The sequence below is a fragment of the Sphingopyxis sp. QXT-31 genome, assembly GCF_001984035.1.
Lineage (GTDB): Bacteria > Pseudomonadota > Alphaproteobacteria > Sphingomonadales > Sphingomonadaceae > Sphingopyxis.
Map to the genome: position 1 here is coordinate 1060701 of NZ_CP019449.1, position 56005 is coordinate 1116705.

The following is a 56005-nucleotide window of genomic DNA, read 5'->3' on the forward strand; positions in this document are numbered from 1 at the left end:
CCGCGTCTATGTCCCGCACACCGCGGGCGGCGAGCCCATCTATGTCCACGCCAAGACCGCGATCGTCGACGACCGCCTGATCCGCGTCGGATCGGCGAACATGAACAACCGCTCGATGGGGCTCGACAGCGAATGCGACGTCACCATCGACGCCGCGCTGTCGGCGAACACCGGAATCGAACCGACGATCCGAGCCTTACGCGAGTCGCTGATCGCCGAGCATCTCGGCGTCGAGCCCGCGACGGTCGGGCGCGGTTTCGAAGAAACGGGGTCGCTGATCGACACCATCGAAGCGCTGCGCAAAGGCGAAGGCCGTTCGCTCGAACGGCTCCACCTGATCGAGCCGGGGCCGTTCGACGAATATATCGCCGAGCACGAACTGCTCGACCCCGAAAGCCCCGACGCGATGTTCGACGCGATCCCCGAACGCGGAATGCGCAAGAACTGGCGCAAGGGCAAGGCGTGGATCCGGCGGCACCGGCCCTTCGGTCGAAAGCCTGCCTAAGTATCCGTTCGTGTCGAGCGAAGTCGAGACACCCGAAGGCGGGCGTTCCCCAAGCGTGTCTGGACTGCGCTCGACACGAACGGAGGTACAGGGATTAATCCGCCAGCGAAAGGATATGCCGCGCCTGCTTCAAATGCGGCGCGTCGACCATCTTGCCGTCGACCTGTAGCACCCCGACGTCGGGGTTGGCCGCAAAGGCGTCGACGATCGCCTGCGCCCGCGCAACCTCGTCGGCGGCAGGGGTGAAGGCGGCATTGATCGGGCCGACCTGCGAGGGGTGGATCGCCATCATCCCGGTAAAGCCGTCGCGCCGGGCGCGCGCGGCATAGGCGGCGAGGCCGGTCTCGTCCTTGATCGCCGGAAAGACCGTATCGACCGCCGCAACCCCCGCGGCGTGCGCCGCGAACAGCGTCATCGCGCGCGCGACCTCATAGGGCGGCGTATAGCCGCCGTCGGCCTCGCGGCTCGTCGTCGCGCCGATTGCCGCGGGGAGATCCTCGGCGCCCCAGGTCAGCCCGAGCAGCCGGTCCTTCACTTCGCGGTAGCTGCCGAGCGTGAAGATCGCCGCGGGCGTCTCGGTCGCGATCGGCAGTATCGCGGGCAGCGAGGCGTCTTCGGCGGATTCGCTGCGCAATATGGTGTCGAGCTGCAATATGCTCGGCGCGCCCTCGGCCTTCGGCAGCATGATCGCGTCGGGCCGTGCGCCGACGATCGCGGCGACGTCGGCCGCCGTCAGATGCCCGTCAAGCGGGTTGACGCGCACCAGCGTGATGACCTCGCGCGACCCCGCCAGATGGTCGGCGATCGCATGCCGCGCCGTGTCCTTGTTCGCGAGCGACACCGAATCCTCGAGGTCGAGGATGATCGCGTCGGCGCCCGAGGCGGCGGCCTTGGCAAAGCGCTCGGGGCGGTCGCCGGGGACAAAAAGGAGCGAGCGGAGTCTCATGATCAAATCCTCCCCGGAACGGGGAGGGGGACCATGCGAAGCATGGTGGAGGGGGCTGTCGTCATGGAGTGGAGTGTGAGACCGCCAACCCCCTCCGTCAACCCTGCCGGCCGCCACCTCCCCGCGAGCGGGGAGGATTTCAAGACCGCTTCTTGATCAGCGCCGACCGCTCGCACTGGCACACCGTCTCGCCGCGCTGGTTGATCGCTTTGTGCAGGAAGGTCACGATCCCGGCATTGGGCCGCGATTTGCTCTCCTTGAGCCCGACAACCTCGCTCGTCGCATACAGCGTGTCGCCGATGAACACCGGCTTGGGCATGACGAGCTTGTCGTACCCCAGGTTCGCGACCAGCGTGCCCAGCGTCGTATCGCCCACCGACAGCCCGACCATCAGGCTGAAGGTGAAGGTGCCGTTGACGAGGATCTGGCCGAATTCCGACGCCTTGGCCGCCTCGATGTCGAGGTGAAGCGGCTGCGGATTATGCGTCATCGTTGTGAACAGCAGATTGTCGGTCTCGGTCACCGTGCGCCGGATCTCGTGCGTCAGCGTGTCGCCGATCGCCCATTCGTCGAAATATCTGCCGGTCATCAGCCTTCTTCCTTCTCGATCCGCACCAGCAGCGCCTCGACCTGCACCTGCCCGCCGGCCACCGCGTTGAGTTCGGCCACCACCCCGTCGAAGGGCGCGGTCAGGCTATGCTCCATTTTCATCGCTTCGAGCGTGAGCAATTTCTGGCCCTTGATCACCTTATCGCCCGCGGCGACCTCGACCGCGATGACCTTGCCGGGCATCGGCGACAGGATCGCGCCGTCGCCCGCCGCCCCGCCGGTGCTTCCCGCGGCGCGCCAGGGGGTGAGCTGCCACACCGATCCGCTTTCGGCGACGAGCATCGCCGGCGCAGGCTCCTCGGCGCCGGGTCCGTGGAGCGCCACTTCGACACGCTTGCCGTCGAGCAGGAAGGGCGCCGAGCGAACGTCGGGCGCGTTGAGGCGAAAACCGGCCTGCAGCGACCGCGGCGTCATCGCCATTGCGGCATTGGTCAGCGCCTGCGCCGAGGGTTCGGGCTCGGCGGTCATGCTGTCGCCGTCGCGGCCGATGAGGCCGGTGTCGACGCTGCCCGCGACGAAATCGGGGTGGTCGAGCGCATTGATCAGAAACGCGGAATTGGTCTTCACCGGCCAGATCGCGCTGTCCTCGAGCATCTCGGACAAGAGTTCGCGCGCTTCCTCGCGGTCCTCGCCCCAAGCGATGACCTTCGCGATCATCGGGTCGTAGAAGGGCGATACCTCGGCGCCCTCATAGACGCCGGTGTCGACGCGGCCATTATGCTCGGGGAGCTGGAAAAGCTCGAGCGTGCCGATCGAGGGCAGAAAGCCCTTGGCCGGATCCTCGGCGTAAAGCCGCGCTTCCATCGCCCAGCCGTTGATCGCCAGCTCGTCCTGCGCCAGCGGGATCGGCTCGCCCGATGCGACGCGCAGCTGCCATTCGACCAGGTCGACCCCGGTAATCTCCTCGGTCACCGGATGCTCGACCTGCAACCGCGTGTTCATCTCCATGAACCAGATGCGGTCGGCGCGCAGGCCCTCGCTGGCGTCGGCGATGAACTCGATCGTGCCCGCGCCGACATAGTCGACCGCCTTCGCTGCGCGGACTGCGGCGGCGCAGAGCTCGGCGCGCGTCGCTTCGTCCATGCCGGGGGCTGGGGCCTCCTCGATGACCTTCTGGTGGCGGCGCTGCAGCGAGCAGTCGCGCTCGAACAGGTGGACGACATTGCCGTGCATATCGCCGAACACCTGCACCTCGATATGGCGTGGGGTCAGGATATATTTCTCGATCAGCACATGGTCGTTGCCGAACGACGCCGCCGCCTCGCGCTGGCACGAGGCGAGCGCGTCGGCGAAGTCCGCCGCGGCATCGACCTTGCGCATCCCCTTGCCGCCGCCGCCCGCGACCGCCTTGATCAGTACCGGATAGCCGATTTCAGCCGCACGTTCGGCGAGGAAAGCGGGGTCCTGATTCTCGCCCATATAGCCCGGCGTCACCGGCACCCCGGCCTCGGCCATCAGCTTCTTGGCGGCGTCCTTCAGACCCATCGCGGTGATCGACGAAGGCTTGGGCCCGACCCAGACGAGTCCCGCATCGGCGATCGCCTGTGCAAATTCGGCATTCTCCGAAAGGAAACCATAACCCGGATGGATCGCCTCGGCGCCGGTTGCCTTCGCTGCAGCGATGATCTTCTCGCCGATAAGATAGGATTCGCGTGCCGGCGACGGCCCGATATGCACCGCCTCATCGGCTTCGCGCACATGCAGCGCGCGTGCATCGGCGTCCGAATAGACCGCAACGGTACGAATGCCCATCTCGCGCGCGGTGCGGATGATACGGCAGGCGATTTCGCCGCGATTGGCGATGAGGAGGGATTGGATCATTTGTCGATTATCCTTGCCAAGACAGACGGTCTGGCAATTCTCCAGACTCCCAAGCCTTCTTTACCTTATGCTGCGCGGCGGCTGCCGGTCGCGCTTCGACGTCATGTTCCTCAAACGAAAAGCCGGAAAATTCTCCGGTGTTGGTATCGATGAAAAAGGTGCCAGCGCTGCCTTCGTGATGGAAAGCATAGGCAACCTTGCCGCCGTGTTCGCCGACCCGGCGAATATCTACGGTGCCGTATCCCACCACATCACATCCTGAACACGCCGAACCCGCGATCTTCGACCGGAGCATTCAGCGTCGCCGCAAAGGCCAGCCCCAGCACGTCGCGCGTTTGCGCCGGGTCGATGATCCCATCGTCCCACAGCCGCGCGGTCGCGTGATAGGGATTGCCCTCATCCTCATATTTCTGCCGGATCGGCGCCTTGAAGGCCTCCGCCTCTTCCGCCGTCCACTTCTCCGCATCGCGGTGCACCGTCGCCAGCACGCTCGCCGCCTGCTCGCCGCCCATCACGCTGATCCGTGCATTGGGCCAGGTGAACAGGAACCGCGGCGAATAGGCGCGCCCGCACATGCCATAATTGCCCGCGCCGAAGCTGCCGCCGATCAGCACCGTAATCTTCGGCACGGTCGCGGTCGCGACCGCGGTCACCAGCTTTGCGCCATGTTTCGCAATGCCTTCGGCTTCGTACTTCCCACCGACCATGAAGCCGCTGATATTCTGCAGGAAAAGCAGGGGAATGCGGCGCTGCTGCGCCAGCTCGATGAAATGCGCGCCCTTCACGGCGCTTTCGCTGAACAGCACGCCGTTGTTCGCGAGGATCGCGACTGGGATGCCCCAGATATGCGCGAAGCCGCAGACAAGCGTCGCGCCATAATTCGCCTTGAACTCGTGGAATTCGCTGGCGTCGACGATACGGGCGATCGCCTCGTGCACATCATACGGTGCGCGTACGTCCTGCGGAATGATCCCGTACAATTCCTCGCCGTCATATTTAGGCGGCCGCGACTCCTTGATCGCGACCTCGAACCCCGCGTCGCTCCCCAAATGGCTGACGATATCGCGCACGATCGTCAGCGCATGCTCGTCATTCTCTGCGAGATGATCGACGACGCCCGATTTCTTCGCGTGCAAATCGCCGCCGCCCAGATTCTCGGCGCTGATTTCCTCGCCCGTCGCCGCCTTCACCAGCGGCGGGCCGGCGAGGAAGATCGTGCCTTGGTTGCGTACGATTACCGTCTCATCGCTCATCGCGGGAACATAGGCGCCGCCCGCGGTGCAGCTTCCCATGACGCAGGCGATCTGCGGGATGCGCTTGGCGCTCATCGTCGCCTGATTGAAGAAGATGCGCCCGAAATGATCGCGGTCGGGAAACACCTGGTCCTGATGCGGCAGGTTCGCGCCGCCGCTGTCGACGAGATAGATGCAGGGCAGGCGGTTCGCTTCGGCAATCTCCTGCGCGCGGAGATGCTTCTTCACCGTCATTGGATAGTAAGTGCCGCCCTTTACCGTCGCGTCGTTGCACACGATCATGCACTGTCGCCCCGACACGCGTCCGATGCCACAGATCAGCCCTGCGCCTGGGACTTCGCCCTCATAGAGGTCGTTGGCTGCGAGTTGGCCGATTTCGAGGAAGGGCGAACCGGGATCGAGCAGCCGCTCGACGCGTTCGCGCGGCAGCAATTTGCCGCGGCTGGTGTGGCGCTCGCGCGATTTCTGGTTGCCGCCCAGCGCCGCCTCGGCGACACGCGCGCGCAGCTCGTCCTTCAGTGCGATATTATGCGCGGCATTGGCGCGATAGGCCTCGCTATCGGCGTTGATCATCGTTCCCAGGACCGGTGCACTCACGTCGATTTCTCTCCCGTTCAGAATGGCCGCGTTAGCCGGTCGTTCGTCGATTGGAAAGCGCCGCAGGCCGAAATCGGGTGGCGTTGAAACCATCGGCACACAGGCCCGTTGCTTCGGCACATTTTCCCAACACAAGGTCGTCCGCCATGAACCATCGCTTCCTCGCCATCCTGCTGTCCAGCGCCGCCATCCTCGGCTCCACCGCCGCCTGCACCAGCGGCAAGGAGGAAAGCAGCGCCGCCTACACCGTCGGCACCGACCTCGGCATCAGCAAGGCCGCGATGGATACCAGCGCCAAGCCCGGCGACGATTTCTACGCTTACGCCAACGGCAATTGGGACAAGACGACCGAAATCCCCGCCGACCGCTCGTCGATCGGTGCCTTCTACGTGGCGCAGCTCGAAACCGAAAAGCGCAACCGCGAACTGGTCGATGCGATCGTCAAGGGCGACGCCGCCGCCGATACCAACGAAGGCCGCATCGCCGCCTTCTATAAGGCCTATACCGATACCAAGGCGATCGACGCCGCGGGGATGAAGCCCGTCGCCGCCGACATCGCGCGCTTCAACGCGATCGCCGACAAGGCGGCGCTGTCGAAAGTGCTGGGCGAACAGACCCGCGCCGACGTTGACCCGCTAAACGCCACCGATTTCGGCACCGAAAATCTCTTCGGCCTTTTCGTGACGCAGGGGCTCGCCACCCCGGGCGAAGTCATCCCCTATATGCTGCAAGGCGGTCTCGGTTTGCCCGAGCGCGAATATTATCTGTCGGCCGATCCCAAGATGGCGGCGATCCGTGACCAATATCAGGCCTATATCGCCAAGCTGCTGACCGCCGCGGGGCAGCCCGACGCCGCCGCCAAGGCCAAGCGCATCTACGACCTCGAGGTGAAGATCGCCAAGGCCCACGCGACGCGCGAACAGAGCGAGGATTTCACCAAGTCCGCCGCGGTCTGGGCGAAGGGTGATTTCGCGAAGAAGGCGCCCGGCATCGACTGGGACGCGTATTTCGGCGCCGCGGGCCTCGCGGGCGCGGGCAAATTCGGTGCCTATCATGCGAATGCGATCACCGGCCTCTCGGCGCTCGTTGCATCGGAGCCGCTCGACGCGTGGAAGGATTGGCTCGTCTTCCACCAGATCAACAGCCACGCCGATGTGCTGCCGACTGCGGTCGATAGCGCGCATTTCGCCTTCTACGGCACCACGCTCGCCGGCACACCGCAGCAGCGCGCCCGCGACAAGCGCGCGCTCGATGCGCTCGACATCTATCTCGGCGATGCGGTGGGCAAGGCTTATGCCAACAAATATTTCCCCGCCGCGGCGAAGGCCGAGGTCTCCGACATGGTCGAAGGGATCAAGGCGGCCTTCGCCAAGCGTGTCGAGACGATCGAATGGATGGCGCCCGAGACCAAGAAGGAAGCGATCAAAAAGGTCGAGGGGATCGCGGTCGGCGTCGGCTATCCCGAGACCTGGCGCGACTATGGCGCCTACACGATCAGCGCGACCGACGCCTATGCAAATGTCGTCGCGGGCGAAAAGGCCGAGACCGCGCACCAGCTCGCCAAGATCGGCAAGCCGATGGATAAGGGCGAATGGTGGATGGTGCCGCAGACGGTCAATGCGGTGAACCTGCCGGTCCAGAATGCGCTGAACTTCCCCGCCGCGATCCTCCAGCCGCCCTTCTTCAACGCCAAGGCCGATCCCGCCTATAATTATGGCGCGATCGGAGCGGTGATCGGTCATGAGATCAGCCACAGCTTCGATAACAATGGTGCGGCCTTCGATTCGACCGGCGCGCTGCGCAATTGGTGGACCCCAGCCGATCTGGCCAAGTTCAACGCGGCGGGCGACGCGCTCGCTGCGCAGTATGACAGTTACAAGCCGTTCCCCGATCTCGCGCTCAACGGGCGGCTGACGCTCGGCGAGAATATCGCCGACGTCGCGGGGCTGCAGGCCTCCTACGACGCCTATCGTGCCTCGCTGGGCGGCAAGGAAGCGCCGGTGATCGACGGCTTCACCGGCGACCAGCGCTTCTTCATCGCCTTCGCGCAGACCTGGGCGACCAAGATGCGCGCCGAAGCGCTCCGCGCCCGCGTCGCGACCGACGGCCACGCCCCGGGCATGTACCGCGCGCTGACGGTGCGCAACCTCGACGCCTGGTATAAGGCTTTTGACGTGCGGGAAGGCGACAAGCTGTACCTCGCCCCCGACAAGCGCGTGCGGGTGTGGGGCTAAGGTAGCGCCGCGGGCCGGCGCGGACTTGAGATCCTCCCCGTGGCGTCGCCATGGAGAGGATATGGACGAGGGCTCAAGCCTCGACCGGAATCCCCGCCAGCTGCTTCGCGGTGCGGATCGTCAGCGAGGTCTTCACGCTCGTCACATTGGGCGCCGAGGTCAGGTGCGCGGTCAGGAACGATTGGAAGCTCTGCAGGTCGCGCGCGACGACCTTGAGCAAAAAGTCGATCTCGCCGTTCAGCATATAGCATTCGCGCACCTCGGGCAGCGCGCCGACATAATCCTCGAAGGCCTTGAGGTCGGCCTCGGCCTGGCTGCGCAGGCTGACCATCGCGAACACGGTGATGCCGTAGCCAAGCTTCGCCGCGTCTAGGTCGGCGTGATAGCTGCGGATCACCCCCGACTCCTCCAGCGCGCGCACGCGGCGCAGGCAGGGCGGGGCGGTGAGTCCCACCAGCTGGGCCAGCTCGACATTGGTCATCCGCCCGTTTTTCTGCAGCTCGTGCAGGATTTGCAGGTCGATCTGATCGAATTTCTGGCTCGCCATCATTGTAACTTCCGTTTCTCTCTAACGGCATGACCATAATTATATTTCAGGCGATTGCAATTGTCCCACAATGCGACGCGCGTGGTTAAGGCGCTTTCATGACCGCGGGATTCACGCTAGCCGGTAAATATACGCTAACCAGTTCAAGGGGTGGGGGCCCGCACCGCGTGACCGCCGATACGATGATCGCGACCATCTTGCGCCAGGCTCCGGCCGACGGGCGGTCGTGCGTCGCGGCCTGGCGGCAGCTTTCCGATATTCTGGCGCAGCGCGGCAATCAACTGGACGATGACGATATTCGTCGCTCCTTGCACGCGCTCGCGGTCCTGCGTCCGCAGATTCCCGAACCGGTGCGCCGCGACTGCGCGCGCGCGATCGCCCGCCACAGCCGTTTTGCGCCGATCGTCGCGCTCTACGCCAACGACGTGCCCGCGGTGTCGCTCGCGATGCTCCGCGATGCGCAATTGTCGGAGGCCGACTGGCTCGCGCTGCTCCCCGCGACGGGGCCGATGGCGCGCTCCTTCCTTGCCGCGCGGGGCGACCTGCCCGAAGGCGTCAAGCGTGCGCTCGCCAGCCTCGGCGCCGCGTCGGTCGCGCTGCCGCAGCCCGATCCGATGCCCGAGGCCGAGGTCGTTGCGATCGTCGAAGCGGCACCCGCGCCGACTCCGACGCCGCCGCCCGCCGAATCGGAACCCAGCCAGATCAGCGAGCTCGTCCGCCGCATCGACAAATATCAGTCGGCGCGCGGCCAGTCGGCACCCGAGCCGCGCCCGGCGCAGCCCGCACGCGACAGCTTCCTTTTCGAAACCGGCCCCGACGGCGTAATCCACTGGGTCGAGGGCATCCCGCGCGGCGCGGTGATCGGCCTGTCGATCGCCGAGGCCGCGCTCGGCGGCGAGCCGGGTACCGACGGCGTCGCTGCGGGCGCCTTCCGCCAGCGCGCCGAGATGATCAACGCGCGCATGATGCTCGAGGGGGCCGAGGCCGACGCGGGCGAATGGCGCTTCTCGGCCTTGCCCTGGTTCGACCGCGCGACCGGGCAGTTCCGCGGCTATCGTGGCAGCGCCCGCCGCCCGCAGCGCAACGAAATTCCTTATGGTTTGCCCGCCCAGGAGGACAATGCCGGCGATTCGATCCGCCAGCTGATCCACGAACTACGCAGTCCGCTCAATGCGATCTCGGGCTTCGCGCAGATCATCTCGGGCCAGATGTTCGGCCCCGTCAGCCACACCTATCGCGCCATGGCCGACACGATCGTCACCGACGCCGCGGCGGTGCAGGCGTTGATCGACGATTTGCAGGCCGCGACGCGCGCCGCCACGGAACCGGCCCCGCCCACGGGCGAGAACAGCGACATCGGCGCGATCACCGCGCAGGTCGAGCGCGACCTCGGTCCTTTGCTCGCCGAGCACAATGTCGGCATCAGCATCTCGCGCGTCGGCGGGCCCTTTCATGCCGCGGTCGAGGATCTCGCGGCGCGGCGCATGGTCGGCCGCCTGATCACCGCGCTCGTCGACGTCTCCGAATCCAACGGCGCGCTCGTCGGCCAGCTGCTTGCCGACGGCGTGCAGAAAGGCGAGCTGCAGCTACGCCTCGTCCGTCCCGTCGCGATCCGCTTCACCCCCGCGCGCGACCTGCTCGACCCTAGCTACAGCCCCGAGGGCGACGCGCCCGGCGCCGCGATCCTCAGCCTCGGTTTCTCGCTGCGGCTCGTCGACAGCCTCGCGCGTGCTGCCGGGGGGCGGCTCGATATCGGGCATAACGCCTTGACCTTGCACCTTCCCTCGGCCAGTCCAAGCGCTGCTGCGGACCAGCCGGTCCCGCGGCAGCACGACTGACCGGAGCGGGGGCGCTTCGGGAAAATAGGGGAAAATCCGGTGCCGCAGGCCGGAAGTCTTTTGGCGTCTCCGCATGCGTCCGATGTCGTGACGCTCGCCGACGACGAGCGCCCGCATTTCTGGGTCACCATCGACACCGAAGAGGATTTCGACTGGTCGGCGCCCTTCGCGCGTACCGGCTACCGCCTCGACTCGGTCCCCGCGCTCGCCGACTGCCAGCGATATTTCGAGGCGGCGGGGGTCGCGCCCATCTATCTCGTCGACTGGCCGATCGTGGCCGACGATCGCGCGGTCGCGCTTCTCGGCGCCGCGCAGGCGGCGGGGCGCTGCGACATCGGCGCGCAGCTCCACCCCTGGGTCACCCCGCCGCACGACGAGACGGTGGGCGAGCGTAACAGCTATACCGGCAACCTCCCCATCGAGCTCCAACGTGCCAAGATGACCGCATTGCGCGATGCGATCCAGGGCCGCTTCGGCACCCAGCCGCTGGTCTACCGCGCCGGGCGCTACGGGCTCGGCGACCATAGCGCCGCGATGCTCGCCGATCTCGGCTTCCGCTGCGACACCTCAGTGCGCTCGGGCTTCGACTATCGCGGGGGGTACGGCCCCGACTATCACGCGATGCCGCTCAAACCCTGGTGGGTCGAGACGCAGGGCCGGATGATCCTCGAAATGCCGGTGACCACCGTCTTCGGCGGGCTGCTCGGGGGCCTCGGGCGCCCGGCCTATCACCGGGCCGGCGCCGGCGGCCGTGCCGCGCTCGCGCGCCTCGGGCTTTCCGAGCGCATCGCGCTGACCCCCGAGGGCATTCCCGCCGAGCGCGCGTGCAAGGCGATCGACATCGCTGTCGCCCAGCGGCTGCCGGTGCTGAACTTCTCCTTCCATTCGCCCTCGCTCCAGCCGGGCAACACGCCCTATGTGCGCACCGACGCCGACCTCGCCGCTTTCTACCGCTGGTGGGATGTGGTGCTCGCGCATCTCGCGAAACGCGGCATCGCGCCGACCACCGCGACCGAGATATTGGCGATGGCGGAGCGCCGCGCCGGCGCAGCCTGAGCGTTGATGCTTGCCAAGCCTCGCCGCGCTCCGCTATCGCCCGTGCGTCCCCACGGGGGCCTGTAGCTCAATGGTTAGAGCTGGCCGCTCATAACGGCTAGGTTGCGGGTTCGAGTCCTGCCGGGCCCACCATTTTCCTTGCAAATCGAAACCCATCCCGCTCCATGTCGGTAACGAGAATGGGGAGGCGATGATGGGCAAGAAGCGGACGATCCTGCTGGGCGGACTGACGGTGCTGGCCGTGATCGCCGGAACCGTCGCGGTGCGCACGGCAAGCTTCGAACCCGCCGACATCGCCGACGGCGGCGATATCCGGCTCGCCGCGGCGCCCGCTTATGATCTCGCGGCCGCGGTCCAGCATCTCAGCGCCGCGGCGCAGATCCCGACCATCTCGCACCAGGATCCCGCCGAGAATCAGGTCGCCGACTGGGACAAGCTCCACGCCTGGCTCGCGGCGACCTATCCCGCGACACACGGCGCGATGACGCGCACGATCCTGCCCAATCGCACCCTCGTCTATTACTGGCCGGGCAGCGACGCGTCGCTCGAACCGATCATCCTGATGGCGCATCAGGACGTCGTGCCGGTGACCGCGGGGACCGAGAAGGATTGGAAATATCCGCCCTTCGCCGGGACCATCGCCGAGGATGCCGTGTGGGGCCGCGGCACCGTCGACGACAAGGGCTCGCTGATCGGGCTGTTCGAGGCGGTCGAGGCGCTCGCCAAATCGGGCTTCAAGCCCAAACGCGGCATCTATCTGGTCTCGGGCCACGACGAGGAAGCGGGCGGCAGCGGCGCGGTTGCCGCCGCGGCGCTGCTGAAGGGGCAGGGGGTGCAGGCGATCTTCACCCTCGACGAGGGCAGCATCGTGCTCACCGACACGCCTGTGATCGACGGGCCCGCGATCATGATCGGCATCGCCGAAAAGGGCTATGCCACGCTCAAGGTCACCGCCAACGCCCCCGGCGGACACAGCTCGATGCCCCCCGCCGAGACCGGGGTCGAGACGCTGGCGAAGGCGGTGCTCGACATTACCGGCGACCCTTTCCCCATCGAGCTGCGCGGCCCCGGCGCATCTATGATCGAGGCGCTTGCCGCGAAGAAGGGCGGCACCACGAAGATGGCCGTCGCCAACCCCTGGCTCTTCGCGCCGCTGCTCAAGCGCCAGCTCGGCGGCGCGCCCACCACCGCCGCGGCTTTCCACACCACCATCGCGCCGACGATGCTGGAGGGCAGCCCCAAGGAGAATGTCCTGCCGCAATCGGCGAACGCGCTGATCAACTATCGCATCGCGCCGTGGAATCGCTCGACCGACGTGATGGCGCGCGCCAGGGCCGCGGTCGGCGATGGCAAGGTCGATCTCGCCTGGGTTGGCACCCCGCGCGAGCCGTCGCGCGTCTCGTCGACCAGCTCGCAGGGCTGGAAATGGATCGCCGCCGCGGCGCGCGCCGACGCGCCGCAGGCGGTGCTCACCCCGACGCTCGTCGTCGCGGGCACCGACAGCCGCAGCATGGAGCCGGTGTCGAAGGACGTCTACCGCTTCATGCCGATGCATTTCTCGCTGAAGGAATCGGCGATGATCCACGGCACGAACGAGCATATGAAGATCGACAGCTTCAAGCGCATGATCGATTTCTACGCGCGGCTGATCGCGACGTCGGCGGGGTAGGGTGTGAGGGTGTCTTTGATATGAGCGGGAAGAATTTCGCGACGTGGTGGCGGAAATTGCCATGGCAGGGAAAACTTTTGGTTGGATGGGCCGCCTTCGCGTTCACGTCGCTTGTTTTGCTGAAACTGGCGGACTTGGCAGGATTTAGTTTCCCTGAACGCTCGTCAGCGCAGCAATCACCGTTTTCCAGAGACGAGTGCATTCGCCGCCATCAAAGTTCCTACTTTGACCGCAATCCTGACATGTTGGAACTTACCGACGATCAGATCAGTCGGGTGGCACGCGCTTGTGCCATAGAAGAATCTGAATACTACAACTGGTAGCCTCAGAGAATTGGTCGGGGAGACAGGATTCGAACCTGCGACATCCTGCTCCCAAAGCAGGCGCGCTACCGGGCTGCGCTACTCCCCGAACCGCGACGGGCCTTAGAGGGACGATCCGGACAAGTCCATCCCGTCGATGCCCGATGCGCTAATGTCGGTTTTGGGGTGGTTATAGGACATTTCATTTTTCATCGTCATCCCGGCGAAGGCCGGGATCTCGCCGGTGATTCAATGCGACAGGGTGAGATCCCGGCCTCCGCCGGGATACGGAAACCACTAGAAAGCGCCCGTCGTCAACGAAAAAAGGCGGCCTTCCCGAAGGAAGACCGCCCATTTCCAGTTTCGGTCATTGCCCCGAAGGGCTGAGACTTACTTCTTTTCTTCAGCCGGAGCGGCCGGAGCAGCTTCAGCGGCCGGAGCAGCGGCGGCGTCAGCAGCCGGAGCGGCGGTCGCAGCAGCGTCGGCACCAGCGGCAGCAGCTTCGGCGCCTTCAGCGGCGGCGTCGGCGCCAGCAGCGGCGGCGTCGGCGCCGGCTTCGGCGGTCGCGTCTGCGGCCGGAGCTTCGGTGGCGGCGGGCTCTTCAGCAGCCTTTTCACCGCAAGCGGCGAGGGCGAACATGCTGGCAGCAACGGCGATAGCAGCAAACTTCTTCATGATGTGTGGCTCCCTAAAATGCCTTTCCGCGGTAGGGAAAATCCCGTCACGCGAGCCGCGGGATTTAGCCGTTTCGTGCCAATCGTCAACAAAAATAATTGAGTTGGCGCGCCTCCCGCGGAAATCCTACCATTTTGGTTGAGTATTACGTCAGCTCGGCATCGGCGCTGTTCGCCAGAATCGCCAGAGTCGCGGTCCACGCCACCACATTCTGCCGCAATTGTGCCGGATCGATCTTGTCGAGCGTGTCGTCGGGCGTGTGGTGCAGGTCGAAATAGCGCGTGCCGTCCTGTTGCAGGTCGATCGCGGGCACGCCCGCCGCGACCAGCGCGCCGATGTCCGCCCCGCCGCTCGCGGGCGTCTTGCCGCGGGTGATGCCGAAGGGCGCCAGCGCCGCCGCGATCCGGTCCTCCAGCGCCTTAGCGCTCGCGGGGAGCTTGAAATCGACGCGCCACACGCGATCCGCCCCGAAATCGGATTCGAGCGCCACCGCATGCTTCTCGGTCCCGTGCTTTTCGAAATAGGCCTTGCCGCCGAACACCCCGACTTCCTCGGCGCCCGCCCACAATATGCGGATCGTGCGCCGCGGCTGGCCCGCGCTCATCACATGCTTCGCCGCCGCGGTGATGATCCCGCAGCCCGCGGCGTCGTCGATCGCCCCGGTGCCGAGGTCCCAGCTGTCGAGGTGGCAGGCGACGATCACGGGTGAGGCGGCGGGATCGCTGCCCGGCACTTCGGCGATCACATTGCCCGAATGTTTGGTGCCGAGGTCCCGCGGGGTGAGGACGAGCTTCATCCGCAGCGGCTCGGGCACATAGACAATGGCGCCCGTCTCATTCTCCCTGGTGTGCATTGCTTGCGCGCGCACCCACTGGCGCGCCAGCTGGTCGGCGTCGGGGTTCGACAGCGCCCCCGCGGGAATCGGCTTCACCCCCGCCTCGAAATTGGTGCCGCCGGTATGGGGCCCGCGATGATTGTCGGTGCCGATCGAGCGGATCACGACGGCGATAGCGCCTTTCTTCGACGCCGCATTGGCGCCCATGAAGCGCCCGCGGCCATATTGGCCGTAGCCGCTGCCGTCCTGCGTCCGTTCCATCTGGTTATTGATGAAGACGATCTTGCCCTTCACCTCGGCATCGGGCGCGGCGAGCAGCGCGTCGTAGCTGGCGAAATAGGCGATCTCGCCCTCAATCCCCTTAGGGCCGGTCGAGGCGCTGTTGCCGAGCGCGGCGATATGCAGCTTCTGCGGCAGGAAGGGGCTGGTCAGCGATGCTTCTTCGGCGCCGCGCACCCACACTTTCATGTCGAACTGTTCTTCGCGCACATTGGCGAAGCCCAGCGCTTGCAGCCGCGCAACCGCCCAGCGCCGCGCCGCGGATTCGGCCTCGGTCCCCGCCATGCGCGGGCCGATCTCGGTGGTCAGGTCCTCGGTGATCGACCAGGCGATATCCTTGCCCTGCTGCGGCAGCTCAACCGCGCTCGGCGACGGCGGTAGCGAGGCGGCGACGCTGGTGGCGGCCAGCAAGGCGGCGGTCAGCCCGGCGGCGCAGGCGAGGGGGGCGGTGATTTTCATGCCGTCGTCGTAACCGCGCGCGCCGTCCGCGCAAGCGTCGATTGCCAACGCCGCGCCCATTCGCTAACCGGCGCGCAACATCTCTCCCGGCCGCCCGCGCGCGGTCCAGCCAGACATCGGAGCAAATCCCATGGCCGCCCAATATAGTTTCGTGATGAAGGGTCTCAGCAAGACCTATCCCGGCGCGCAAAAGCCGACGCTCAAGGACCTGAGCCTGCAATTCTACCCCGATGCCAAGATCGGCATCGTCGGCCCGAACGGTACGGGCAAATCGACGCTGATGAAGATCATGGCCGGCATCGACAAGGAATTCACCGGCGAAGCATGGCCGGGCGAGGGGATCAGCGTCGGCTACCTAGCGCAGGAGCCGCAGCTCGACCCGACCAAGACGGTCAAGGAAAATGTCATGGACGGCGTCCGCGGCGTCGCCGACATGATGGAGCGCTTCAACGAGATCAGCACGCTGATGGCCGATCCGCCCGCCGACGCCGATTTCGACGCGCTGATGGAGGAAATGGGCACGCTCCAGGAAAAGATCGACGCGGTCGATGGCTGGACGCTCGACAACCAGCTCGAAATCGCGATGGAAGCGCTGCGCTGCCCGCCGGGCGACTGGAGCGTCGAGAATCTGTCGGGCGGCGAAAAGCGCCGCATCGCGCTCACCCGCCTGCTGCTCGAAAAGCCCTCGATCCTGCTGCTCGACGAACCGACCAACCACCTCGATGCCGAAAGCGTCGCCTGGCTCGAAAAGCATCTTGTCGACTATCCGGGCAACGTCATCCTCGTCACCCACGATCGCTATTTTCTCGACAATGTCGTGAACTGGATCCTCGAACTCGATCGCGGCCGCTATTTTGTCTACGAGGGCAATTATTCGACCTATCTCGAAAAGAAGGGCAAGCGCCTCGAGCAGGAAGCGCGCGAGGACCAGGGTCGCCAGAAAGCGATCAAGGACGAGCTCGAATGGATCCGGCAGTCGCCCAAGGCGCGTCAGGCCAAGTCGAAGGCGCGTATCAAGTCGTTCGACCAGCTCGTCGAGGCGCAGGAAAAGCGCACCCCCGGCAAGGCGCAGATCGTCATCCAGATCCCCGAACGCCTCGGCGGCAAGGTGATCGAGGTCGACGGCATCTCGAAGGCCTATGGCGACAAATTGCTGTTCGAGAACCTGTCCTTCACCCTCCCGCCCGGCGGCATCGTCGGCGTCATCGGTCCCAACGGCGCGGGCAAATCGACGCTGTTCAAGCTGATTACCGGCCAGGAAACCCCCGACAGCGGTAATGTCACCATCGGCGACACCGTCCGCCTCGGCTTCGTCGACCAGAGCCGCGACGACCTCAAGCCCGACAACAATGTCTGGCAGGAAATCTCGGGCGGCCACGAGCTGATGAACATCGGCAAGCACGAGATGCAGACGCGCGCTTATGTCGGCGCCTTCAACTTCAAGGGCGTCGACCAGCAGAAGAAGGTCGGCCAGCTCTCGGGCGGCGAACGCAACCGCGTCCATCTGGCGAAAATGCTCAAGGAGGGCGGCAACGTCCTCCTGCTCGACGAACCGACCAACGACCTCGACACCGAAACGCTCGCGGCGCTCGAAGAAGCGCTCGAGAATTTCGCGGGCTGCGCCGTGGTCATCAGCCACGACCGCTTCTTCCTCGATCGCCTCGCGACGCACATCCTGGCCTTCGAGGGCGACAGTCACGTCGAATGGTTCGAAGGCAATTTCGAATCCTATGAGGAGGACAAGATCCGCCGCCTCGGCGACGATGCGACGCGTCCGCACGCGACGTCGTACAAGAAACTGACGCGCTGACCGGGATGGGCGGGGAGGCGGCTCCGATCTCGTCGAGCGCAATCCGGCTCGATGCCGACGCGCTCAACGCCTTTCTGGAGCAGGCCTTTCCGCACGCCCATCCGGGCACGCGCGGTCATGTGGTCTCGGCCGCGCCGGGCCATGTCCAGGCGCGGATGGACCCGAACGACAAGGCGCTCCGCCCCGGCGGGCTGATCTCGGGCCCGACGCAGATGGGTTTTGCCGACATGGCCGCCTATGCGCTCGTCCTCGCGCATATCGGCCCCGTTGCGATGGCGGTGACGAGCGCGCTGAACTACCAGTTCCTGCGCCCTTGCCGGCCAGGACCATTGTTCGCCGACGCGACGATGCTGCGTCTCGGCAAGCGCCTCGCGGTGATGGACGTCCGCATCTGGACCGACGATCCCGACAAGCCCGTCGGGCAGGCGCAGGTGACTTACGCGATTCCGTGACGACTAATCCTCGCTGTGGCGAAGCGATGGGGAGGGGGACCGCCGCGAAGCGGTGGTGGAGGGGCGGCGACGGTGCGCCAATGCCCCTTCGTCAGCGGCTAGAGCCGCTGCTACCTCCCCATGGCTTCGCCACAGGGAGGATCATCAATATTCCAGCGCCGGATACCAACTCGTCCCCCGCCCGCCGGGCGTCAGGTCCAAGATGCTCCACAGGCTCGCGATATCGGGCGCGTCGCGCGGGTCCTGCCCCGGATCGGCCATCTCCGCGGTCATCTCGCTCTTCCAGAACAGCCGGATCCCGCTGCCATTGCGCTTATAGACGACCAGCGCCGGATTCTCGGTCCCGTCCTTGTTGAGCAGATGATAGTCGCGCGCATAATCGTCGCCGACGGTCTGCACAAAGTCGAGCGCCCGCCACCCGCGCTCCGCGGCGAAGGCCTGCTGACGCTCGACCGGGCTGCGCCCCAGGACCTTTAGCGCGACGCGCTGCTTGATGTCGTTGGCATTGCCGTTCACCGACCCCAGCCAGTTGGTGCACATCGGGCACGGCCGCGCGCGCTCAGGCCCGTACATCCAGAAATAGGTGACCAGCGTGTCGTGCTCGCCGAACAGTTCGGCCAGCCCCAGGTCGGCGCCAGCGGCATCGCGGAAGCGGTAATCGGCCGCGACCAGCGGCCCCGGCGGCAGCGCGCGGCGCTGTTCGGCGACGCGCGTTATCTTGCGGCGGAGGTCGATCTCCTCGGCCAGCAAGGATTTTCGGGCCTTGGCATAATCATCGTCTTCGCCGGGGATCGCGCGCCGCCGCGACGCGAGCGCCGGCGCGGCCAATAAAGGTTGGCGAAGGGCCATTCATGTCTCCCTGATTGCAACTGTCATCGCTTTGCCATTTTGGCGGAAAAGCGCCAAATCGTCCGCTCGCAAATGCGGGGCGCCCTGACCGGGAAACGCCCGATATCGGCGACGAGTTGCAGTCAGGCGCCGCAACCCGCGATTTTTCGTTCCTCGCCCTTTCAAGCTGTGTTATGTCGATAACACAACTGGGGAGGGCATCCATGAAACTTGTTTATTTCGCAGCAGGCGCCGCACTGGCCGCGGCGGCTATCCCGGCGCAGGCGCAGATGCGCACCGACCCGGCGGTCATCGCCGAGCAGAAGGCGGCGATCGCCAAGCTCGAAAAATTGCGCGGCGAATGGCGCGGCAGCGCGACGATCACCGGCCCCGGCGGCTCGCTGAAGCTGGTCCAGACCGAGCGCGTCGGCCCGATGCTCGATGGCACGCTGATGGTCGTCGAAGGGCGCGGCACCGACGAGGCGGGCAAGCTCGTCTTCAACGCCTTCGCGGTCATTTCCTACGACGCCGCGACCGACCAATATGCGATGAACAGCTGGACCGACGGGCGCAGCGGCAAATTCCCCTTCGCGGTCACCGACAAGGGTTTCGACTGGAGCGTGCCGCTGCCCAACGGCGCGAAGATCCAGTACAGCGCGACGCTCGCCGACGGCAAATGGGTCGAGATCGGCAGCTATGTCGGACAGGGCATGCCCCCCGTCGAATTCGCCAAGCTCGACGTTCAGCGCATCGGCGATACCGACTGGCCGGCCGCGGGGGCCGTCGGGCCGCAATAGCAGCCTACGTCGGCGCCACTTCCCACAGGATCAGCTTGGTCGCGTTGACATCCTCGCGCCCCTTCGCCGCGTCCGAGCGGCTGAGCTTAACCCCGCCCTTGAGCGCGCCCATCTCGAGCATCGCGTCGATCACCACCACGCCGCCGGCGCCGACATCGACCTCGATCTCGTCGGGCCGCGCCAGCTTCGCCTTGGCGGTGCCGACCTGGATATGATGCTTGCCGGGTTCGACATCGGCCATCAGCATCTGGCCCGACTTGATCTGCCCCTGCGTCGTGCCGTCGAGCGTCACGTTCATCCCCTGCAGCGCGGCGACGAAGCCGCGGCGAGTGATATAGATGCGGCCCTTGCCGTCAGGCGCCTGCATCCGCCGCGCCTCAGCCAGCGCCGCCGGATCCGCCTTCGCCCCGCTCTTGTTGCTCGACAGCGCCCAGATGCAGAAAGCGACGACACCGATCAGGAACAGGGGCGCGAGGATCATCATCGTGCCTTCGCCGACCAGGCTGGCGATCGATGGCCCCATGAAAGCCCCGACGATGGCCGCGAAAAAAATGATCGTCAGCCACATCGCATTCTTGCTCATGTCCGTTCCCCTGTCTGCGGCACCTAGGCCGGTGCAAAATCTCCCGTCGCGTCGTCCATCACATGCAGCACCCCGTCGCTGATCGCGAAGAAGGCACCGCGCAGTTTCAACGTTCCGCGCCGCTCTTTCTCCTGAATACAGGGGAAGGTGCGCAGATTCGCTATGCTCACGCGCACAGCCGCCATTTCCATCGCGCGCCCCGCCTCGCGATTGTCGATGTCCGGATGTTCGGCGCGCACTTCGGCGCTCGCCTCGTCGAGCATCGCGATCCAGTCGGCGATGAAGCCGCCATGGCCGGGCTCGGCGCCCGCCATCGACCGGTGCAGCGCCGCGTGGCACCCGCCGCAGAGGCCATGCCCCATCACGACGATTTCCTCGACCTTCAGGAACTGCACCGCAAACTCGAGCGCAGCCGAAACGCCGTGGCGACCCGGCGTCGTCTCGAACGGCGGCACCAGCGCCGCGACGTTGCGCACGACGAAGATTTCGCCCGGATTGGTGTCGAAAATCTGCGAGGGCTCGACGCGGCTGTCGGAGCAGGCAATCACCATCACCTTGGGCGATTGTCCCTCCGCCAGCTCGTCCCAGCGTTCGCGTTGCAACTGCCATCCTCGCTCACGGAAACGACGATAGCCTTCGACCAGTTCGGTAAAGCGAGTCATGGCGGCGCTTTAGCATAGGAAGAGAGGTTGAGAAGAGGCGCGTGCGCGACTATGTGGGCGCCATGAACGCCCCGCTGCCGAAACCGTCCGAACGCACCCGCAAGCCCGACTGGATCCGCGTCAAAGCACCGACCAGCCCTGGCTATGCCGAAACGCGCAAGCTGATGCGCGAACTCAACCTGCATACGGTGTGCGAAGAGGCCGCCTGCCCGAACATCGGCGAATGCTGGACCAAGAAGCACGCGACGGTGATGATCCTCGGCGACACCTGCACCCGCGCCTGCGCCTTCTGCAACGTCAAGACGGGCATGCCGCGCGCGGTCGACCCGTTCGAGCCCGAGCACACCGCGATCGCCGCGGCGAAGATGGGGCTCAGCCATATCGTCATCACCTCGGTGGACCGCGACGACCTGCCCGACGGCGGTGCCAGCCAGTTCGTGAAGGTGATCGAGGCGCTGCGCCGCGAGGCGCCGCAGACGACGATCGAGATCCTGACGCCCGATTTCCGCAACAAGCCCGAAAGCGCGGTCGCGGCGATCGTCGATGCGCGTCCCGACGTCTACAACCACAATCTCGAAACCGTGCCGCGGCTCTATCCGACGATCCGCCCGGGCGCGCGCTATTATGCCTCGCTGCGCTTGCTCGAGAGCGTCAAGCGCCGCGATCCGTCGATCTTCACCAAGTCGGGGATCATGATGGGCCTCGGCGAAGAGCGGATGGAGGTGCATCAGGTGATGGACGACATGCGCAGCGCCGACATCGATTTCATGACGATGGGCCAATATCTCCAGCCGACGCCGCGGCACGCCAAGGTGATCGACTTCGTCACCCCGCAGGCGTTCGACGCCTATGCGCAGATCGCGCGCGCCAAAGGCTTTCTGCAGGTCGCGGCCTCGCCGCTGACGCGCTCGTCCTACCACGCCGGCGACGATTTCGAGGTCATGCGCGCCGCGCGCGAGGCGCAACTCGCCCGCGCAAGGGCCGGCTGATTGCCGAGGCATCAGGAAAGCCGCATCCTGCCGTACAGCGCGGACCAGATGTTCGCGCTGGTATCGGATATCGCGCATTATCCGGATTTCCTGCCCTGGGTCGTCGCGCTGCGCATCCGAAGCGACAGCGAGAATGAGGCGGTCGCCGACATGATCGTCGGCTTCAAGGGGCTGCGCGAAAGCTTCTCGTGCCGCGTGCACAAGCAGCGCCCGGACAGCGTGACGGTCAGCTATATCGACGGCCCGATGAGCCACCTGACGAATGAATGGCATTTCGTGCCCGTCGAGGACGGCGGCTGCCGCGTCGACTTCATGGTCGACTTCTCCTTCCGCAGCCGCATGTTCGAAGCGCTGGCCGGTCAGATGTTCGACAAGGCGCTCAGGAAAATGATCGCGGCGTTCGAGACGCGCGCGGATGAGCTTTACGGGGTGGCGGCGTAGCGGCTGTTTGTGGGACGGGGCTGACGTTCCAGTTCCTCCCCGGAACGGGGAGGGGGACCGCCGCGAAGCGGTGGTGGAGGGGCCGGGACGGTGCGTCATGGCGAGAGGTTTCGACCCCTCCGTCAGCCCTTCGGGCTGCCACCTCCCCGTTCCGGGGAGGAACTGGCAACGTCCGCTCCCCACCCCAAAGCGGACAAACCACCAGCCGCTCAACCCGCGGGCAGCGCAATATCCTCCGACGGCCCCATCGCATCGCGTTCGGGCAGCAGCAGGTCGAGTGCGAACATCGCCGCGGCGTGGCGGATCGCCGCGCGATCGCCTCCTTCGAACTGCACGCGCTGGGTGAAATATTCGTCGGGGTCCTGCCCGCGCAGCCCGCGCGCGAAGACGACCAAGCCAACCGGCTTCTTCTCCGACCCGCCGCCCGGCCCTGCGATCCCCGTGATCGCGACCGCGACATCGGCGTCGCTGTTCGCCAACGCGCCGGTCACCATCGCCCAGGCGGTCGCCAGCGACACCTCGCCAAAGGTCTCCAAAATCTCGCTGCTGACGTCGAGCTGGCTCTGCTTGGCGTTCGCCGAGTAAGTGATGAAACCGCCCGAGAATACGTCGGAGCTCCCCGGAATGTCGGTCAGCGCGACGCACACCATGCCGCCAGTGCAGCTCTCGGCCGCCGCTAACTTGCGCCCCGCGGCGCGGTTGGCGGCGAGCACGGTCTCGGCGAGGGCGTCGCGTGCGTCGTTTCGATCGGGTTCGGACATGTTATTCGGCGCAGACGTTGGGCGAGCGCTGCTTTTCGCCGGGCTTGTCGTCGCCCGTCAGCGCCAGGATCGCGGCCATGAAATCGCCCGCCTGCCGCGGCGACATCGCGGCCAACGACGCCACCAGCGTATCGACGTCGCGGCACGACCCGGGCTTGATCTCGCCCTCGATCATCGCTGGGATCATCGCCTCGACCAGCGGCTGGAGCAGTTCGTCGGGCATTTGTTCCATGACCGCGGCGTCGGTCTCGCCGTCCCGATCGCCGAATTTCATGAAAGCCGCGCGCGCGACGGGCCAATTCTCGGCCTGCACCGCGCGATACCCCTCGATCATCGCCGCGGCCCCGCCCGCGAGAAAGGCGTCGCCCGGCAGATGCGCCGCGCACGTGTTGCGCACTCCTTCGATCACCGACGGCATCGCGTAGCCCATCATGCCGGCGATCTCGGCGCGCGTGATGCAGATCTGTGCCACGGCCTGCGCCGGCATTCCCACCATCGCCATCGCCGTAACTACGGCCGCCAAACCCCTGTTTTTCATAATCATTCCTTCCAAAGGATCGTCGCGACCGCCTGCGCCGCCAGTCCCTCGCGCCGCCCGGTAAAGCCGAGCCCTTCGGTCGTCGTCGCCTTCACGCTTATCCGCGAAAGGGGCAGGCGCGCAATTTCCGAAATGCGCAATCGCATCGCCTCGCGGTGCGGCCCGACCTTCGGCGCCTCGCCGATGATCGTGAGGTCCAGATGCTGGATATCGCCGCCCCGGTCCGCGACGCGCTGCACCGCATGGTCGAGAAAGCGCCACGATTCCGCGCCCTTCCACTGCGGGTCCGACGGCGGGAAATGGCTGCCGATATCGCCGTCCGCAGCCGCGCCGAGCACCGCGTCGGTGATCGCGTGCAGCGCAACGTCGGCGTCGCTGTGCCCCGAAAGCCCATGGCTATGCTCGATTCTGATGCCGCCCAGCCACAGCGGCTTGCCCCCCACCAGCCGGTGCACATCATATCCCATGCCCGTCGCGATCCGCATCGTCTCTCTCTCCACGCCGAGCAGGCTCTCGAGCATCGCGAGATCCTCGGCAAAGGTCAGCTTGTGCAGCCGCGCGTCGCCCGCGACCAGCGCGACCGGCTCGCCCAGCCGCCGCACCAGCTGCGCATCGTCGCTCGCCGCTTCGCCCGCGGACTCTTCATGCGCGCGGCGCAGCGCGCCCAGCCGGAAGGCCTGCGGCGTCTGCACCCGCGCCAGTTCCGCGCGGTCGACCACGCCGGCATCGGCCTGCCGCACGATCGTGTCGGCCACCGGCAGCACCGGGATCGCCGCGGCCGCACCATCGGCGATCGCCGCGACCAGCCGGTCGATGACTTCGCCCGTCACCCCCGGTCGCGCGCTGTCGTGCACCAGCACCACCGTTTCGTCGTTCAGGCCCGCCAGCGCTGCCAGCCCGCTAACCACCGAATCCTGACGCTCGGCCCCCGGCGCCGCGCGCGTCCATCCGGCGGGGAGGGCGATTTCGTCCACGCTCACCAGCACCCCGGCATAGCCCGCCAGCGCGTCGAGGCTCCATTGCAGCACCGGCTTGCCCCCCAGCATCGCCTGCTGCTTGGGCGCGGCAAAGCCCGTACGCGTCCCGCGCCCACCCGCAAGCAGGATCACCGCGATCTTCGGCTGACCGGAAAGGGGAGCGGATTCGTCCATCAGCAGAGGCGGGTAGCGCAGCCCCGGCTTGCGGGAAAGCCGCTTAGCGTGTAGGGGCGTGCACAAATTTTAGGCAATTTAACCCGAAAGTCTCCCCATGGCGGCGCTCAGCCCCATCCAGATCGGCCATATCACCATCGCGGATCCCGTGATCCTCGCGCCGATGACCGGCGTCACCGACCTGCCGTTTCGCAAGCTCGTCCGCTATTATGGCTCGGGGCTCAACGTCACCGAGATGATCGCCAGCCAGGCCGCGATCCGCGAAACGCGCCAGTCCATTCAGAAAGCGGCCTGGGACCCGGTCGAGGAACCCGTGTCGATGCAGCTCGTCGGCTGCACCCCCTACGAGATGGGCGAGGCGGCCAAGCTCAACGAAGACCGCGGCGCGTCGATCATCGACATCAACATGGGCTGCCCGGTGCGCAAGGTCACCAACGGCGACGCAGGCTCGGCGCTGATGCGCGACCTGAAGCTCGCCGCCGCGCTGATCGATAGCTGCGTCAAGGCTGTGAGCGTCCCCGTCACCGTGAAGATGCGCATGGGCTGGTGCCACGACAGCCTCAACGCGCCCGAACTGGCGCATATCGCCGAGGATCTGGGGGCGAAGCTCGTCACTGTCCACGGCCGCACCCGCAACCAGATGTACCGCGGCGAGGCCGACTGGGGCTTTGTGCGCTCGGTCAAGGACGCCGTGTCGATCCCCGTTATCGTCAACGGCGACATCTGCTCGTCGGCCGATGCGACGACCGCGCTCGCGCAGAGCGGCGCCGATGGCGTCATGATTGGCCGCGGCGCCTATGGCCGCCCGTGGTTGCTGGGCCAGGTGATGGCGGCGCTGCGCGGCGAGGCCGAGCGCCCGGACCCCGGCCTCGACGAGCAATATGACGTCATTACATCACATTACCGCGCGATGATCGACCATTATGGCGAAATGACCGGGGTCAATATGGCGCGCAAGCACCTCGGCTGGTACGTCAAGGGGCTGCACGGTTCGGCCGAGTTCCGCAACAAGGTCAACCAGATCCCCGACAGCAAGTCGGTGCTGGACGCGCTCGAAGCCTTCTACGGCCCGCATCTCACAAAGGCTGCTGCATGAGGCCCGCTGCGTGAGCGCGCTGACGTCGAGCATCCCCAGTTTCGACCATGACGAGCTGATCCAGTCGCACCCCGTCGCGACTTTGCTCATCGACCGCAATGGCGTGATCCTCTTCGTCAACGCCGCCGCCGAACAGCTCTGCAACACCGGCCGCGCCGCGATGGTCGGGCAGGTCGTCTACGACGTCATCGCGATGGACCGCAATTACCGCCAGCGGATGAGCGACCCCGCCTATTCGGCGCTCTTCGCGCACGGCGCCGACATTTCGGTCGGCGGGCGCAAGGCGATCTCGGTTGACATGCAGATGGTCCCCTATGGCGGCACCGGCCACCGGATCCTCGCGCTCGTCCCGTCGCAGCGCGAGGCCGAACTGATGGGCGGCGCGATCGGCCGCTCGGGGCGCGCCGCAGGCGCCGCCGCTTCGATGCTCGCGCACGAGATCAAGAATCCCCTCGCCGGCATCCGCGGCGCCGCCCAGCTGCTCGCGCGCGGCGCCGACGACGGCAAGGCGCGTTTTACCAAGCTGATCGTCGCCGAAGTCGATCGCATCGCGACCTTGATCGACCAGATGGAGCATTTCTCGCGCGGCCAGCCGATCGCCTGCGACGCGCTCAACCTCTACCAGCCGATCCACCAGGCGATGGAGGCGGTGCGCGCGCGCCAGCTGCCCGGCATCCGCTTTTCCGAGGATTTCGACCCGTCGCTGCCGCTCGTGCTCGGCAACCATGATGCCATGGTGCAGATCTTGCAGAACCTTCTCACCAACGCCTCCGAAGTGCTCGTCGGCCGCGACGACGGCGTCGTGCGCCTCGCCACTGCCTATCGCCACGGGCTGTCGATCGACAATGGCGACGGCCGCGGTCGCATCGCGCTGCCGATCGAGGTCAGCGTCAGCGACAACGGCCCCGGCGTTCCGGCCGAGATCCGCGGCGACGTCTTCGATCCCTTCGTGACGACCAAACGCGAGGGCAGGGGGCTCGGCCTCGCGCTCGTCGCCAAGCTCGCGCGCGACATGGGCGGCACCGTCCAGCATATGCGCGACGGCGACTGGACGCGCTTCCGCGTCCACCTTCCCGCGGCCCAGCAGGGGCGTAGCGCATGATCGGCAAGACCATCCTGCTCGTCGAGGACGATCCGACGATCGCGCTGATCATCCGCGAAACGCTCGCCGAGGAATGCGGCAGCTTCGCCGCGGTCACCAGCGTCGCCGAGCGCAACGCCTGGCTTGCGGCGAACGCGCCCGACCTCGTCATCACCGACGTCGTGCTGCCCGACGGCGACGGGATCGACTCGCTCCCCGGCGCCGGGCTTGCCCCCGACGTGCCGGTGATCGTGCTCTCGGCGCAGAACACGCTCGACACCGCGGTGCGCGCCACGGGCATCGGCAGCTATGATTATCTGCCCAAGCCCTTCGACCTCGAGGATTTGATCGCCAGCGTCCGCGCCGCACTCGCGCGCCGCGGCGACGAGCCTGCGGCGGCGCCAGATCCCGGCGCTGCGGACAGCCACGGCCTCGTCGGCCGTGCGCCGGCGATGCAGGCGGTCTACCGAACCATCGCGCGCCTCGCCTCGAACGACCTCGCAGTGCTGATCCTCGGCGAATCGGGGACGGGCAAGGAGGTCGTCGCGCGGGCGGTCCACGCGACAGGCCTCCGCCGCGCCGGGCCCTTCGTGGCGATCAACATGGCCGCGATCCCGCGCGAACTGATCGAGGCCGAGCTCTTCGGCCACGAAAAGGGGGCCTTCACCGGCGCGACCAGCCGCAACGCCGGGCGCTTCGAACAGGCGGCGGGGGGCACGCTCTTCCTCGACGAGATCGGCGACATGCCGCTCGACGCGCAGACGCGGCTGCTCCGCGTGCTGCAAAGCAACGAATATTCGACCGTCGGCGGCAGCCAGTCGCTGCGCGCCGACGTCCGCGTCGTCGCCGCGACCCACCGCGACATGCGTACGCTGATCGCCGACGGCCGTTTCCGCGAGGATCTCTTCTACCGGCTCAACGTCATCCCGGTGACGCTGCCGCCCTTGCGCGACCGCCGCAGCGACATCGCCGCGCTCGTGCGCCATTTCGTCGACAGCGGCCGCCGGTTCGGGCTCCCCGACCGGCAATTCGCACCCGACGCGATGCAGATGCTCGAGCGCTACGACTGGCCCGGCAACGTCCGCGAACTCGGCAACGTCGTCCAGCGCCTCGCGGTGCTCTCGCGCGACACGATCGTCTCGGTCCGCGACGTCGAGGCGGTGCTCCACGAAAGCGGCGAGGGGATTTCGATCGTCGCGCCCCAGGACGCGATCGGCCGCGCGGTCGACGACTGGGCGCGGGAGGAACTCGCCACCGACCACGACGGCACCCTCCACGAGCGCCTCGAAGCGATCGTCGAAGCCGCCCTCTTCCGCCGCGTCCTGCGCGACGTCCGCGGCAACCAGCTGGAGGCGGCGCGCCGCCTGGGGATCAACCGCAACACGCTGCGCAAAAGACTCGGCCAGCTCGATATCGATCCGACGCGGGCTTAACTCTCGCGCGGCAAACATAGATCAGTATGAATCGTGCCAGTATACCCTATGGTGTTGCCCGTATCGGGTTCACGCCCGATGGCCGTACGGAAGGGATCATTCCTGATGACGGCGGGGCAGGAGATATCCGATGCCCGGAACGCGCCACACCGATCTGAACGCTTATCGGCAACTCGTTGCCGTTCAGCGGCACGACCATCCGCAGCATTTTGCCGAGGCCATGGGCGGCCCGCTTGTGGCCGACGCGGGCCGATGTGGGCCTGGGACGGCCCGCAGTGCCGCCCTTTCCCCTGGTGGGCACAGGGCGGCCATGCGCGCTGCAAAGAATGTCTTCCCTGCCGGCGGCAAATGGCTCGTGGGCCAGACAAAGAACGCAGACGAGGACAACGCTCAACCGGCCGTCAGCCCCGCATGTCGATAACGAATGCTCGGGAAATTCTTGATCGGCTGACCGCCCCGCAACTGGCTCGCCTTCGCGGGCTCTTCGGCACGCGGCATGCGCAACCCTGGAATAACGGCGACGACGAGTTGAAAGCTATGCGTCTGGTGCATTGCCATCAGAATGGGCAGGGGCGGGAAACCACCGAACTCAACAATCTCGGCTGGACCGTCGCGATGATTGCCGACACGGCGGACTTCTGAGGTCGGCACTGGTGGCGTCCCGCACCGTCTCCGCGGGGCTAGCGCGCTGCCGGGTAGAAGGCGATTGCTGCCCATAACGAACGCCGCCGGTTCGGTGGGGCGTCCTAAAAAGGGGGAGCGGCCACAAAGATCCTCCCCACGCGCAGCGATGGGGAGGTGGCAGCCCGCAGGGCTGACGGAGGGGTTCGCGACGTCAAAGGTCAGCGCCGCGCCGCAACCCCTCCACCACCGCTTCCCGGCGGTCCCCCTCCCCATCGCTTCGCGTGGGGAGGATCTTTAGGGCAGTTAGCAAGCCCAACCGAGCCGCTTTCCGCGGCCAACTGTGGCCCTCGCGCACTTTGTGTGTTTTCTATGCAACAACATTGTCGTAGCAGGGACACAATGGCGACCAGCGCTCCCTTGGCGAACGACAGCGATTCCGGCGGACAGAACGTGCGCGCCAAGGCCTGGCAGTTCGCAGTGCCCGAATATTATGCGCTCGCGGTGATGCTCAGCGTCGGCATTGCAACCTATATCTTCGTCACTGGCGACGCGCAGAGCGACCGGCTGCTCACCCCCGCGCTCGTCGCCGCGATCATGGTCGCGAACCTGCTGCCCGCCATGACCCTCATTGTGCTTGCGGGCAGTCGGATCGCGCGCGCGCGCGCCACCAGTTCGATGGCGGGGGGCAACGGTCGCCTTCACGTCCGCCTCGTCGCGCTCTTTTCGCTGATCGCCGCAACGCCGACGATGCTCGTCGTAATCTTCGCGTCCTTGCTCTTCCAGCTCGGCGTCGATTTCTGGTTCTCGGACCGCTCGCGCGGCATGTTTGAAAATGCCGCCAGCCTCGCGCAGGGCTATTATCAGGAAAACCAGCGTGAGGTCGTTGCGAATACCGAAAAGATGGCGCAGGATCTCGGCGCCATCCTGACGCGCTTCCCGATCGATGGCCCCGATTTCGCCGACTATTATCTGCAGCAGGTCGTCGTCCGGAACCTCAATGAATCGGCGATCATCGAGGTCGGTGCCGATGGCGTCGCGCGCACTGCCGCGATGATCGACCCCGACAATCGCGACGCCGAAGCGCGGATCACGCCCGAGATGGTCGCGCGGCTCGACAGCGGCGAAAAGGTGATCGCCTCGCGCCAGCAGGACCGAATCGAAGCGGCGACCAGGCTGCCCGGCCGCACGCGCGCCTATCTCTACGCCTCGCGCGACGCCAATGTCCTCGGTTTTCAGCAGTCGGTGCGCGCCGGCACCGTGCTGGCGGATTACAACGCGCTGTTCCAGCGCTCGCAGTTGCTCCAGCTCCAGTTCAACGGTGCGCTCTATCTCGGCGCTTTGCTGTTGCTCGCGCTTGCCGTGATCGCGGCGATCGTCGTTGCCGATCGCATCGTGCGCCCGCTCGGCACGCTCGTCGGCGCGACGCGCACCGCCGCGGGCGGCGACCTGTCGGTGCGCGTCACGCCGACCGCGCACGACGACGAAATTTCAGTTCTTGCCAACGCCTTTAACCGCATGACTGAGCAGATCCAGGGCCAGACCCATGCGCTCGTCAGCGCCAACGAACAGATCGAGGCGCGGCGCAGCTTTATCGAGGCGGTGCTCAGCGGCGTGTCGTCGGCGGTCGTGTCGGTCGACGCCGATCATCGCATCCTGCTCGTCAACGCAGCCGCCGAGCGGCTGATCGGCAGCGGCGCCGAGGAACTCACCGGGCGCCCGCTCGCCGAGGTCGCGCCCGAACTCGCGCGGCTGATCACCGGCGACGAGCGCGAGGCCGTGGTCCAGCTCGCGCGCAAGGAAGCCGAGCCGGCGACGCTCGCGGCCAAGGCCGTCGCGCAGGGCGACGGCTTCGTGCTCAGCTTCGAGGATATCACCCAGCAATTGCTCGACCAGCGCCGCGCGGCCTGGTCCGACGTCGCGCGCCGCATCGCGCACGAGATCAAGAATCCGCTCACCCCGATCCAGCTCGCCGCCGAACGCCTCCAGCGCCGCTTCGGCGACAAGGTCGAGGGCGACCAGGCGACCTTCCGCAAGCTCACCGACACGGTGATCCGCCAGGTCCACGACATGCGGCGCATGGTCGACGAATTTTCCAGCTTCGCGCGCATGCCCAAACCGACCTTCGGCGTCGAGGACGTCCGCGACATATTGAAGCAGGCGGTGTTCCTCTTCGAGGTGGCCAAGCCCGATATCGAATTCGGCGTCACCATCCCCAACGAGATCGAACCCCTCGTCTGCGACCGCCGCCTTCTGTCACAGGCCCTAACGAACATCGTCAAGAATGCCGTGGAAGCGATTGAAGAAAATACCAAAAATTCCGAAACTTCACCGATAGGCCACATCCACGCCACCCTCGATATGGGGAAGGGTGGCGAAATGACGATCAGCATCACCGACGACGGCATCGGCCTCCCCGAAGCCCGCGACAGCATCGCCGAGCCCTATATGACCACGCGCCAGGGCGGCACGGGTCTCGGGCTCGCGATCGTCAAGAAGATCGTCGAGCAACATTATGGCGAGCTCGAATTCGCCGACAATCCCGCAGGGCAGGGGACGCGCGTCACGCTGACGCTCCACCCCGACCGCCTGCGCCCGCTGATGGGGCGCGGCGCCGACACCATGACAGGGCAGGCTGAAACGGTCCCCGGACGCTTCCGGAACCGCCAGGACAGAGAAGAATATGGCGCTTGATATTTTGATCGTCGACGACGAGCGCGACATTTGCGAGCTGGTCGCCGGCGTCATGGAAGACGAAGGTTATGAGGCGCGCACCGCGTCGGACAGCGATGCCGCACTCGAGGCGATCCGCCAGCGGCGGCCGTCGCTCGCGCTGATCGACGTCTGGCTGCAGGGTTCGCGGCTCGATGGGCTGGGGCTGGTCGAGGCGATCAAGGCGTTCGACCCGACACTGCCGATCATCGTGATTTCGGGGCACGGCGGGCTCGACACCGCGGTCGCCGCGATCCGCCGCGGCGCCTTCGACTTCATCGAAAAGCCGTTCGAGGCCGAACGCCTGCTCCACCTCGTCGCGCGCGCGACCGAGAGCGAGCGGCTGAAGTTCGAATATGAGCGCCTCCGCGAACGCGCCGGCCCTGCCGACGAACTCACCGGGTCGAGCGCGGCGATCAACAATGTCCGCGCGACACTGAAGCGCGTCGCGGGTACCGGCAGCCGCGTGCTGATCACCGGCGCCGCGGGGGTCGGCAAGGAGGTCGCGGCGCGCGTGCTACACGGCTGGAGCGGGCGCCAGACCGCGCCCTTCCGTGTCATCTCCTCGGCGCGGATGGATCCAGAGACCGTCGAGGCCGAGTTGTTCGGCGCCGAGGGCGAGGATGGCGCGATCCGCGTCGGCCTGCTCGAACAGGCGCATGGCGGCACGCTCTTCCTCGACGAGGTCGCCGACATGCCGCTGACCACCCAAGGCAAGATCCTGCGGGTACTGACCGACCAGAGCTTCACCCGCGTTGGCGGCCGCACCATGATCCGCGTCGACGTGCGCATCATCTCGGGCTCGGCGCGCGACCTGATGACCGAGATCGCCGAGGGGCGTTTTCGCGAGGACCTTTATTACCGGCTCAACGTCGTGCCTGTGCATATCCCGTCGCTGCGCGAGCGGCGCGACGACATCGCCTCGCTCTGCGAACATTTCGTGAGCCGCTACGCCGCCGATCGCCACGCGCCGCCGCCGGAGATCAGCGCCGAGGCGATGGCCGCGCTCCAGGCGCACGACTGGCCGGGCAATGTCCGCGAGCTGCGCAATGTGATCGAGCGCGTGATGATCCTGGCGCCCAGCGACCGGCTGGGGCGGATCGACGCCGACATGCTGCCCGCCGAACTGGTGCGCGGCGGCACCGACATCCTGCCCAACGCCGAATCGATCACTGCGATCCCGCTCAAGGAAGCGCGCGAGAATTTCGAGCGCGAATATCTGCGCATCCAGATCAACCGCTTCTCGGGTAATATCTCGCGCACCGCGACCTTCATCGGCATGGAGCGCTCGGCGCTGCACCGGAAGCTGAAGCTTTTGGGTTTGACCGATAATTCGGAAGAGTGAAGTCCAACGCTTCATGGCTTTGCGCTAGACCTGCGCTGCGCTTTGTCGCATATTGCGCACGCCAAGGCGAAGGCAACGGGCCGAAACGGGCCGTCCAGCGGTTTTTGCCGCCAAGAACAGGAGGCCAATGTGTCCGATAAAAACCAGAATCTCCAGGATCTCTTCCTCAACGCCCTGCGACGCAGCAAGACACCGGTGACGATGTTCCTCGTCAAAGGCGTCAAACTGCAGGGAATCATCACCTGGTTCGACAATTTCTCGTTGCTGCTGCGCCGCGACGGGCAGTCGCAGCTCGTCTACAAGCACGCGATTTCGACGGTCATGCCCTCGCATGATTTCGACCTCGCCTCGCTCGGCAACGACATTCGCGAGGCGCCGGCGAGCAAGGGCAAGGCGCTGCAGGACGTGTTCCTCAACGCGGTGCGCAAGTCGGACGAATCGGTGACGATGTTCCTCGTCAACGGCGTGATGCTCCAGGGCGACATCGTCGCTTTCGACCTGTTCTGCATGTTGCTCGAGCGCGAGCGGCAGGTGCAGCTGGTCTACAAGCACGCCATCTCGACGGTGCAGCCCAACGGGCCGATCAACCTGAGCGACAGCGAGCCCGAAGGCGACGCCTGATCGATATCGTGGCCGAAAGCGAAGAGGTAACCCGCGGCGCGACCGCGGTGCTGATTGTGCCCGAATGGCACGGGCAGCGCCTGTCGCGCGACCTCGACGCGCGCGCCGAGGAGGCCAAGGGGCTCGCACTCGCGATCGGGCTCGAGGTCGTGGCGGTATTCCCGCTTCGGCTGCGGCAGACGCGCGCGGCGACCCTGCTTGGCGTCGGGCAGATTGACGCCATTAAAGCTGAGATCGGGGAAGGGGCCGCGCAACTCGTCATCGTCGACGCGGCGCTGACCGCGATCCAGCAGCGCAACCTGGAGACGGCGTTCGGCACCAAGGTCATCGACCGCACGGGATTGATCCTCGAAATCTTCGGCGAGCGTGCCGCGACGGCCGAGGGGCGGCTGCAGGTCGAGTTGGCGCATCTCGATTATCAGGCGGGGCGGCTGGTGCGCAGCTGGACCCATCTCGAGCGCCAGCGCGGCGGCTTCGGCTTCCTCGGCGGGCCGGGCGAGACGCAGATCGAGGCCGACAGGCGGATGATCCGCAACCGCATGGCGCGCATCCGCAAACAGCTGGAAGACGCACGGCGCACACGGCAGTTGCAGCGCTCGAAACGCCAGCGTGCGCCGTGGCCCGTGGTCGCGCTCGTCGGTTATACCAACGCCGGAAAATCGACCTTTTTCAATCGCCTGACGGGAAGTGACGTCATGGCGGAAGACATGCTCTTCGCGACGCTCGACCCGACGATGCGCGAGATACGGCTGCCCGGCATCGACAAGGCCATCCTGTCCGACACCGTCGGCTTCGTCTCTGACCTGCCGACCGAATTGGTCGCGGCCTTCCGCGCGACGCTGGAGGAGGTCACCACCGCCGACCTGATCGTCCACGTCCGCGACATCGTCCACCCCGACAGCGAGGCGCAATATGCCGATGTCGTTGCGATCCTCAATTCGCTGGGCGTCAACGGGCCACAGGACGGCGGGGAAGGGGGCGCGGATACTCCCGACGTCATCCCGCAGATCGAGATCTGGAACAAGATCGACACCGCCGATCCCGAACATCGCGCGCAAATTGCCGAGATGGCGGCGCGGCGGACGGACGTCGCGATGATTTCGGCGGTGACCGGCGAGGGCGTCGAGGGCGCGCGCACGCTCATGGCGTCACGCCTGACCGCGCTGCACAAGGTTCAGCGCATCTTCCTGCGCTACGAAAAGGGCGAAGCGGCGGCGTGGCTTCACGCGCGCGGCGAAGTGCTGAGCGATACGCCCGAAGGCGAGGGGCATGTGCTGACGGTGCGGCTGGACCCGGCGGATGCGGCGCGCTTCGAGCGATTGTGGCCGACGGAGACTACTCCGACGCCTTGACCGCCTGCCAATGCGCTTCCTGCGCGCCGAGCGACAGGCCCTGCAGCGATCCGCCGGCGCGGGCTTCCATGGCGGCAAAGCGCCGCTCGAATTTCAGATTGGCGTCGCGCAGCGCACCCTCGGCATCGACGCCGAGCTTGCGCGCGTAGTTGACGACGGCCAAGAGCAGGTCGCCGACCTCTTCATGCCGGTGCGCGTCGTCGGTAGCGGCGGCCACCTCGGCGAGTTCCTCGGCGATCTTGTCGCGCGGACCTTCGGTATCGGGCCAGTCGAAACCGACGCGCGCGGCCCGTCCTTGCAGCTTCTGCGCGCGCAGCAGCGCGGGCAGCGACAGCGCGACGCCGTCGAGCGCCCCTTTGGGGCCGTCCGCGGCGCGCTCGTTCGCCTTGATTGCCTCCCATTGCTGCCGCACGTCGGACGTCGTGGCGTCGCCGAAGATATGCGGGTGGCGGCGTTCCATCTTGGCGGAGATGGCGTTTGCGACGTCGTCGAAGGTGAAGAGTCCGTCGTCGGCCGCGATCTGCGCGTGGAAGACGACCTGGAGCAGCAGGTCGCCGAGCTCGTCGCAGATCGCCGCGGGATCGCCGCCGGCGATCGCGTCGGCGACCTCATAGGCTTCCTCGATCGTGTAAGGCGCGATGGTCGAGAAGTCCTGCGCCAGATCCCATTCGCAGCCGCCGTCGGGGTTGCGCAGCTGGCGCATGACGGCGAGCAGGCGATCGATGGGGGAAGCGGGGGAAACGGGTCCGTCTGCGGCCATCACTTTATCCGATAATATATATTATGTTAAATTGAATGACGGGGTCGAGGGACGAGCGGTTTCGCGTGTCCCACGCTTATGTCACCGCCTGCCACGTCCGGATTACCAGGAACACCAACCCGAAGATCGCGACCCACGCGAGCGCCATCTTGACCCAGTCCTTCATCGGCAACTGGCGCGCGACGAGCGCACTTATCACCAGCGCCAGCGAGCCGATGGCCCAGACCAGGCCCGTCGCCATATCGTTCATAGCTGCACCTCCAGCCCGTCATAGCCGGGCTCGATCCCCGGCGGCAATTCGCTGACTAGGTCGTCATAATCCATCGTATTGTCCATATGCGTGATGATCGCGCGCGGACTGCCGACCTTCTCGAGCGCCGCGAGCGTCATCGCCAGATGCGGATGCGTCGGATGCGGATAGCGGCGCAGCGCGTCGATCACGAACAGGTCAACGCCCTGAAAGAAGTCGACCATCTCGTCGGTGAACTTCGAAAAATCAGTGGCATAGCCGATCTTGTGCGCACCGTCGCTGAAGATGAGTCCGCTCGCCTTGATCGGGCCGTGCGGCATTTCGATCGCCGACACCTCGATCGGACCGATCGATTGATGGTCGAGCAGGTCAATGGGATCGACCGATGCCGGATAGCCGGCATTCCCGGCAAAGGCGTAGGTAAAGCGCCATTTGAGCGTGTCGAGCACATGGTCGCGCGCATAGCAGGGCACCGCCGAGCCGCGCAGGTGCATCACCTGGCGCAAATCATCGAGCCCGTGGGTGTGGTCGGCATGCTCGTGCGTCCAGATCACGGCATCAACCTCGCCCACCTCGGCGGCGAGCAACTGCAGTCGCATGTCGGGGCTGGTGTCGATCAGGATGCGGAAGCCGCCAAGCGAAATCAGGATCGAGGCACGGCTGCGCAGATTGCGCGGGTTGTCGGGATCACACTGGCCCCAGTCATTGCCGAGCCGCGGCACGCCCGACGAGGTGCCGCAGCCGAGGATGCGGACTTTCATGACGAATGTGACGTCATGGCGCCGCCTTGAAGAAAAGCTTGTAAAAATTGAGACTTGTCGCCTCGCCCAGCGTCTCGCGATCCTCGCCGCGCAGGTCCGCGAGGAAGGACAGGGTGTCGGCAACGAAGGCCGGCTCGCCGGTCTTGCCGCGGTGCGGGACGGGGGCGAGGAAGGGGGAGTCGGTTTCGATCAGCAGCCGGTGCTGCGGCAGCCATCTGGCGGTCGCCTGGAGATCGGCGGCGTTCTTGAAGGTCACGATGCCCGAGATCGAGATATAGAGGCCGAGTTCGAGCGCTTGGCGCGCAAAGTCGTCACTGGCGGTGAAGCAGTGGATAACGCCGGGGAAGACCGCCCTGTCCATCTCTTCGCCGAGCAGCGCGAGCGTATCGGCTTCGGCATCGCGGGTGTGGACGATCACCGGGAGGCCGGTCGCCTGCGACGCGTGGATATGGCGGCGGAAGCTGTCCTGCTGCCGCGCGCGGTCGCTCTTGTCGTAATAATAGTCGAGCCCGGTCTCGCCGATGCCGATCACGCGCGGATGCGCCGCGCGCTCGACGAGCTTCGCAGTATCGACGTCGGGATGGTTGTCGGCGTCGTGCGGGTGGATGCCGACGCTGGCCCAGACATCGTCATTCGCTTCGGCGGCGGCGAGCACATCGTCCCACTCGCTTTCGCGCGTCGCGATGTTGAGCATCGCGGTGACGCCCTTCGCCCGCGCGCGCGCCAGCACATCGCCCTGCTGCTCGGCAAGCCCCTTGTAATTGAGGTGGCAGTGCGAATCGACGAGCATTACGCCTCCCCTTCCCCTTCTCCCTCGGGCAGTTCGAGACGGGGAAAGATCGGGACCGGCTGAACGACGGTGAAACCGCTGGCGGCTAGGTTTTCGAACCAGTCGGTATCGGCAAGTGCCGCGGAATCGCGCGCGTCTTCCGCTATGCCCATCTGGTCGAGCAATTTGTCGGCGGCTGCCGGCACGACCGGACGGATCGCGATCGCGAGCGTGCGCACCGCCTGGAACAGCGTCATCAGCACCGCGCGCATGCGTTCGGGATCGGTCTTGCGCAGTGCCCAGGGCGCCTGCCCGTCGACATATTGGTTGCAAGCGAAGACCGCGCGGATCCAGTCCTCGATGCCGACCGAAAAAGCGAGCTGCTCGAATTCGCGCGGCAGACGCTCGGTCGCCATCGCGTGCAAATCGGCCAGTAGGTCGGCATCATCCGGCGCCGGCGCATAGTCGGCGGAAAGCTTGCCATCCAAATTCTTGAAAATCATCGATAAGCTGCGCTGTGCGAGATTGCCGAAGCTGTTCGCGAGGTCGGCGTTGGCGGTGCGCACGATCGCCTCGGCCGAATAGCTGCCGTCCTGCCCGAAGCTGACTTCGCGGAGCAGATAATAGCGCAGCGCATCGACCCCAAAGCGCTCGGCCAGTTCCATCGGGTCGACGACATTGCCGAGCGACTTCGACATCTTCTCGCCGCGGTTGAGCAGGAAGCCATGGCCGAACACCTGTTTGGGCAATGGCAGATTGGCGCTCATCAGGAAGGCCGGCCAGTAAACCGTATGAAAACGAACGATATCCTTGCCGATCATATGGATGTCCGCGGGCCAGAACTTTCCCCACTCGCCGTCGCGGTCGGGGAAGCCGAGCGCCGACATGTAAGTCGTGAGCGCGTCGACCCAGACATACATGACGTGCCCCGGCGAGCCCGGTACCGGCACACCCCAGTCGAAGCTGGTGCGCGAGACGCTCAAATCCTTGAGCCCGCCCTCGACGAAGCGCAGCACCTCGTTGCGGCGGCTTTCGGGGCGGACGAAGTCGGGATTGTCGTCGTAGAGCGCGAGCAATTTGTCCTGGTAGCTGGACAGTCGGAAAAACCAGCTTTCCTCGACGGTCCATTCGACCGGGGTACCCTGCGGCGAAAGCCGGGCCTCCCCTTCCCCCTGAAGCTCGCTTTCGTCGTAGAAAGCTTCGTCGCGAACCGAATACCAGCCCTCATAGCGGTCGAGATAGAGGTCGCCATTAGCCTCCATCGCGCGCCACAGCGCCTGCGACGCTTCGTGGTGCGCGGGATCCGAGGTGCGCATGAAATGGTCGAAACTGATATTCAGCTTGGCATACATCTCACGGAAATATCCCGACATTTCATCAGCGAGTTCGATCGTCGGGCGGCCCTGGTCGCGCGCGGTCTGGTACATTTTCAGGCCATGCTCGTCGGTGCCGGTGGTTAACCGCACGTCGCGGCCGCGCGCGCGCTGGAAACGCGCCATGACATCGGTCGCGATCGCCTCATAGGCATGGCCGATATGCGGACGGCCATTGGGATAGCTGATCGCGGTTGTGATGTAGAAGCGGGTCTTGGTGTCGGACATGGCCGCGCCTTAGCGGGTCGCGGGCGTCGGGGGAAGTCTCAGCGCGCGGGCTTCGGTGCGAGTTCGGCGAGGCAATTGCCGATTTCGAAACCCACCATCGCGCCGTCGTACGAGCCGCGGATCGCGTCGCGAACCGTGCGCTGGACGCGGTCCCATTGCGCGAGCACCGGCGCGATCTCGGCGAGCGGGCGCTCGCGCGCGAGCCCGGCGAGCAGGCCCGGAACGATGTCGATGACGAGTTCCAGCTTGGCGCGGTTGCTGGTCCCGGCAACCTCGCGCGCGAGCGCTTCGCGCAGGCGATTGTCGGGGTCGCCGGTGGCCGCGATCGCGAGCAATTTCTTCTCGGTCGCGGCGACGTCGCTGTCGACCAGCTCGAGCGCCTTGCCGGGAATGCCGCCCGCCGCGGCGACCGTGGCGCGGACCTCGGCCATCTCGGTCATGGGGCGCTTTTCGTGCAGCCACGCCGTCATGACGGCACGCTCAACGGGCTGGAATCGCAGCGTTCTGCACCGCGAGCGGATCGTCGGGAGCAGGCGGCCCGGCGAATGGCTGATGAGCAGGAAGACCGTCTTCGCGGGCGGCTCCTCGAGCGTCTTGAGCAGGGCGTTGGCGGCATCGGTCTCAAGGTCGTCGATCGCGTCGACGATGATCACACGCCAGTCGCCGAGCGACAGCGAGAAATGCAGCCGGCGGATCATGGCGCGGATCTGGTCGATCGTGATGTTGCGCGCGAGGTCCTTGCCCTTGTCCTTCACCTGCCGCGTCAAATGGAGAATCTCGGGGTGGTTGGCCGCCTCGACCAAGCGGGCGGCGGCGGCGTCGCCGGGGTCGTCGAGCGACGGCGCATGCCCCTGTCCGCCCGGACCATGCGTGGCTAGGAAGCGCGCCGCACGCGCAGCGAAACCGGCCTTGCCCATGCCCTGCGGCCCGGCGAGCAGCCAGGCGTGGTGGAGCCGCCCGGCGGCCCAGGCCTCGAGAAAGGCTTGTTCAGGCGCGTGATGGCCGATCAGAGCCATGGTTCGAGATGCTCCATCAGGCGCGACGTCACGGCGTCGGACGCGCCGCCGGCGTCGATGACGCGCCAGCGCTCGGTCTCGGCGGCGGCAAGTTCGGCGAAGCGCGCGGCGAGGCGCGCCTGATAGGCGGCGGGCTTGCTGCCCATCCGGTCGGCGCCCGCGGCGTCTCGTGCCGCGAGGCGGCGCGCGGCCTCATCCTCGCCGAGCGTGAGCAGGAAGGTGCGGTCGGGGAGCAGGCCTTCGGAGCCTACCGCGTGGAGCGCGAGGATGTCGGCGTCGGTGAGCCCGCCGCCGCCGCCTTGGTAAGCGCGCGACGAGTCGACGAAGCGGTCGCAGAGTACCCAGGCGCCACGTTCGAGCGCGGGGCGGATCGTGCGCGCGACATGATCGGCGCGCGCGGCGGCGAAGAGCAAAGCTTCGCTGCGCGCGTCCCAGCGGTCGTCGCTGCCCTCCATCAGCAGGCTGCGGATCGCCTCGGCGCCGGGGCTGCCGCCGGGTTCGCGCGTGGTGACGACGTCGATGCCGCGCTCCGTCAGCGCGGCGGCGAGCGCGCGGAGTTGGGTCGACTTGCCGGCCCCCTCCCCGCCCTCGAGCGTGATGAAGTACCCGCTCACCGCGCGGCAACGCGCTGGCGCGAAGGCTGAGCGAAACCCCAGTCGATCAGCCGCGCGGCCTCCTCGCGGCGCGCCTTGTCGCTCGCCATGCCTGCGACGACCATCACCAGCCGCCGCCCGCCGCGCTTCGCCGAGCCGAGGAAGCAATAACCCGCCTCCGACGTGTGCCCGGTCTTGAGCCCATCGGCGCCGGCGAGGCCGAGGATCGGGTTGCGGTTGGGCTGGACGATCGGCTTGCCGTCGGGCGCGGTGCCGTGCTGGAGCTTCGGGATCGAGAAATAGCGCGCATAGGCTGCGGGATGGTCGCGGATCAGCCGGTCGGCAAGCATCACGAGGTCGGCCGCCGATACTTTGGTCACCCCGCCGTCGGGCCAGCCGCTGGGGGTGCCGAACTTACTCGATTTCATACCAAGAGAGGTCGACACCGCATTCATTCTTTTGACGAATTCGGCCTCGCTGCCGTCGATACCGACCGCGAGCACCGCGGCGGCGTCATTGCCCGACACGGTGATCAGCCCCTTGAGCAGATCGTCGACGCTGACCTTCTCGCCGGGTGCGAGGAACATCGATGAGCCGCCGTTGCCCGCACGCCACTTCTTCCACTCGGCTTCGCCGACCGTGAACTCGGTGTCGCGCGACAATTTGCCCGCCTTGATCAGGTCGAGCACGACATAGGCGGTCATCACCTTGGCCATTGAGGCGGGCGCAAAGCGCTCGTCGGCGCCGCGTGAGTAGAGGATTTTGCCCGAATCGAGGTCTTTGAGCATTACGATCGGCGCCTGCGTGACATAGGCCGGGATCTGCGGCGCGGTCGGGACGGCCTTGGGCGGCGCAGCCTTGGTCTGCGCCAAGACCGTCGTGCCTTGCGCGAGCAGCAGCAGCGCCAGCGCGACGCCCCCTGCCCGGCCGATGCTGAAGCGACCCGGCATCGGGATCAGCGGTCGCGCTGGACCTGCGCGTCGCGGAAGCCCTTCGCCTTAGCCTTGCCGGCCGCGCTCAGCGCCTCGGCTTCACTGGCATAGGGGCCCATGCGCACACGCCACAGATTGCCCGCCTTGATCACGGTGCCGCCGACCGATTTGGCGGCCGACTTGGCGCGCGTTTCGCCGCTGAAGGCGGCGACCTGGACGACATAGCTGCCGCTCGCGGCAACCGGTGCAGGCTTGGGCTTGGCGGGTGCCGCCGCGGGTTTGGGTGCAGGCGTCTTGACCGCCGCCGGTTTGGCCGCGCCTGGGCCTTCGACGATGAAGCGGTCGCCGCCCGGCGACGGAGCCGAGGGCGTCGGCTTGCTGGTCGTCGCGGTGACGGTGCCCGCGGGGACCGGCTGGCCCGCGAGCTTGCCGCGCAAGAGCACGAGCAGCGTGTCGGGGGTCGCGAGGCGCTCGGCGACGGGCTTGCCGCTGCGCAGCTGGAGCTTCTCCGCCGCGGGCGGATTGGTGCGGCGGACGCGCACCGCGGCGAGCCCGCCATTGAGGCCGAGCTGCTGCGCGGCGCCGCGCGACAGGTCGATCAGCCGGTCGTTCGCCATCGGGCCGCGGTCGTTGACGCGGACGAGGATGGTGCGTCCGGTGTCGAGCGCCGTGACCTCGACATAGGACGGCAAAGGCAAAGTCTTGTGCGCAGCGGTGATTGCGTCGGGATCGAAGGGCTCGCCGGTCGCCGTCGGGCGCCCCGCGAGTTCCTCGCCATACCAGCTCGCATAACCGACATCGTCGTAATCGGGGATGTCGGCGGGGGTGTAGGTGGTGCCGCCCACGGTGACGGGCGCGCCGAGCTTCGGCGGGCCGTCGACGGCCACCGGTCCGGCAGGCACCGGCGACGGAGCAGCGGTCGGGCCGCTTTCCTTCTTACCGTCGAAACTACCACAACCGGCGAGCAGCAACGCCGCTCCAGCCGCCATCAGGCCCCCGCCCCTAACGATCGATTTCATCCGCCAATAACCCCACAGACAGCGCGTAAAAGTTGGAACAATTGTAGTCGAGTATCGCACGATAGTTGCCGGTCAGCAAATAGGCGGTTTTTCCGGGACCATCGGGTTCGAGCAAAGTCGCCTGGACATGATCCGCCGGCCAGCGCCCGCCCGCGGGGACGATGCCGTCGGCGCGCCATTCGGCCATCGAGCGCCAGCGGCTGTGGCGTTCGAACACGCGCGGGCAGCGCGTCGCCTGGAGCTTGCTCGCGACGCGCGCGCGGTTGAAGCCCTCGGGCACGCGCACCGCGACGCCCCAGGGCTGGCCCGCACGCCAGCCGGCGCGGCGGAGATAGGCGCCGATCGATTCGATCGCGTCGGCCTCGCTCGACCAGATATTCGCGCGGCCGTCGCCGTCGCCGTCCTCGGCGACCTCGAGATAGACCGAGGGCAGGAATTGCGGGTAGCCGAAGGCACCGGCCCAGCTGCCCTTCAGCACCTGGCGCGGCACGCCCCGCTCGACCATCTGCAACGTTGCGAGGAACTCGGGCTCGAACAGGCTGCGGCGGCGGCCCTCATAGGCGAGCGTCGCGAGCGCCTCGGGCAGGTCGAAATTGCCGGTGACTTGGCCATAGGCGGTCTCGTGGCCGAAGATCGCGATCATGATGCTGGTCGGCACACCGGTGCGCGCCTCGATGCGCGACAGGAGCGGCAACAACCGGTCGTGGACGCGGCGCCCGCCGCCGATGCGCGCGGCATCGACATGCTTCGCTTTGTACGGCGCAAACGCCGGGATCGGCGTGTTCGGGCTAGGCGGGCTGCCGAGATTGTCGCGGTCGAGCGCGACGACGCGGGCATTGTAGCTGAGCCCCGCGGTGACGCGGTCGAAAGTCGCGCGCGACACGCCCTTCGCCTGCGCCTTGGGCCAGAGCGACTGGACATAGGCATCGAAGCCGGGATCGCCGCTTCCCAGCGCATGGAGCGGGGCCGATGCCGCCATCGTCCACGCAGAGGCGGCGACCGCCGTCGCCTTCAGAAAACGGGCGATTCCAGAAGTTTTGCGTCGCATCATGTCCACCCCATAGGCCTGATCTGGCACGGATGCACGTGTCATGAACAGGGCGCCCGGAGACGAGCCGAGTCATAAGCGCGGCGGACGGAGCGGCGTTGACGCTGTTGCCCGGCGGCGGTACGCGCTGAGAGGATTTCAGCGAGGGGCGGCATGGGTATCGATCCGGGATTGTTGCGGTTTTTCTCCCCGCTGCGCCGCCTGCGGGGGTGGCAGCGCTTGTGCCGCGCGCTCAGCGGCCCGGCGCGCCAGGCGCATGGCGAGACCCGGATGCGCTATTCGCGCGGCGAGGTGAGCCTCGACCCCGCCTCCTTCGTCGAATGGAATGTGCTCGTCCTTGGCGATTATGAGGGCGACGAGAAGCGCATCTTCTGCGACCTGGCGCGGCGGCGCGGCAGGACGGGCGTGTGCCTCGACGTCGGCGCCAATGTCGGCATGCATTCGCTGACCTTTGCCGAAGCCTTCGACCAAGTCGTGTCGGTTGAACCGAACCCTCCGGTTTTCAATCGCTTGGTGCGCAATATTGCCAGTGGGTCGAGTGGAAATGTCACGCCGCACAATGTCGGTCTGGCCGACGCCGATGGCGAATTGCTCTTCTACCAGCCGACCGAGGCCAACCAGGGCACCGGGACCTTCGACCCGATGTTCGCCCCCGCCAACGCCCGCGAAGTCTCGCTACCGATCCGGATCGGCGACGACCTGATCGCCGAGACCGGGCTGGCAGGGCGCATCGATGCGGTCAAGATCGACGTCCAGGGTTTCGAGCCGCAGGTGCTCGCGGGACTGGCCGCGACGCTGCGCGAATGCCGGCCACTACTGTGGTTCGAGGTGTCGGATTCGACGATCGAGCGAATGGCGGATTATGGCGGGGTAAAGGGCGTGGTGCCGTTCGACTTCGACCTGTTCCGGTTCCGCACTTATGCGGTCGCGGGGCTGCTCTACCGGACCGAACTGGTGGCGTGCGATGCGGACGCGCCGCTGATCAACGCCGACTATCTGGTCGTGCCCAAAGGCTGAGCGCCGGGCGAGGTTTCGCTTGCTGAGAAACGCATGCGCGCTATGGCGCGGGGCGAGGACAGGTGGCCGAGTGGTTTAAGGCAGCGGTCTTGAAAACCGCCGTGGGTGCAAGCTCACCGTGGGTTCGAATCCCACCCTGTCCGCCAAATGCGATCGTCTGTGCGATCAGAAATTCCAGGCGATCGTCGCGAGCCAGCTGTGCGAGCCGAAATTGCCCTTGAAACGCTGGCCGCCCTGGATGCTGGTGAATTTGAAGCCCTCGCCGTGGATCAGGCGATATTTGACTCCGAGATCGACATTTTTGGTGAGCGGAACATAGGCGCCCGCGAGAAACTGGCCGACCGGCCGCGTCGACTTGGCGTCGATGAAGGCCTCGAGCGGCAAGCGGCTGCGGAAGCGGCTGGCCTTCACCTGCTGAAACCCCACCCCGAGCCCGGCATAGGCGCCGATACGCCGATTGCCGCCCGCCTCTACAAGGACATTCGCCATCAGCGCCTTGCGATGCGTATAGCCCTTCACATCGGGATAGACGCCGGGCTGGCTGATCTCGGGCCCGGTGAGCAAGGTCGGGACATTGACTATATAGTCGTGGATGCGGCTGCGCTGTGCGACGAATTCGCCCTCGACGCGGATTGTGCCGAAGTCGTACCCCGCCGCGAGCGCCGTGTCGAACTGACCGGTGTGATAATCGACGCGATTGGCCTCCTTGACGCCATCGACGCGGAATTCGGTGTCGACAGGATCGGTGAGGCCCAGGCCATATTGGACATAAGCCTTGCCGTCGCGCGCCTGCGCCGCGGAGGGGATCAACAGGCCGACCGCCAGCAACGCGGTAAACGCCCCGGCGGGCCGTTTATGGTTCGATTTCATCGCTTTCCCTAACTGACCCGATACGGGCATATGAGGAGAGCGAGGCGCGCGCAATCGAAACAAATTCAGCTGGCGGCTTTAACGAGCACCCACAGGCCGATGACGAGGAAGAGCCCGGCCGCGATCCTGCGTACCGTGTCGAGGTTGACGCGCTTCAGCAGTTCGTGGCCGAGGAAGATCGCAGGGACGTTGGCGATCATCATACCAATCGTCGTTCCCGCCGTGACCAGTGCGACGCTCTGATATTGCGCGCCGAGCGCGATCGTCGCGACCTGGGTCTTGTCGCCCATTTCGACGAGGAAGAAGGCGATCAGCGTGGTCAGGAAGGCCCCGAATCGCGGTTTGGGGGTTTCGTCGTCCTCGAGCTTGTCGGGGATCAGCGTCCACGCCGCCATCGCGATGAAGCTCGCGCCGATGGCGTAGCGGAAGACCGGGCTGTCGAGGAAGGCGGCCGCCGAGGCGCCGAGCAGCGCGGCGAGCGCGTGGTTCGCGAGCGTTGCCACCAAGATGCCGACCATGATCGGCAGCGGTTTGTTGAAGCGGGTCGCGAGCAGGATCGCGAGCAATTGCGTCTTGTCGCCGATCTCGGCGAGCGCGACGACGGCGGTCGAGGTGAAGAGGGCTTCCATGGGACACTCCGGGGCCGGGCGGCGTTGCGATTCCAACGGACATCGAAACCCGCCGCCCGGCCCGGACGTGGGGTCGATGCCATTGGTCTCGCCCAAGCGCTTTGCGCTTCCACCGCACCACGGCCTCTCGACCGAGTATGTTGACGCGGTGGCCCGTCCGGATGGACGGCTGGCTACTCCCCAGATGACGTGGGTGCGTTAGGCGCTGGTGCTTCGGGAGGCAAGGGCTTTGGCGCCTCTTCTCCCGCATCCTTCGCAGCCTTGTCGGCGGCGGCGATGTCGGCGTCCATTGCCTTGGCGCGCGCCTCGATCTCCTTCGTCGCCTTGTCGTAGCGGTCCTCGAACTTGGGCTCCTTCTCGCACGCGGCAAGCAGCAAGGGCAGGAGGAGCAGCGCCGCGCGCATCAATAGTCCTTGCGGTAGCGGACGCTGAAATTGGTCTGGCCCGAGCCGCCCGCCTGGCTGAGGATTGAGAGCGCCGGGGTCAGGCTGATTTCGAGCTGCGTCGCGGTATAGCCGCGGCCGTCTGTGATCACCTCGAGGTAGATATCGTTGGTGATGTGCTGGCCCGCGGCGAGCGCAGTGCCCCTGCCCTGCGTATCGTCGGGGCCGAGGACGCGCAGGCGGTCGATACCGGTCGCCGACTGCAGCGCGCCGAGCGGGCTGAGGCCGCCGCTGCCCCGCAGGCTGTTGAGCGAGGCGGCGAGCTGCACCGCCTGGAGCGGCGACAGCGCGGTGATCGAATCGCCGAACAATATGCGTGAGACGATCTCGTCCTGCGGCAGCCCGGGAACGCTTGAGAAGGCGATCTGCGGGTTCTGCGCGCGGCCCGAGACGTTGACGGTGACGGTGACATTCTCGATCGTGTCACTGGCGATCAGGCGGATCGACGGGTCGAACGCGTCGCCGGTCGGGAAATTCACCCGGCCCTCGGTGAGTTCGAACGAGCGGCCCGCGAAGCCCAGGGTGCCGCGCACCAGCTCGATCTCGCCGGTGACGCGCGGTGCCTGGGTGGTGCCCTTGAGCGTGACGTCGGCCTGCCATTCAGATTCAAGCCCCATGCCGCTGACATAGATTTCGTCGCTGGCGCGCAGGCGGATGTCGAGGCGGATGAGGTCGAACAGGCTGGTGCCGACCGAGGCGAGCCCGTCGCCGCTGATCCGCGGGCGGCCCGCGGGCGGCTTGCGGCGGACGCCGGTGAGCACGGGGACTTGTGCGGCGCCCTGGCGGACGATGCGGTAGCGCGTTTCGGGAAGGCGGAGGTCGCCCGACAGCAGCGCGGTCTGGCCCGCGACCTTTTCGAGCGTGAGGTTGCCGGTGGCGCGCGCCGAGAGGTCGTCGCTGCGCGCGAGGCGGGCGTTGTCGAGCACCGCCTCGATCTTCATCGGATAGCCGCTGTCCCTCGCGAGGCTGACGTAACCCGACGCCTTGACCGTGCCGTCGCCCGCGATCGCGGTGAGCTGCTCGATCTCGAGCCGGTCGCCCGAGAAGCGGCCGTTGACGACCATGTTGGTCAGCCGCGTGCCATAGGTCAGATTCTCGTAGTTGAGCGCATTGCCGCGGATGACGCCGTCGAGGCACGGGTCGGAGAGGCGGCAGCTGAAGTCGGCGGCGACCGCGATCGGCCCGCCGAGCCGCTGGTCGCCCGAGCCGACGAACGAGAAGAGCGTGTCGGCGGGGCCGTTGTAGCGGAGGCCCCCCGACAGCGGTGCCGCCTGCAGGCGCGTCATCCAGGTTCCGGTGCCCGGCGGCAGCGGACGGAGCGAGGCCTGAAGGCGGCCGATGACGCTGCCGCGCTTGCGCATCACCGCGCTCGCCTCGCCGCCGTCGGCGAGCAATTTGCCGGCAAAATTGATGTCGACCGGCTGGCTGACCGTCGCGGCGGTAGTGCGCGTGAAGCCGGTGATCGTCAGGCGCGCGTCGGCGCGCGGGAAGCTGGTGCTGCTCGCCTGTTCGAAATCGACGCTGCCCGTCGCGCGGCCGCCGAGGCCCATGTCGGGATAGACTGCGTTGAGCAGCGACAGGTTGACGCGGTCGAGCCGGCTCTGGAGCATGATGCCGTCGTCGAAGCGTCCCGCGAGCCGCGCGCTGCTGCCGCGGCCGAAATCGAGTTTGGTCGGGAGCAGTTCGTAGCCGTCCTTGCCGGGGATGATCCGTGCCGGGCTGGTGGTGCGGAAATTGATGCCCGTCGCACGGCCCTGCACCGAGGCGCGCCAGAGTTCGGGGGTCAGGTCGGCGTTGGCGGCGACTCGGAAAGCTACGCCGCTGCTGCCCTCGACCAGCGCCTGTGCCTTGCCCGCGCCATTCTGATAATCGATCTTCACGCGGCCGACCGCGATGTCGAACTCGCGGACGCGCGTCTGCGCGATCTGGATGTCGGCGATGACGCGCGGGCGCTCATAAAGGATGACGTCGGCGTCGACGATCGCGGAGCCGATAGCCAATTGGGCAGGCCCAGGCAGCACGACATTGTTGGCGCGGACGTTGATCGCGGCGGCCTGATATTTCCCTGCGGCGCTGAGGCGGACGAGCCCGCCGAGGCCCTGGCCCGAAGCGTCGAGCTGGCCCACGAAGGGACCCGCGGCGCTCTGGACGAGGCGGCCCTTGAAACCGATGCCCGACAGGTCGCCGCGCTCGATATCGATGGTCAGCGGGCCTTTCGCAGTGAGCAGCACGACATCGGCGGCGAGCGGGCCATAGTCGGTGTCGCCGGTGGCGGCGAGGCGATAGCCGTTCGGCGCGCCGGTGATGCGTGCGACGAGCTTCTGGAGCCCGATGCCGAGCCCGGGGCGGTCGGCGGTGAGCGTCGCGCGCGGATCGGTGATCGTCCCTGCAAGTTGCAGGCCGAGCGGGCCATAATCGGTCGAACTGGCGCGCGCGGTCAGCTGGATCTGGCCGTTGGGGTTGTAGCTCCCCTGCCCGCTGGCCACGCGCATCAGCGGGGCGTTGAGACGCAGATTGGCAAACCGGATCACGCCGTCGGTGCCGTAGCGCACGTCGCTCGACGCGGTCGCATTGCCGCCGAGGACGTTGCGGACGCCCGAGTTGAAGAGCTGAGTCGAGCGCGCGCGGACGCGGCCGACGATCTCGAAGCCGCCGTTCGCGGCGGTCTTCAGATCGGCGTCGGTATCGATGTCGAAGATGCCGACGCTTTCGATGCGATAGTCGTCGATCCGCCCGTCGATCGCGCCGGTGTAGAAGCCGCGGTTGAGGTCGGCGATCAATATCGCCTTGGCGTCGATGCGGCTCGAGCGGAGGCGCATATTGTCGCTGAGCAGGCGGCCGTCCTTATAGGCGAGGTCGCCGTCGAGGCGGACCTGCACGAGCGTGCCCCCCGCGACGACATCGAGCCCGCGGATGCGCGTCGCGCGGCCCGCGACGGGGACGAAGATCTGGTCGGGATCGACGCGTGCCTTGCCCGCGAGGTTCAGCGCCTCGATCACTATGTCGTTGACCGCGAGGCTGGTCGCATTAGCGGTGTATTCGACCGTCGGCAGGCGGAATTCGCCGTCGAGCCGCGCCTGCGCGCGCAGCCCGTTACCGCGCACGGAAGGCGCGATGGTGCTGGGTTTGAGCAGCACGAAAGCGATCTGTAGGCCGTCGTAGCGGCTGGCGCCGAGATCAATCCCGCCGCTGAGCCCGACGCGCGCAGCGTCGGAGGAAATGCGGCCGTCGAGATCGACCTTGCGCTCGGCAAGGCGCGCGGTGAGGTCGATCGCGGTTTCGGTGCCGAGCATATCGGCGACGGGGCCTGCGGCGAGCAGCCGCGACGGCTGCGCGGTGCCCTTGATCGCGAAAGTGCCGTCGCGCGCGGCGAGACCCAGGCGCGCGAGCGGCGCGGTGCCGAGGTTGCCGGTGAGTGTGCCGTTCCAGACTTTCCAGTCCCCCTTGCCGGCGAGCTTGGCGGTCAGCGGTTCCTTGAAGCCGCCCATCGCGGCGAGCACGCCGCCCTGCGGCGCGTTGATAGCGAGATCGACGTCGAACCGATTCGCTTCGGGAACGGCGTCGAGAATCAGCGCAAGCTTGTCGCCTTTGGCATCGCTGCCGATGGTCTCGGCATTGGCTGTCACCTGCGCGCGGCGATCGGCGATCGCGACCTTCCCGGTCAGGCGCGCTTCCTGCCGCTGGCCCGCTACGGGGGCCTCGAAGACGAAGCGGTCGACCTGCAATTTGGCGACGTCGAGGTCGATATCGGGAAGCAGCGGCTCGCCGGTGTCGGGCACGACCTTGAAGGTTGGGAGCCGCTGCATCGTGATCGTCTGCGCGGTCGCCGAACGGATATCGATGTGGTTCGACAGATAAGCGAAGGGGCGCCAGTCGACGCGCACTTCGGGCGAGCGCAGGAAGACACCCTTCGTATCCTTCAGCGTCAGGTCGCGGATCACCAACTTGCCGAACAACGAACCATCGAGGCGGCCGATGCCAATCTTCATCCCGTTTTCGAGCTCGATCTTCTCGATCTGCGTGACGACGAAACGTCGCCCAGCGTCGCTGTTGAGCCCGATCAGGAACAGGCCGATCAGGGCGACGATGCTTAGGATCGCGATGCCGGTCCAGCGCGCGATGCGCCGCGGCCAAGACAGCTTCGCCTTCACCGGCGGCGGCGGCGGCGCGTCGTCGAAGGCGGTGTCGGCGGCCATCAGAAGGCCTGCCCGATCGAGACATAGACGCTGACCCGTCCCTCGCCCGGCTGGCGATCGATCGGGGTTGCGATATCGAGGCGCATCGGGCCGAAATTGGTGTAGAAGCGCCCTCCGATGCCGACGCCGTAGCGCAGGTTCGAAAAGGTCGGGGTCGAGCCGCGATAGACCTGCCCCGCATCGACGAAGCCGACGATCCCGTAGTTGCCGAAGCGGTAGCGCGCCTCGACCGCGGCCTCGTTGACGCTGCGCCCGCCGATCGGGTCGTTGTTCGGATCCTTGGGGCCCAGCTGCTGATAGCCGAAGCCGCGCACCGAGCCGCCGCCGCCGGCGTAGAAGCGCCGCGATGGCGCGAGATTTTCGCGCGAGGCGCCGAGGATCGAGCCGACGCGGACGCGGCCCGCGAGCACGATGCTGTCGGTAACCGGATAATAGCCGCTGACGTCGATGCGCGCGCGGGCATAAGGCGAGAAGCGGCCACTGAGCGAACCTTCGGGCTGGAGCAGCCCGGTGACGCGGAAACCCTTGGTGGGGTTGAGCAGATTGTCGCTGCGGTCGATGCCGAGCTGGCCGGTCAGCCCCGCGATATAATAGACGCTGCGCGTGCGGTCGGCGAGGAGGAAGTCGTAATCATCCTCGCTCGTCGCGATCAGGTCGAGGCCATAGGCGTAGGTCAGCTTCTTCTGCCAGATCGGCGTCGATTCGCGGCTGACGCGCGCGCCGACACGCCCGGTGAGCGCTTCGAAGGCGTTGTAATCGCTGCGCGACGCCTCGGCGATCAGTTCGAAGGTGCGGTCGCGGCGTCCGGCGTTCGAGCGGCGGAAGGTGACGCCGAGCGCCTGTTCCTGCGTGCCCGCGATGCCGCGGACGATCAGCGCGCCCTCGGGCGGGAAGAGGTTGCGGTGCGTCCAGCTGCCCTCGAGGCGGATGCCCTCGCCAGTGCCGTAACCCGCGCTGGCGGCGAGGGTGCGCGGCGGGCCCGCCTCCTGCGTCACCAGCATCGTCACATATTCGGTGTCGTCGCCCGCGCTGTCGCCAGTCTTTTGCGGCTCGACCGACACGGTGGCGAAGAGCCCGGTCGCGACGAGCGCCTGGCGCAGGTCGTCGGCCTTGCGGCTGTCGTAGAGCTCGCCGCGCTTGAATCGCGCAAGCAGTTCGACATGCTCGACGTCGAAGGCGAGCTTGCCCGTGGTTTCGAAGCCGCCGAAGCGCGAGCGGGGACCGATGTCGACGGGCAGCGTGTAGACGCCGTCGCCGGTCGCGCCGTCGAGCAGGATGTCGCGCTGGCCGACGGTCGCGAAGGGATAGCCTTCCTCGGGCAGCTTCAAGGCGATCGCGGCTTCGGCGCCCTGCACGCGCTGGGCGACAATCGGTTCGCCGATCGCGAGCGGGAAATTATCCTTGATCAGCGTCGGCGGGACGGTGGGTGCGGCGTCGATGATGATGTCGGCGAGCGTGTAGCGCTGACCGGGGACGACATCAATGATCGCGGTGAGCGGGCGGCGCTGGCGCGGCGTGGTGTCGGGGGTCGTGCCGCCTGCCGGGGCAGTGGCGGGCGTGGCGGCTCCATTGGCGCGTCCGCCGCCCTGTCCGTCGCCCCCGACGCCGCGGTCGAGCCGCGTGTCGACGCGCGCGTCGTAATAGCCTTCGGAAGCGAGCACGCGGCGCATCAGGTCGGCGTCGGCGGTCAGCCGCGCGCGCACCATCGCGGCGTTCGCCGCCTCGCCGTCGCCGTCGTAGAGCGCCGACAGGTCGCCGAACAGGTCGGCGAGGTCGGCGTCGGTGCTGTCGTCGGCGGGCGCAAGGCCGTTGACCTGGACCGTGTAGGTCACCTTGGCGCTCTCGTCGGCGAATTCGGGTTCGGCGAATTCGACCGGCTCAGCGTTGAAATTTTCGAGCGGCGGCAGCGGCTTGGCGAGCTCGACGTCGTTGATCGGCGCGTCGCCGATCGCCTCGACCGCGTCGCCGTCGGCGAGCGCGGGGGTCGGGGCGGGCTCGGAACCGGGCGCGGCTTCGCCTTCGGAGACGGCTTTGGTCGCCTGGCGGCGTTCGAATTCGGCGATCGATTCCAGCGGCACGTCGAGTTCGGGGTCGTTTTCGGCGGAGATCGGCGGGATTGCCTTCTCGAACTCCTCGTCCTCGATGATCGGCTCGACCGGGGGGAAGACGGCATCGGGCGGCGGCGGCGTGGGCTTCGCCATTTCGGTATCGGCGACGGTTTCGGTGACCGGCGGCGGCGCGGGGGCGTCCTGCGCCTGCGCGGTCGTGGCGGCGAGGCCGAGGAGCGAAGCGGAGAGCGCGAGCGCATGGCGCAGCGGCACCCCCGCCGCGGTCCGGAGGATCATTATGCGAGGGTTTTCAGAATCTTGCATCTGCTGGCCGCCAATCCAAGGCTTCTGACCCGCGGCGACGGGCGGCGCAACCTGTTTCTGCGCCGTTGCGACGGATGGATGGCGGCCGCTGACGATGATTTTCCCCCTGCCGTTGCCCAAGCAACGTCGCTCGGTGGCGAGTGGTTCCGCGCGCTCAGCTTTCGCGGCCGAGGAGATCGACCATGACTTCTGCCTGGCGATCGACCGACAGGTTGGCGAGTGCATAGGCGCGCGCCGCGGGGTCGGCGAAATCGCCCTTATCGAGCAGCCCGGAGAGAAGAGCGGCGAGGCCCGCGACATCGCCTTCGTCGAAGAGATGCCCCTGCCCGCCCATCACCTCGGGGATCGCGCCCGAGCGGCTGCCGACCATCGTGCGACCGCACGCCATCACTTCCTGGATGACGCGGCCGTACTGCTCTTTCCACTTGGGGGTGCTGAGCGAGGGGAGCACGACGATATCGGCGGCGTTCATGTAGCGCGCCATGTCCTCATGCTTCGATTCGAAGAAGATCACGCGGTCGGACAAGCCGAGGCGTCCGATCTGCGCCTGAAGCTGCGCGGTATAGGCCGACGTTCCGATGAAGTCGTCGATCAGGAACTGCCAGTCCTTATCGCGAATCCGGTCGAGCGCATCGATGAGCAGATGGATGCCCTTTTCCGGGGTCTGGCGGCCGAAATAGGCGATCGTCGGGCGCGTCAGGCCGAGCTCGGCGCGCACCGCGGCGCGATCGGCGTCGGACAGCGGCTGGAACAGCCGCGCGTCGAAACCGAGCGGAACCTGCGTCGCGGTGAGCCCCATCGCCTCGATCAGCGCGGTGCCGTCGGCGCTCAAGGTGAAGACGCGGTCGACCCTGCGCCTAGCGCCGCGGCGCAGCCACGCCTTGACCAGCGCCGAGGCGATGCCTGCGGGCTTACGCGTTTCGAACGCCTTTTTGAGGTCGATGCCGAGGCTCTGCGGCATATTCTCGGCGGTGAGCGACCAGAGCTTGGCGCTCGGCGCGACCTTCTTGGCCTGCTGCACCATCATGCTCGCGGGGTCGCTGTCGCAATAGATATGCGTCGGCCTGAAAGCGTCGACGACCGCCTGCAGCCCCTGCAGCGTGTGCGTGCGCTGGTTGGTGCCGCTGAGCTCGAGCAGCGTCAGATCGTAGTTTTCGGGCGGGAAGTCGGGCGTGTCGCGCCACTTTCCGCCGACGAAATGGCGGCGCGGGACGACAAGATGGACGGGCATGCCCTGCGCCCCGATCTCGCGGAACAGCGCGCGGTTCACAGGCTCGTGACACGAGAGCGAGATGCCGAGGAGCCGCGGGCCCGTCATGCGAAAGCGGCGATGGTACGGCGCGCTTCGTCGGCGATGCCGGCCGTGGGCTTCCAGCCGAGCGCGCCGAGACGCGAGATATCGACCGTGAAGGGCTCGCGGAAGGCATCGGTGCCGTCGCCATAGGCGATCGGCACGGGCTGCGGCGCGGCGGCGGCGATACTTTCGGCGAGCGCCTGCATCGTGATCGCGTGGCCTGCGCCGAGGTTGAAGAGGTTCGCCCAGCCCGCGTCGGCGCGCAGCAGCAGTTCCACCGCCGCGATCGCATCGCCGAAGGGCAATATGTCGCGATAGCTTTGCCCGTCGTTGCGCAGTTCCATCGCGCCCTTCTCGGCGATCTGGCTGCAAAGGTCGATGAAGATCAGCCCCGCCTGTTCGCCCAAATCCCGGTGCGCGGGGGCGCCGACCATGTTCGTGGGGCGGAGGATCGCGATGCGGTCGACGGCGTCGCTGGCGAGCAGCCGTTCCTCGACCGCGCGGTGCGCCTGGCCATAGGGATGGTGCGGCGCGGGGACCATGTCTTCGGAATAGCTGGTGCCGACCTTGCCGCCATAAACGTGGAAGGTCGAAAAATGGACCAGCCGCTCCGCCCTGCCCTCGCCGAGCGCGGCTAGGCAAGCGCTGGCGGTAGCGAGGCCCTGCGCCATCGCACCGTCGGCATCGTGTCCCGCGGCGCGCGCGCCGGGCATCGCGAGATTGACGATGGCTGTAAAATCGCCGCCTGGGAGCGCCGCATCGACACTGCTGTCGAAGCTAAAGGAGGCTATGCCGCGCTCCGCGAGCCATGCCGCCCGCGCGGGTGTGTCCGACCGCACGGTTACCGCGACGTCCCAGTCGCCCGCCAGCGCTTCCGCCAGCCGCGCTCCGAAATATCCGCTGCCGCCGACGAGCAGCAGGCGGCCTTCAGCCATGCCTGACGTCCCAGTTGTACGGGATCTTGTCGGTGAACGGGTCCATACGGTCAATCTCGTCCGCGCGGTGCGCGATCGTCGTGCAGTTCGCGACGATCGCGGGATATTGGCCGTAGCCCTTGAAGCCGTTCCACACGAAGGGCGGCACGGTGACGAGGCAATAATTGTCCTCGCCCATGAAGATTTCCTGCAGTTCGCCGCGCGTCGGCGAGCCTTCGCGGTCGTCGTAGAGCACGAATTTGATGCGACCGTGGACGACGGCATAGTTCAGCGTCATCTCGCTGTGGATGTGCCATGCCTTGATCGCGCCGGGTTGGACGCAGGAGAAATAGATTTCGCCGAATTTCTCGAAATGCGGCGCATCGGCGCGCAGCATGTGCATGATCTTGCCGCGCTCGTCCGGAATCTGCCGCAGCGGTGTAATCAGGACGCCGTCGATCATCTATTCCCCCTCTGGGTTGGTTCAGTCCGCCCAGGCGAGCGATTTCGCCCGCGCCTCGGCCACATAGGTTGCGATATCGTGACGCGTCTGCGCCAGCGGATCGGCGCCGTCGGCGACCACCGCCTTGTACCAGCCCGCGGTCAGCGCGACTCCGCCTGCG

The 56005-nt window shown here is 66.7% G+C and carries 53 protein-coding genes, 3 tRNA genes and 1 riboswitch (2 of these 57 only partly in view); of the genes, 23 read left to right on the top strand and 33 right to left on the bottom strand.

The genetic code is table 11. From position 1 onward, the window contains the following. Positions 1-505 carry the 3' portion of a phospholipase D-like domain-containing protein gene (locus tag BWQ93_RS05220; RefSeq protein ID WP_077029590.1) on the top strand. Its footprint begins 998 nt before the window's first position, so 505 of the gene's 1503 nt are visible here — the last part of the coding sequence; its start codon lies beyond the left edge, outside the window; its stop codon occupies positions 503-505. Positions 506-599: 94 nt separating this feature from the next. Here BWQ93_RS05220 and BWQ93_RS05225 read toward each other — a convergent pair whose 3' ends face one another. The 3 genes from BWQ93_RS05225 to BWQ93_RS05235 form a co-directional block, all read right to left on the bottom strand. Next, complete coding sequence (locus tag BWQ93_RS05225) at positions 600-1451, bottom strand: HpcH/HpaI aldolase/citrate lyase family protein (protein WP_077029591.1); 852 nt, start codon at positions 1449-1451, stop codon at positions 600-602. A 139-nt stretch (positions 1452-1590) separates the two neighbouring features. Then, positions 1591-2040 carry a MaoC family dehydratase gene (locus tag BWQ93_RS05230; RefSeq protein WP_077029592.1) on the bottom strand — a complete coding sequence of 150 codons (450 nt, stop codon included), beginning with the start codon at positions 2038-2040 and terminating at the stop codon, positions 1591-1593. Beyond that, positions 2040-3881, bottom strand: a complete 1842-nt coding sequence (locus BWQ93_RS05235) for an acetyl/propionyl/methylcrotonyl-CoA carboxylase subunit alpha (RefSeq protein WP_077029593.1) — start codon at positions 3879-3881, stop codon at positions 2040-2042. The genes BWQ93_RS05230 and BWQ93_RS05235 overlap by 1 nt, the downstream gene beginning before the upstream one ends. 67 nt (positions 3882-3948) lie before the next feature. On the opposite strand from BWQ93_RS05235, the gene BWQ93_RS05240 reads away from it, so the two are divergent. Beyond that, entirely contained in the window at positions 3949-4143 is a 195-nt protein-coding gene (locus BWQ93_RS05240) for a hypothetical protein (protein ID WP_077029594.1), read from the top strand. Here BWQ93_RS05240 and BWQ93_RS05245 read toward each other — a convergent pair. Next, positions 4133-5731: a carboxyl transferase domain-containing protein gene (locus tag BWQ93_RS05245; RefSeq protein WP_077029595.1), complete on the bottom strand. Its 1599-nt coding sequence runs from the start codon at positions 5729-5731 to the stop codon at positions 4133-4135. The two genes, BWQ93_RS05240 and BWQ93_RS05245, sit on opposite strands and share 11 nt — an antisense overlap. A gap of 146 nt (positions 5732-5877) precedes the next feature. Between BWQ93_RS05245 and BWQ93_RS05250 the strand changes: the two genes are divergently transcribed. Beyond that, on the top strand, positions 5878-7965 hold the full coding sequence (locus BWQ93_RS05250) for a M13 family metallopeptidase (protein WP_077029596.1): 2088 nt from the start codon (positions 5878-5880) through the stop codon (positions 7963-7965). Between the two features lie 73 nt (positions 7966-8038). Here BWQ93_RS05250 and BWQ93_RS05255 read toward each other — a convergent pair whose 3' ends face one another. Beyond that, positions 8039-8512 (bottom strand): Lrp/AsnC family transcriptional regulator, encoded by a 474-nt coding sequence (locus BWQ93_RS05255; protein WP_058809426.1) that lies wholly within the window; start codon positions 8510-8512, stop codon positions 8039-8041. A gap of 167 nt (positions 8513-8679) precedes the next feature. Here BWQ93_RS05255 and BWQ93_RS05260 point away from each other — a divergent pair, with 167 nt between their 5' ends. The 5 genes from BWQ93_RS05260 (at position 8680) to BWQ93_RS20735 (ending at position 13398) form a co-directional block, all read left to right on the top strand. Next, the gene (locus BWQ93_RS05260; protein WP_232314744.1) at positions 8680-10350 is read left to right on the top strand and encodes a histidine kinase dimerization/phospho-acceptor domain-containing protein; all 1671 of its coding nucleotides are present in this window, start codon (positions 8680-8682) and stop codon (positions 10348-10350) included. Between the two features lie 60 nt (positions 10351-10410). Beyond that, positions 10411-11406 carry a polysaccharide deacetylase family protein gene (locus BWQ93_RS05265; RefSeq protein ID WP_232314745.1) on the top strand — a complete coding sequence of 332 codons (996 nt, stop codon included), beginning with the start codon at positions 10411-10413 and terminating at the stop codon, positions 11404-11406. A 56-nt stretch (positions 11407-11462) separates the two neighbouring features. Beyond that, a tRNA-Ile gene (locus BWQ93_RS05270) sits at positions 11463-11538 on the top strand. Between the two features lie 58 nt (positions 11539-11596). Next, positions 11597-13075: a M20 family peptidase gene (locus BWQ93_RS05275; RefSeq protein ID WP_232314746.1), complete on the top strand. Its 1479-nt coding sequence runs from the start codon at positions 11597-11599 to the stop codon at positions 13073-13075. Positions 13076-13095: 20 nt separating this feature from the next. Then, positions 13096-13398, top strand: a complete 303-nt coding sequence (locus BWQ93_RS20735; RefSeq protein WP_156878142.1) for a hypothetical protein — start codon at positions 13096-13098, stop codon at positions 13396-13398. A gap of 11 nt (positions 13399-13409) precedes the next feature. On the opposite strand, the gene BWQ93_RS05280 is transcribed toward BWQ93_RS20735, so the two are convergent. The 3 genes from BWQ93_RS05280 to BWQ93_RS05290 all read right to left on the bottom strand — a co-directional run bounded on the left by BWQ93_RS05280 (position 13410) and on the right by BWQ93_RS05290 (position 15625). Further along, a tRNA-Pro gene (locus BWQ93_RS05280) sits at positions 13410-13486 on the bottom strand. A gap of 281 nt (positions 13487-13767) precedes the next feature. Beyond that, positions 13768-14052, bottom strand: a complete 285-nt coding sequence (locus tag BWQ93_RS05285; protein WP_077029598.1) for a hypothetical protein — start codon at positions 14050-14052, stop codon at positions 13768-13770. A 145-nt stretch (positions 14053-14197) separates the two neighbouring features. Beyond that, positions 14198-15625, bottom strand: coding sequence for a M28 family peptidase (locus BWQ93_RS05290; protein ID WP_077032221.1), 1428 nt, complete (start codon positions 15623-15625; stop codon positions 14198-14200). A 130-nt stretch (positions 15626-15755) separates the two neighbouring features. Between BWQ93_RS05290 and ettA the strand changes: the two genes are divergently transcribed. Together ettA and BWQ93_RS05300 are read left to right on the top strand one after the other, a co-directional pair. Further along, positions 15756-17435 carry an energy-dependent translational throttle protein EttA gene (gene ettA, locus BWQ93_RS05295; protein WP_077029599.1) on the top strand — a complete coding sequence of 560 codons (1680 nt, stop codon included), beginning with the start codon at positions 15756-15758 and terminating at the stop codon, positions 17433-17435. A 5-nt stretch (positions 17436-17440) separates the two neighbouring features. Beyond that, positions 17441-17887 carry a PaaI family thioesterase gene (locus BWQ93_RS05300; protein ID WP_083720629.1) on the top strand — a complete coding sequence of 149 codons (447 nt, stop codon included), beginning with the start codon at positions 17441-17443 and terminating at the stop codon, positions 17885-17887. Between the two features lie 144 nt (positions 17888-18031). Here the strand turns inward: BWQ93_RS05300 and BWQ93_RS05305 are convergent, their stop codons facing one another. Continuing rightward, the gene (locus tag BWQ93_RS05305; protein WP_077029600.1) at positions 18032-18736 is read right to left on the bottom strand and encodes a DUF899 family protein; all 705 of its coding nucleotides are present in this window, start codon (positions 18734-18736) and stop codon (positions 18032-18034) included. A 203-nt stretch (positions 18737-18939) separates the two neighbouring features. Here BWQ93_RS05305 and BWQ93_RS05310 point away from each other — a divergent pair, with 203 nt between their 5' ends. After that, positions 18940-19512, top strand: a complete 573-nt coding sequence (locus BWQ93_RS05310) for a hypothetical protein (protein ID WP_077029601.1) — start codon at positions 18940-18942, stop codon at positions 19510-19512. 4 nt (positions 19513-19516) lie between these two features. Here BWQ93_RS05310 and BWQ93_RS05315 read toward each other — a convergent pair whose 3' ends face one another. After that, complete coding sequence (locus BWQ93_RS05315; protein WP_077029602.1) at positions 19517-20095, bottom strand: hypothetical protein; 579 nt, start codon at positions 20093-20095, stop codon at positions 19517-19519. A gap of 23 nt (positions 20096-20118) precedes the next feature. Beyond that, complete coding sequence (locus tag BWQ93_RS05320; protein WP_077029603.1) at positions 20119-20757, bottom strand: carbonic anhydrase; 639 nt, start codon at positions 20755-20757, stop codon at positions 20119-20121. 41 nt (positions 20758-20798) lie between these two features. Here BWQ93_RS05320 and lipA point away from each other — a divergent pair, with 41 nt between their 5' ends. Then, positions 20799-21746, top strand: coding sequence for a lipoyl synthase (lipA, locus tag BWQ93_RS05325; protein ID WP_335694604.1), 948 nt, complete (start codon positions 20799-20801; stop codon positions 21744-21746). Then, the gene (locus BWQ93_RS05330) at positions 21747-22187 is read left to right on the top strand and encodes a type II toxin-antitoxin system RatA family toxin (protein ID WP_077029604.1); all 441 of its coding nucleotides are present in this window, start codon (positions 21747-21749) and stop codon (positions 22185-22187) included. Between the two features lie 209 nt (positions 22188-22396). Here the strand turns inward: BWQ93_RS05330 and BWQ93_RS05335 are convergent, their stop codons facing one another. The 3 genes from BWQ93_RS05335 to ispF are packed head-to-tail and all read right to left on the bottom strand — an operon-like array spanning position 22397 to position 24637. After that, entirely contained in the window at positions 22397-22948 is a 552-nt protein-coding gene (locus BWQ93_RS05335; protein ID WP_077029605.1) for a CinA family protein, read from the bottom strand. 1 nt (position 22949) lies between these two features. Continuing rightward, complete coding sequence (locus BWQ93_RS05340) at positions 22950-23486, bottom strand: hypothetical protein (protein ID WP_156878143.1); 537 nt, start codon at positions 23484-23486, stop codon at positions 22950-22952. Positions 23487-23488: 2 nt separating this feature from the next. After that, on the bottom strand, positions 23489-24637 hold the full coding sequence (ispF, locus tag BWQ93_RS05345) for a 2-C-methyl-D-erythritol 2,4-cyclodiphosphate synthase (RefSeq protein WP_077029607.1): 1149 nt from the start codon (positions 24635-24637) through the stop codon (positions 23489-23491). A 97-nt stretch (positions 24638-24734) separates the two neighbouring features. On the opposite strand from ispF, the gene dusB reads away from it, so the two are divergent. From dusB to hflX, 8 genes are all read left to right on the top strand, one after another. Further along, complete coding sequence (dusB, locus tag BWQ93_RS05350) at positions 24735-25733, top strand: tRNA dihydrouridine synthase DusB (RefSeq protein WP_077029608.1); 999 nt, start codon at positions 24735-24737, stop codon at positions 25731-25733. Positions 25734-25743: 10 nt separating this feature from the next. Beyond that, positions 25744-26835, top strand: coding sequence for a two-component system sensor histidine kinase NtrB (locus tag BWQ93_RS05355; protein WP_077029609.1), 1092 nt, complete (start codon positions 25744-25746; stop codon positions 26833-26835). After that, complete coding sequence (gene ntrC / locus BWQ93_RS05360; RefSeq protein ID WP_156878144.1) at positions 26832-28247, top strand: nitrogen regulation protein NR(I); 1416 nt, start codon at positions 26832-26834, stop codon at positions 28245-28247. The genes BWQ93_RS05355 and ntrC overlap by 4 nt, the downstream gene beginning before the upstream one ends. 411 nt (positions 28248-28658) lie before the next feature. Further along, on the top strand, positions 28659-28889 hold the full coding sequence (locus BWQ93_RS20740) for a hypothetical protein (RefSeq protein ID WP_156878145.1): 231 nt from the start codon (positions 28659-28661) through the stop codon (positions 28887-28889). A gap of 381 nt (positions 28890-29270) precedes the next feature. Further along, a complete protein-coding gene (locus BWQ93_RS05365; protein ID WP_232314747.1) occupies positions 29271-31562 on the top strand; it encodes a sensor histidine kinase in 2292 nt (763 codons plus the stop codon). Then, positions 31552-32925 (top strand): nitrogen assimilation response regulator NtrX, encoded by a 1374-nt coding sequence (ntrX, locus tag BWQ93_RS05370; RefSeq protein WP_077029611.1) that lies wholly within the window; start codon positions 31552-31554, stop codon positions 32923-32925. The genes BWQ93_RS05365 and ntrX overlap by 11 nt, the downstream gene beginning before the upstream one ends. A 42-nt stretch (positions 32926-32967) precedes the next feature. After that, positions 32968-33546, top strand: a complete 579-nt coding sequence (gene hfq, locus BWQ93_RS05375; RefSeq protein WP_077029612.1) for an RNA chaperone Hfq — start codon at positions 32968-32970, stop codon at positions 33544-33546. Positions 33547-33554: 8 nt separating this feature from the next. Beyond that, a complete protein-coding gene (hflX, locus tag BWQ93_RS05380) occupies positions 33555-34898 on the top strand; it encodes a GTPase HflX (RefSeq protein WP_443029361.1) in 1344 nt (447 codons plus the stop codon). Here hflX and mazG read toward each other — a convergent pair. The 10 genes from mazG to BWQ93_RS05425 all read right to left on the bottom strand — a co-directional run bounded on the left by mazG (position 34882) and on the right by BWQ93_RS05425 (position 43578). Continuing rightward, entirely contained in the window at positions 34882-35658 is a 777-nt protein-coding gene (gene mazG / locus BWQ93_RS05385) for a nucleoside triphosphate pyrophosphohydrolase (RefSeq protein ID WP_077029614.1), read from the bottom strand. The two genes, hflX and mazG, sit on opposite strands and share 17 nt — an antisense overlap. Positions 35659-35734: 76 nt before the next feature. Next, positions 35735-35899 (bottom strand): hypothetical protein, encoded by a 165-nt coding sequence (locus BWQ93_RS21085; RefSeq protein ID WP_198040546.1) that lies wholly within the window; start codon positions 35897-35899, stop codon positions 35735-35737. Between the two features lie 5 nt (positions 35900-35904). Continuing rightward, complete coding sequence (locus BWQ93_RS05390) at positions 35905-36669, bottom strand: MBL fold metallo-hydrolase (protein ID WP_077029615.1); 765 nt, start codon at positions 36667-36669, stop codon at positions 35905-35907. A gap of 13 nt (positions 36670-36682) precedes the next feature. Further along, complete coding sequence (locus BWQ93_RS05395; protein ID WP_077029616.1) at positions 36683-37459, bottom strand: TatD family hydrolase; 777 nt, start codon at positions 37457-37459, stop codon at positions 36683-36685. After that, entirely contained in the window at positions 37459-39039 is a 1581-nt protein-coding gene (metG, locus tag BWQ93_RS05400) for a methionine--tRNA ligase (RefSeq protein ID WP_077029617.1), read from the bottom strand. Before metG ends, BWQ93_RS05395 begins: the two co-directional genes overlap by 1 nt. Positions 39040-39077: 38 nt before the next feature. Further along, positions 39078-40055, bottom strand: a complete 978-nt coding sequence (locus tag BWQ93_RS05405) for a DNA polymerase III subunit delta' (protein WP_077029618.1) — start codon at positions 40053-40055, stop codon at positions 39078-39080. Further along, complete coding sequence (gene tmk / locus BWQ93_RS05410) at positions 40046-40669, bottom strand: dTMP kinase (RefSeq protein ID WP_077029619.1); 624 nt, start codon at positions 40667-40669, stop codon at positions 40046-40048. The genes BWQ93_RS05405 and tmk overlap by 10 nt, the downstream gene beginning before the upstream one ends. Continuing rightward, complete coding sequence (locus tag BWQ93_RS05415) at positions 40666-41598, bottom strand: D-alanyl-D-alanine carboxypeptidase family protein (protein ID WP_077029620.1); 933 nt, start codon at positions 41596-41598, stop codon at positions 40666-40668. The genes tmk and BWQ93_RS05415 overlap by 4 nt, the downstream gene beginning before the upstream one ends. Positions 41599-41603: 5 nt before the next feature. Further along, entirely contained in the window at positions 41604-42569 is a 966-nt protein-coding gene (locus BWQ93_RS05420) for a septal ring lytic transglycosylase RlpA family protein (protein WP_232314748.1), read from the bottom strand. Positions 42570-42582: 13 nt separating this feature from the next. Next, positions 42583-43578 carry a lytic murein transglycosylase gene (locus tag BWQ93_RS05425; RefSeq protein ID WP_232314749.1) on the bottom strand — a complete coding sequence of 332 codons (996 nt, stop codon included), beginning with the start codon at positions 43576-43578 and terminating at the stop codon, positions 42583-42585. Positions 43579-43800: 222 nt separating this feature from the next. Here BWQ93_RS05425 and BWQ93_RS05430 point away from each other — a divergent pair, with 222 nt between their 5' ends. Both BWQ93_RS05430 and BWQ93_RS05435 read left to right on the top strand, forming a co-directional pair. Continuing rightward, positions 43801-44664 (top strand): FkbM family methyltransferase, encoded by an 864-nt coding sequence (locus BWQ93_RS05430; RefSeq protein WP_077029622.1) that lies wholly within the window; start codon positions 43801-43803, stop codon positions 44662-44664. Between the two features lie 56 nt (positions 44665-44720). Further along, positions 44721-44810 (top strand) — tRNA-Ser (locus BWQ93_RS05435). A 19-nt stretch (positions 44811-44829) separates the two neighbouring features. Here the strand turns inward: BWQ93_RS05435 and BWQ93_RS05440 are convergent. The 9 genes from BWQ93_RS05440 to rfbG form a co-directional block, all read right to left on the bottom strand. Continuing rightward, a complete protein-coding gene (locus tag BWQ93_RS05440; protein ID WP_077029623.1) occupies positions 44830-45534 on the bottom strand; it encodes an outer membrane protein in 705 nt (234 codons plus the stop codon). Between the two features lie 65 nt (positions 45535-45599). Further along, entirely contained in the window at positions 45600-46163 is a 564-nt protein-coding gene (locus BWQ93_RS05445) for a TMEM165/GDT1 family protein (RefSeq protein ID WP_077029624.1), read from the bottom strand. A gap of 20 nt (positions 46164-46183) precedes the next feature. Beyond that, a riboswitch (yybP-ykoY riboswitch) is annotated at positions 46184-46358 on the bottom strand. Beyond that, positions 46337-46567 carry a hypothetical protein gene (locus BWQ93_RS05450; protein WP_077029625.1) on the bottom strand — a complete coding sequence of 77 codons (231 nt, stop codon included), beginning with the start codon at positions 46565-46567 and terminating at the stop codon, positions 46337-46339. It overlaps the preceding riboswitch by 22 nt. After that, positions 46567-50802, bottom strand: a complete 4236-nt coding sequence (locus BWQ93_RS05455; RefSeq protein ID WP_077029626.1) for a translocation/assembly module TamB domain-containing protein — start codon at positions 50800-50802, stop codon at positions 46567-46569. The genes BWQ93_RS05450 and BWQ93_RS05455 overlap by 1 nt, the downstream gene beginning before the upstream one ends. Next, positions 50802-53147: an autotransporter assembly complex protein TamA gene (locus BWQ93_RS05460; RefSeq protein ID WP_077029627.1), complete on the bottom strand. Its 2346-nt coding sequence runs from the start codon at positions 53145-53147 to the stop codon at positions 50802-50804. Before BWQ93_RS05460 ends, BWQ93_RS05455 begins: the two co-directional genes overlap by 1 nt. Positions 53148-53328: 181 nt before the next feature. Then, positions 53329-54492, bottom strand: coding sequence for a glycosyltransferase (locus tag BWQ93_RS05465; RefSeq protein ID WP_077029628.1), 1164 nt, complete (start codon positions 54490-54492; stop codon positions 53329-53331). Next, positions 54489-55403, bottom strand: coding sequence for an NAD-dependent epimerase/dehydratase family protein (locus BWQ93_RS05470; protein WP_077029629.1), 915 nt, complete (start codon positions 55401-55403; stop codon positions 54489-54491). The genes BWQ93_RS05465 and BWQ93_RS05470 overlap by 4 nt, the downstream gene beginning before the upstream one ends. After that, a complete protein-coding gene (locus tag BWQ93_RS05475; protein WP_077029630.1) occupies positions 55396-55845 on the bottom strand; it encodes a dTDP-4-dehydrorhamnose 3,5-epimerase family protein in 450 nt (149 codons plus the stop codon). The genes BWQ93_RS05470 and BWQ93_RS05475 overlap by 8 nt, the downstream gene beginning before the upstream one ends. A 21-nt stretch (positions 55846-55866) precedes the next feature. Further along, on the bottom strand, positions 55867-56005 hold the 3' portion of the coding sequence (gene rfbG, locus BWQ93_RS05480) for a CDP-glucose 4,6-dehydratase (protein WP_077029631.1). The gene runs 974 nt beyond the window's last position; only the last 139 of its 1113 coding nucleotides appear in the window; its start codon lies beyond the right edge, outside the window — the gene reads right to left on this strand; its stop codon occupies positions 55867-55869.

What these genes read in the sequence shown, in the direction of transcription:
- BWQ93_RS05225 (WP_077029591.1), bottom strand. Translation starts at nt 1,451, where the DNA reads ATGAGACTCCGCTCGCTCCTTTTTGTCCCCGGCGACCGCCCCGAGCGC.
- BWQ93_RS05230 (WP_077029592.1), bottom strand. Translation starts at nt 2,040, where the DNA reads ATGACCGGCAGATATTTCGACGAATGGGCGATCGGCGACACGCTGACG.
- BWQ93_RS05235 (WP_077029593.1), bottom strand. Translation starts at nt 3,881, where the DNA reads ATGATCCAATCCCTCCTCATCGCCAATCGCGGCGAAATCGCCTGCCGT.
- BWQ93_RS05240 (WP_077029594.1), top strand. Translation starts at nt 3,949, where the DNA reads ATGCTGCGCGGCGGCTGCCGGTCGCGCTTCGACGTCATGTTCCTCAAA.
- BWQ93_RS05250 (WP_077029596.1), top strand. Translation starts at nt 5,878, where the DNA reads ATGAACCATCGCTTCCTCGCCATCCTGCTGTCCAGCGCCGCCATCCTC.
- BWQ93_RS05255 (WP_058809426.1), bottom strand. Translation starts at nt 8,512, where the DNA reads ATGGCGAGCCAGAAATTCGATCAGATCGACCTGCAAATCCTGCACGAG.
- BWQ93_RS05275 (WP_232314746.1), top strand. Translation starts at nt 11,597, where the DNA reads ATGATGGGCAAGAAGCGGACGATCCTGCTGGGCGGACTGACGGTGCTG.
- BWQ93_RS20735 (WP_156878142.1), top strand. Translation starts at nt 13,096, where the DNA reads ATGAGCGGGAAGAATTTCGCGACGTGGTGGCGGAAATTGCCATGGCAG.
- BWQ93_RS05285 (WP_077029598.1), bottom strand. Translation starts at nt 14,052, where the DNA reads ATGAAGAAGTTTGCTGCTATCGCCGTTGCTGCCAGCATGTTCGCCCTC.
- BWQ93_RS05290 (WP_077032221.1), bottom strand. Translation starts at nt 15,625, where the DNA reads ATGAAAATCACCGCCCCCCTCGCCTGCGCCGCCGGGCTGACCGCCGCC.
- ettA (WP_077029599.1), top strand. Translation starts at nt 15,756, where the DNA reads ATGGCCGCCCAATATAGTTTCGTGATGAAGGGTCTCAGCAAGACCTAT.
- BWQ93_RS05300 (WP_083720629.1), top strand. Translation starts at nt 17,441, where the DNA reads ATGGGCGGGGAGGCGGCTCCGATCTCGTCGAGCGCAATCCGGCTCGAT.
- BWQ93_RS05305 (WP_077029600.1), bottom strand. Translation starts at nt 18,736, where the DNA reads ATGGCCCTTCGCCAACCTTTATTGGCCGCGCCGGCGCTCGCGTCGCGG.
- BWQ93_RS05310 (WP_077029601.1), top strand. Translation starts at nt 18,940, where the DNA reads ATGAAACTTGTTTATTTCGCAGCAGGCGCCGCACTGGCCGCGGCGGCT.
- BWQ93_RS05315 (WP_077029602.1), bottom strand. Translation starts at nt 20,095, where the DNA reads ATGAGCAAGAATGCGATGTGGCTGACGATCATTTTTTTCGCGGCCATC.
- BWQ93_RS05320 (WP_077029603.1), bottom strand. Translation starts at nt 20,757, where the DNA reads ATGACTCGCTTTACCGAACTGGTCGAAGGCTATCGTCGTTTCCGTGAG.
- BWQ93_RS05335 (WP_077029605.1), bottom strand. Translation starts at nt 22,948, where the DNA reads ATGTCCGAACCCGATCGAAACGACGCACGCGACGCCCTCGCCGAGACC.
- BWQ93_RS05340 (WP_156878143.1), bottom strand. Translation starts at nt 23,486, where the DNA reads ATGAAAAACAGGGGTTTGGCGGCCGTAGTTACGGCGATGGCGATGGTG.
- ispF (WP_077029607.1), bottom strand. Translation starts at nt 24,637, where the DNA reads ATGGACGAATCCGCTCCCCTTTCCGGTCAGCCGAAGATCGCGGTGATC.
- dusB (WP_077029608.1), top strand. Translation starts at nt 24,735, where the DNA reads ATGGCGGCGCTCAGCCCCATCCAGATCGGCCATATCACCATCGCGGAT.
- ntrC (WP_156878144.1), top strand. Translation starts at nt 26,832, where the DNA reads ATGATCGGCAAGACCATCCTGCTCGTCGAGGACGATCCGACGATCGCG.
- BWQ93_RS20740 (WP_156878145.1), top strand. Translation starts at nt 28,659, where the DNA reads ATGTCGATAACGAATGCTCGGGAAATTCTTGATCGGCTGACCGCCCCG.
- BWQ93_RS05365 (WP_232314747.1), top strand. Translation starts at nt 29,271, where the DNA reads ATGGCGACCAGCGCTCCCTTGGCGAACGACAGCGATTCCGGCGGACAG.
- ntrX (WP_077029611.1), top strand. Translation starts at nt 31,552, where the DNA reads ATGGCGCTTGATATTTTGATCGTCGACGACGAGCGCGACATTTGCGAG.
- mazG (WP_077029614.1), bottom strand. Translation starts at nt 35,658, where the DNA reads ATGGCCGCAGACGGACCCGTTTCCCCCGCTTCCCCCATCGATCGCCTG.
- BWQ93_RS21085 (WP_198040546.1), bottom strand. Translation starts at nt 35,899, where the DNA reads ATGGCGACGGGCCTGGTCTGGGCCATCGGCTCGCTGGCGCTGGTGATA.
- BWQ93_RS05390 (WP_077029615.1), bottom strand. Translation starts at nt 36,669, where the DNA reads ATGAAAGTCCGCATCCTCGGCTGCGGCACCTCGTCGGGCGTGCCGCGG.
- BWQ93_RS05395 (WP_077029616.1), bottom strand. Translation starts at nt 37,459, where the DNA reads ATGCTCGTCGATTCGCACTGCCACCTCAATTACAAGGGGCTTGCCGAG.
- metG (WP_077029617.1), bottom strand. Translation starts at nt 39,039, where the DNA reads ATGTCCGACACCAAGACCCGCTTCTACATCACAACCGCGATCAGCTAT.
- BWQ93_RS05405 (WP_077029618.1), bottom strand. Translation starts at nt 40,055, where the DNA reads ATGGCTCTGATCGGCCATCACGCGCCTGAACAAGCCTTTCTCGAGGCC.
- BWQ93_RS05415 (WP_077029620.1), bottom strand. Translation starts at nt 41,598, where the DNA reads ATGCCGGGTCGCTTCAGCATCGGCCGGGCAGGGGGCGTCGCGCTGGCG.
- BWQ93_RS05420 (WP_232314748.1), bottom strand. Translation starts at nt 42,569, where the DNA reads ATGGCGGCTGGAGCGGCGTTGCTGCTCGCCGGTTGTGGTAGTTTCGAC.
- BWQ93_RS05425 (WP_232314749.1), bottom strand. Translation starts at nt 43,578, where the DNA reads ATGGCGGCATCGGCCCCGCTCCATGCGCTGGGAAGCGGCGATCCCGGC.
- BWQ93_RS05430 (WP_077029622.1), top strand. Translation starts at nt 43,801, where the DNA reads ATGGGTATCGATCCGGGATTGTTGCGGTTTTTCTCCCCGCTGCGCCGC.
- BWQ93_RS05440 (WP_077029623.1), bottom strand. Translation starts at nt 45,534, where the DNA reads ATGAAATCGAACCATAAACGGCCCGCCGGGGCGTTTACCGCGTTGCTG.
- BWQ93_RS05445 (WP_077029624.1), bottom strand. Translation starts at nt 46,163, where the DNA reads ATGGAAGCCCTCTTCACCTCGACCGCCGTCGTCGCGCTCGCCGAGATC.
- BWQ93_RS05450 (WP_077029625.1), bottom strand. Translation starts at nt 46,567, where the DNA reads ATGCGCGCGGCGCTGCTCCTCCTGCCCTTGCTGCTTGCCGCGTGCGAG.
- BWQ93_RS05455 (WP_077029626.1), bottom strand. Translation starts at nt 50,802, where the DNA reads ATGGCCGCCGACACCGCCTTCGACGACGCGCCGCCGCCGCCGCCGGTG.
- BWQ93_RS05460 (WP_077029627.1), bottom strand. Translation starts at nt 53,147, where the DNA reads ATGATCCTCCGGACCGCGGCGGGGGTGCCGCTGCGCCATGCGCTCGCG.
- BWQ93_RS05465 (WP_077029628.1), bottom strand. Translation starts at nt 54,492, where the DNA reads ATGACGGGCCCGCGGCTCCTCGGCATCTCGCTCTCGTGTCACGAGCCT.
- BWQ93_RS05470 (WP_077029629.1), bottom strand. Translation starts at nt 55,403, where the DNA reads ATGGCTGAAGGCCGCCTGCTGCTCGTCGGCGGCAGCGGATATTTCGGA.
- BWQ93_RS05475 (WP_077029630.1), bottom strand. Translation starts at nt 55,845, where the DNA reads ATGATCGACGGCGTCCTGATTACACCGCTGCGGCAGATTCCGGACGAG.